The sequence below is a fragment of the Aestuariivita boseongensis genome, assembly GCF_001262635.1.
In the GTDB taxonomy this organism is placed as follows: domain Bacteria; phylum Pseudomonadota; class Alphaproteobacteria; order Rhodobacterales; family Rhodobacteraceae; genus Aestuariivita; species Aestuariivita boseongensis.
Window position 1 is genome coordinate 1 of the sequence record NZ_JXYH01000019.1, and the last position, 57,545, is coordinate 57,545.

The following is a 57,545-nucleotide window of genomic DNA, read 5'->3' on the forward strand; positions in this document are numbered from 1 at the left end:
AATCAGATCGGGCTGCTCACGTGACTTCAAGACATCTCCGAACGTGTCGAAAACGAAGGTCTGGATCCGAATACATAACCGATATGGTATGCATGAAGCATAGACTATCAATTTTCTTAAGGACTCTGACATGATTAGTTTCGATCGTTTGGCAAACATCAGGAAAATGCGATGACACGTAATCGGTTTGACATGGGCATGGCGACGCGGCGGTCTGTATTGGGCGACGCTCATGTGGACCGGGCTGAAAAGGCAAAGACGCCTTTCGACACTCCTTTTCAGACCCTGATCACGGAAGCCGCCTGGGGCACCGTCTGGGCCGATGACACAATCACGCGTCGCGAGCGATCCATGCTGACGCTAGCACTTCTGGCGGCGACCGGGAATTTTGAAGAGATCCCCATGCATATCCGCGCAACAGCCAATACCGGCGCGTCCAAGGACGATGTCATGCAGTCTTTCCTGCATGTGGCGATCTACGCAGGCGTCCCCAAGGCCAACCATGCAATACAGCTTGCCAAGGCGACCTATGCAGAGATGGAGAACGAGACATGACCGGAACAAGTCCACTGATGCCCAGGCAGCGTGACAAACACCCGCAGCCGTTCTGGCCCGATTATAAAACCTCGGTGACGCGCTCTCCTTCTTTGCCGCTGTTGTCCATGGACTCGACCCCCAGCGAAGAAACCGGCCCACCATTTGGGCATTCGCTTCTGGGCCCTCTCGATAACAACCTCATTTTGAATTATTCGCAGGGCAAGGCCTCGGCCGTAGGTGAGCGGATCCGCGTTCATGGCCAGATTCTTGATGAAACCGGCCGCCCGGTTCCGAACACGCTGATCGAAATCTGGCAGGCGAATGCGGGGGGCCGATACAGGCATGTCAAAGACACCTACTTCGCTGCGCTTGATCCGAATTTCGGCGGCTGCGGCCGCACGATCACGGACGAGTACGGCCGGTACGAATTCCTCACCATTCGCCCCGGGGCCTATCCCTGGCCGAACCGGGCCAATGACTGGCGCCCGATGCATATTCACTTTTCCATCTTCGGCCATGCCTTTGGACAGCGCCTGATCAGCCAGATGTATTTCCAGGGCGATCCGCTTATCGATCTTTGCCCGATCGCTGCGACGATCCGGGACCGCAGCCAGCTTGACCGACTTGTCGCTCCGCTGGACATGCAAAACTCCAGGCCTCACGACTATCTGGCCTACAAGTTTGACATCGTGCTGCGGGGCCGCCGGCAAACCATGTTCGAAAACAAGCCCGAAGGAATGTAGGATCATGACACAATCACTCGGCCTGCTTATCGAAACACCCAGCCAGACCGCTGGGCCATATGTGCATATCGGCTGCATTCCCACCTTCGCCGGGATCGAAGGCGTCTATCCCGAGGATCTGGGCCTGAGCCCGGTCGCAAACGGAGCCAAAGGCGACATCATCACAATCACCGGTTCGATCTATGACGGCACGGGCTGGGCGATGCGCGACGCGATGCTGGAAAGCTGGCAGGCCGATGCCTCTGGCCTCTATCCCGGTCAGGAGGGTGCGGATCCGAATGTCTTGGGCTTTTGTCGTTTTGCTGCGGATAAAGACACTGGCGAATATACACTGAAAACAGTGAAACCCGGCCCGGTTGCCGACCGCAACGGCAACATGATGGCGCCCCATATCTCGATTTGGATCGTGGCGCGGGGCATCAATATCGGTTTGCACACCCGCATCTACTTCGAGGATGAAGACAACCAGAACGACCCTTTGCTGAACCGCATCGAACAAAGGCACCGCGTCGAAACACTGATTGCCAAAAAGTCAGGGGACACTGCATACCGCTTCGATGTCCGGCTTCAGGGCGACGGTGAAACGGTCTTCCTGGATATTTGAGATATCGCTTACCACACCCTGCATCATCTGTGTGGGGGGATCTCCGGATCGCTGCCGACGAAAGTTATTTCATCGGACCTATCGGGAGCCCGCGCGTCAAGGTTACCAGGCCTGTCATCAAAAGACAGGCCTGATGCACCTTCCCTTTCAAAGACCTTGTGCCCAGGATGCGGGCGGCCCCAATCAGAAGAAGAGCGACAAGTCGCGGTGATCTGCGCTGCAGCCGGCAAGGAACAGAGCCTGTTCGCGTGACAGCCGATCTTGCTGGCGCGCGCCGATCGTGTCGGCGGTTGCATCAAGATAGGCCTCAAGCCCCGGACGAAGCTGGCTGTTGGCGGCCTCCCGCCAGGCCGCTTGCTGTTCATAGCTTGCAACCGCGTTCCGCCATTCACCAAGCGCGGCGTCAATATCCCCCCGGCGCAAGACGCGACGCGCCTTGGACAGGTCGGAACTGACTTCATTGGCACCAGCGATCGATCCGAATGCGCTTCCGGCTTCCTTCAGGGCGTCTTCTGCTGCATCAGCATCTGCTGTCTGGATGATATCGCCAAGGGCCAGCAACTGCTGCTCCAACTCTGCAAAAGCGCTGTTGCCGTCAAGGATGGCCAGGAAGTTGATGACCGGCTCAACGGATCCGTCCGCGCTTCTGCGGTAGGTGTTGCGCAGACCCTCTTCCTCGTTTATGAGGGCACTGAAGGTCTTGTAGGCGTCAGCCCAGGTTTCCGGGATTTCACCCTGCAGATGCGCAATCTCTTCTTCGATGGCGGCGATCTTTGCCTCGCCCTCGGCGATCCTGTCGCCGCTTGACGCGGCGTCTAGGAAGCGGATCGACTCATGGATTTCATCCGCCTCGCGCTGCAGACCACGGATTGCGCGTTCGATATCGCGCACCTCAAGAAGCTGCGGGCGATACGCCGGTGCGGCCTGTTCGACGGCGGCATGGGCAACCCAGACCTGATCGATCGTGGTAATCGCGGTTTCCGCGTCGTTGAACGCGCCGCTCAGCTCGGCACTGACGCGCTGCGGCAGGATCGACAGATCCAGATCGCGGGCGCGCTCGATCGCGCTGCTTAGCTCGGCGTTACCGCCTTCGAGCTGTGCGTGCACGTAATCCTCAAGGCAGTATTGCAGCCGCGGGTTACGTGGCGGCGGAGAGCTTTCCGACAACAGCGACACACGGTTCGGCAGATAATTCACCAACTGCGGGTAATAGCCGACGATGGCCAAAGCAGCGAGTTGCAGCGCGATGAAGGCAATCACGCCTTTGTAGATCTGCACCGTCTTGACGATGGCAGGTGCCACCCCGCGCAGATAGAACAACGCAAATCCGAAAGGTGGTGTCAGGAACGAGGTCTGGATGTTCAGACCGATCATCACACCCAGCCACACTGCGGTGATGTTGGCATCAGGTGCCGCCAGAAGAATGGGCGCAACAATCGGGACGACGACCACCGCGATCTCGATGAAATCGAGGAAGAAGCCCAGAATAAAAATTACTGCCATCACGATGATGAACTGGGACCAGAACCCGCCCGGAAGCGCGTTCAGATAATCACGGACCAGTTCTTCGCCACCGAAGGCGCGGAAGGCTGCCGTCAGCATGGCCGCACCCAGCAGAATGATGAACACCAGAGAGGTCGTCTTTGCCGTCTCAAGCATGACTTCCTGCATGGTATTTTCAATCCGCAGAACGCGAAGGCCGGACCAGATGAGCGCGAACACCACCAATCCAACCGCAACGGCCCCGATATAGATACCCGTCATGTCGCCGCCGTTCACGATCAGCGCCTTGATGTTCATTTCATAGGTCGACAGCGCAAAGGCGATCAGACCAAGCCCGACAATGGCGATGATCGCCGGGATATAAATGCCTGGAGTGCCTTTCTCGGGAAGTCTGTAGCCCGCCATGATCAAGGCACCCGCCGCGCCGATGGCACCGGCCTGGTTCACGGTGGCAATACCGCCGATGATCGAACCCAGAACCAGGAAGATCAGCGCCAACGGGGGCACTAGTGTCAGCAGCACCTGGCCCCAGAACTTCGCATCACGCTGCCCCTCGTAAGGAACTGCTGGCGCCAGTTTGGGCCGCAGGATCGCGAAGATCAGGATGAACGCCATGTAGAGCAGCACAAGCACGAGGCCTGGGATGAACGCGCCCAGAAACATCTCGCCCGCGCTGGTGGAGGAGACGTCGAAGGTCGTGGGCATCGACAGCTCGCCCGTGGCTTCCTTGTGGAGAGCCTTTCGCAGCGTTGACGCCTGGTCCGCGGCGGAAGCCAGCTGGTCGGCAAGGATGATCAGCACGATGGAGGGCGGAATGATCTGACCCAGCGTGCCCGAGGCCGCGATCGTCCCCGTCGCCAGGGACTGCGAATAGTTGTTGCGCAACATCGCGGGCAGCGAAATCAGGCCCATCGCAACCACCGTTGCGCCCACGATCCCCGTGGTTGCGGCCAGCAGCGCGCCCACGAACACCACCGAGATACCCAGACCCCCAGGCACCGGGCCGAAAAGCTGCGCCATGGTGACAAGCAGATCCTCGGCGATCTTGGACCGTTGCAGCATGATGCCCATGAAGATGAACAATGGGATCGCGATCAGCGTGTCTCGTTCAACCTCAAGGTATATCCCTCGAAGGTTCGTGACGCCGGCGGTCAGCCATTGTGATGGCCCGCCCGAGTGGAAATAGGCATCCGGGTTCCCCACAAAGACATAGCCGGTCGCAGCGGCGGCAACGATGGTGATGATGGCGGCACCAGGCAGCGCGAAAGCAACGGGATAGCCCGAACCCAGCGCCGTTGCCATGATCACGACCAGGAGGAAGAGAAAGAAAAGTTCCATCAGTCAGAAGTCCTTAGGCAGACGCTGCGCCAGCGTGGTCTTTGTGGCCGGGTTCGTTGCGTGCGTCTGCAACGGCCTCGAAAAGATAGCTTACGAATTGGATCAGCATCGTGATCGCAAATACCGCCAGGAAAGCGGCCATCTGATACTTGATGTACATGCCTGCGGTTCCGGCCTGGCTGACTTCGAAGTTCTTGATCGGAGAGTTGATGATCGCCTGTTGCGATCCCATGCCAATCAGGATGATGCACCAGCAGGTCGTCATACCCAGAAGGATGGTGCCAAACGCGTTGACCCGCCCCTTGGTGGTCTGCCTGAGCCCCGCATAAAGCACATCGACCCGCACATGCCCTTCTTCCAGTAGCGTATAGGCAGAGGCAAACAGGAAAAGCGCCGCATACCAGTACCGCACCAGATCGCCCATCAGCGCCTGTTCGTAGGAAAAGACAAACCGCGAGAAAACGATCAGCAGTTCAGCGGCGACGATAAGCAGTGCAAGCCATTGAAATCCAAGCGTGCGGCTGAACAGGGCAACGATAAAGCCCAGCACCACCAGCGGAACATGCACATAGGGTCCGATGAACTGCGCGCGGAGCAATCCAGAGGCCGTGCTTTCCGAAAAGAACCGACCCAGAAAACCTTCAACCCGCAGAAAGGCGATGGCCATATCTGCAAGGCCCACGAAAAGAACGGCAAAGAAACAGCCCCGGATCAGATAGGCGTTGAAATTGCTGATCTTGCTGGCTTCGTACCGCAAGGCGTTGTCGGGGCGGGAAAAGATCCACCAGATCGACGCGGCGATAGCAACAGCGTAAAGCCCGACCTGCACCCAGACACGGCTGTCACCGGATGACAATCCGGACGCCAGCGTCGGGTGATTGAACCAGGTGATGAGGATGTTGTTGACCATGAAGGCCGCCAGGACCGTGAGCGATGCCCAGCCCAGGAAACGTATCACGGGCGCCGGGCGACCGATCGGATTGATGAAGTCTTCTTCTGATAAGCTAGTCACGCCGCCGCCCCTTGGCTCTTTCTGATCAGGTCTGGTTTCCCCAACCGACCTAATATCTATTCATATGAGAGAAGCCGGCAAAAGACCGGCTTCCCTTTTCTTTTCAAGGTGTTGGATCACACCAAGCCAAGGATCCGGTTGCGCTGGTTCGAGAATTCGATCTCGGCACTTGCGCGCCAGCCGGCGATTTCCTTCAGTTTGGCCTGATAGGCGTCGTTGATCTCGGCCGCGAGGGCCGAGTGGTCGCGTGTTTCTTCGAACACTTCTTCGGCTGCAAAGCCAAACGCGTCCCAGACGTCTTCGTTGAACTGGCGCACCTGAACGCCGTGATCGGTGATCAGACGCTGCAGATACTGACCGTTCAGCGCCGACGCTTCCTCGGGCTGGGCTGCATGCTCTTCGTTACAGCAGGCAACGATAACGGCCTGCTCAAACTCGCTCAGGCTTTCCCACCACGACTTGTTCATGCCGAAGGCCAGACCGCCGCCCGGCTCGTGCATGCCGCCAGTGTAATAATAGGTCGCAGCCTCGTAGAACTTCATGAAGTAGTCGTTGTAAGGACCAACCCACTCGGTCGCTTCAACAGCGCCGGATACCAGGTTTTCATAGATCTGGCTGCCCGGCAGAGACACGGTCGATGCGCCCAGTTTGGACATCACGGTGCCGCCCAGGCCCGGGATCCGCATTTTCAGACCCTGCAGGTCGTCAGGCGAGTTGATTTCCTTGTTGAACCAGCCGCCGGCTTGCGCACCGGTTGCACCGCAGGGGATGTTCTTCAGGCCGAATTCGCCCGCGATCTTGTCCCACAGTTCCTGACCTCCGCCAAACTTGATCCAGGCGTTCCATTCCGGTGTCGTCATTCCGAAGGGAACAGACGTGAAGTAGGCCCATCCGGGGTGCTTGCCGATCCAGTAATAGTCAGCCGCGATATACGCCTGCGAGTTGCCCGCAGCGACTTCGTCAAACACGTCGAAGGCGCCGACACGTTCGCCTGCGGCGAAATACTCCGTCCGCAATGCGCCGTTCGACACGATCGGAATACGCTCTGCCAGACGCTGTGCAGATGTACCAAGGCCTGGGAAATCGCGTGGCCAGGTGGACACGATGGTGATTGTCTTTGCGGATTGCGCATTCACCATAGGTGCTGCCAGAGCGGTTCCTGCGGCACCAAGCGCTCCGGCTTTCAGAAATTTACGACGATCCATACATTCTTCCTCCCGTCGGATTGAGATTATCGTTTTTTACGCCGCGCATTTGCATACTTTGGAAGCAAGTACGCGACACGGACTTCAACACGGTACAAGTAAATTTCTGGAAAGCAATGAATGCGTTGCTGTTAACATGCGCAAAAACGAATGTGGACGGCTTGTTATCACGAACAAGGCAGGATTGCATGTGCAGCAGACACCAACCTACGATACATCGCCAAACAGATCCTCTGAGGCCGCATGATGCAGCCCCAACTGGGAAGCGTGCCGCGGATGCGCATGCAGAGATAGAGGCGATGAAAGTTGAATAAAAACAATAAATTATGAAGCAGAAAAGGTTGGGCAGATGGTCAAAAAAGTATCGATAATCGGTTTGGGAATCATGGGCCGCAGAATGCTTCAGCAGATGCAGACGCACGACGGATTCGAACTGGTAGCGATTTGGGACCCCAGCCAATCGTCCCGTGAATTGGCGCAGAGTATGGCTCGCGAGGTGCCTATCGCCGGCAACGCCGATGACGCGATCGCGGCCGCAGATGTGGTGTACCTGGCCTGCCCGCCGGTGCCACGTCGCGATTATGCGCTGACGGCCGCAAGAGCAGGCAAGGCCGTTTTCCTGGAAAAGCCGTTGGGCGTAAACATTGCCGAAAGCGAGGATCTTGTCGCCCAGTTGGAAGCCACCGGTGTCCCTGCGGCGGTCAATTTCACTCAGGCTGCAGGCGCTGCCATGACAGGTGTCGTCCAATCGGCTCAAACCGGAGAGATGGGCGATCTTTTGGGTGTCGATATTGTCGTGACCTATGCGGCCTGGCCGAGGGAGTGGCAAAAGGCGGCAGATTGGCTCCGGTTCAAAGAGGAAGGCGGCCTGACAAGAGAGGTCATCTCGCATTTCCTGTTTTTCTCGGAACGCGTGCTTGGCCCCCTGCGGGTGGTCTGGGCGCGGCCCACCTACCCGAACGACCCGGCGCTTTGCGAAACCCATATGCTGGCGCGGTTGGAAACCGCAGACGGCCTGCCGGTCAGTATTCTTGCCAGCGTCGGAGGGGCGCAGCCCGACCGGCAGGAACTTACTATAAAAGGCAGCAAGAGCAGCCGCCGTGTATCTGATTTTTACGTCAATGCAATCTCGGACGGTGGTGCTTTTGTCGAAGTTGAAAAACCGGCGGAAGACCCGCGATCGGCAAGCCTGCAAGCGCAATTGGGCGATCTGTTGCTGTGTCTGGACGGCAAGCCCAACCGACTTGCGACACCACGTGAAGCCCTTCGTGTTCAGAAGCTGGTTGAGGAGATGCTTACCGGCAAGTGACGCCCGGGCTTTTGGTGGCGCATGCCATCAGCGAACTGGTTCACTTTGGCACGCCCGTTCCGCTGAATGATCGCCCGCGGCCTTAGAAATTGACGCGATCTCCGCCTTTCAGGCCCAGTATTTCCCGGGCGTCTTCAGGCGTTGCTACCGACAGCCCCATCCCTTCGACCAGCGCGCGCGCTTTTTCGACCTGGCTGGCGTTTGACGGCGCCAATTTGCCACGCGACAGCCAGATACTGTCTTCCAGACCGACGCGGATATTGCCGCCCATCGCCAGCGCCTGTGTTGCGATACGGAATTGATCCTTGCCCGCCCCGAGAACCGACCAGCGGAAATCCGACCCGAACAGCCGGGTGGCCGTACGGTGCATGTGCATCACGTCTTCGGGATGGGTCCCGATCCCCCCTAGGATGCCGAAAACCGACTGCACGAAGAAGGGCGGCTTCACCAGCCCGCGATCGGCAAAATGGGCAAGATTGTACAAATGCGAGATATCATAGCATTCGAACTCGAACCGTGTGCCGTTGCCATAGCAGGTCTCAAGTACGTATTCGATATTCGCAAACGAGTTGCGGAACACTAGGTCTTTGGAGTTTTCAAGATGCTCGCGCTCCCAGTCGTGTTTAAACTCCTTGTACTTGCCCAGCAGCGGGAAGAACGCGAAGTTCATTGATCCCATGTTCAGCGAAGCGATCTCTGGCTGATATTGCGCGGCCGGTGCGGCGCGTTCGGCAACGGTCATGTAAGGCGAGCCGCCCGTCGTGATGTTCACAACAGCGTCCGTCGCCTGTTTGATCCGCGGAAGGAATGACGCAAAGGCCTCGACCGATTGGTCGGGCTTGCCGGTTTCGGGATCGCGGGCGTGCAGGTGCAGGATCGCTGCCCCTGCCTCGGCCGCGCCAATGGCCGCTTCGGCGATTTCATCAGGGGTTATCGGCAGATGCGGCGTCATCGAGGGTGTGTGAATTGCCCCGGTTACGGCGCAGGAAATGATAACTTTGTTCTGTGGCGCCATCTCCGCCTCCTATCTGATCTACAGGGTGTTCAAAGTGCCTCGACATTGCCGTCGACAGGAAAGCTCTGGCCGGACAGGTTCTGCCCGGCTGCGGACACAAGGAAGGCCACCATTTTGGCCACGTCCTCGGGTGGCGTCATTCGCCGCAATGAGATCCGCGAGAGGTACTCTGCCTTCATCTCGTCATGGCTCACATCCATTTGCTGCGCGCGCGCCGCGATCACCCCTTCCATGCGGGGTCCTTCGATGATCCCGGGCAGCACGGCATTGGCGCGGATGTTGTCCGGCCCAAGCTCTTTCGCGAGGCTTTGCGTGAAGCCGATCACACCCCATTTCGCCGAGGCATAGGGCGTTCGGAACGCATAGCCAAAGCGCCCCGCCGCTGACGATATATTGACGATCGATCCGCCACCCGCAGCTTTTATCAAAGGCACGGCATAATGTGTGCAAAGAAACTGCCCGGTCAGGCAAACATCAATACAGCGCCGCCAATCCGCCGGTTCTATGACTTCAACGCCACCTGTGGGACCGGCGATGCCAGCGTTGTTTACCAGCGCATCCAGCTGGCCCATGCGATCAGAGATATTGTCGAAGAACCCAGACACTGCTGCCTGATCGGAAACATCAGCGATTTCTGCAATCTCGGCGCCGGTCTCGGCAGCGGCTGCCGAAAGGCCCTCTGGATCGACATCGCAGATCGCCAGCCGTGCGCCCTGATCGGAAAGCGCGCGCGCGATGCACAGCCCGATACCGCCTCCGGCAGCAGTGATCGCTACCCGTAGACCTGACAATCCTGGCAGGCGCATCTCTGGTTCTGTTGCTTCGGACACGCTATGAAGCCTCGTCTTCGTGAAAAATCTCGGTGATGAAGATTATTTGGCGGAAGTGGATCCAGCACCTTCATTCATGATCACAGCGGGCCGCCAATCAGGTTGTAGAAAAGAGGGCGCAGTCCCTAAGACATCAACGTACGTTCACACCCTGGGATAATGCAAGTGACGAGTACGGCGTCAGACGTGGCCCGAACTGGTGGTGGGGATTGGCTGTTTGGACAATGAGCATCCATCCGGTCGTGGGTTTGACACCGTGCGATGGCCACCAGCAGGTGAACGGAGCCGATCATGTTCGCAATTAACGTCAGACGAGCAAGCGGCGGTGTGTGGAAAACGGATTGCACAGAGTGCTTTTCCCAGCCTTCGCTTTACCCGAAACCGTCATTTGCGGGCCATGGGCCCAGCGCCTAGGATGGTCTTGTGTCGTGGCACCACCAGAAGGGATAACGGGATGATCTTGCGGGAACTGCGTGCGCTTGTTTGTGTACTGACGGCGCTTTTGGCGCTGCTGGTTCAAAATACCAGCGCTGAAGCTCAGTCATTTCAGGAACAACTTGATCAGGCTGGGGTCGCCTATCAGATCCCTCGGGAGGGCAAAGCCATCCTGATCAACATACCCGCCTTTGAATTGATCGCCTTTGAAGAAGGAGAGCCCGTCTTGCGCAGCCGGGTGATCGTCGGCGCACCCTATCACCGCACACCGCGGCTTGAGACGTATGTGACAAGCGTTCGGTTTCGGCCCACCTGGCGGCCAACGCCTTCGATGATCGCCAGCGGTGAATATGCCGATTACGTCAGGCCGCCGGGCGAGCGCAATCCACTGGGCCTTGCCGCAGTGCGGCTTCAGCCGGGGCTTCTGGTTTACCTGCACGATACGAACCGGAGGGAACTTTTCGAAAAGGAATACCGTGCCCTGTCGCATGGTTGCGTTCGGGTGCAGCAATGGGACAGGCTGGTTGCCTTCGTTCTGGGGATAGAGTTGTCGCGCGTGCATGAGCTGGCGAACGGGACGCGCACATTTGATGCGCCAGCCGATCCGATCCCGGTAACGCTGGGGTATTTCACCCGCTTTCCGGACCCGTCCGGACAGGTGCTGGAACATCCCGACATATACGGGCTGAACGACCAGGCCTCCTTATCCGCGTCCAATACTGCCAAGAACTGCGGGACCGGCTGAACGGCACAGACATTCTGCGTTGTTTGACATGCATCAAGGCCTGCTGCCGACGGTTGTCCAAGCTATGACCGGAAACATGTGCGAAAGGCTGTATTTTGACAGGGAAGAAGGAAGCGCCCCAGGGACTGCCACCGAAACAGCTTCGGACGGAATGCGACCCGAAAAGCCTTGGGTTCGCGACAACCGCAGAACTGAGGGCCGAACGTGAGTTTGTGGGGCAAGACCGCGCCATCGGTGCGATCGAACTGTCGGCGCATATCTCGCACAAGGATTACAACCTTTATGTTTTGGGGTCGCAGGGCACAGGGCGCCATACGGCAGTAACCAGACTGCTGTCAGAGGCTGCTGCGCATCGCCCGGCGCCCTTTGACTGGGTCTATGTCAACAACTTCGACGCACCTGACAAACCGCAAGCGATGAAGCTTGAACCCGGCACCGCGACGATCCTGAAGTCAGCGATGCAACAGGTGGTCGATGATCTGGCAAACGAGATCCCGGCGCTCTTCGATTCCGAGGAATTTCAGATGCAGCGCCGCGCCATCGAGGAAGAGCTGGGGCAAAAGCGCGAAGAGCCGATTGCGGAATTCGCCGAACGCGCCGAGGCGGCCAATGTCGCGCTGTTGCGCACGCCCATGGGGTTCATGCTGTCCGCGATCGTGGATGGAAAACCGATCAAGCCCGAGATCTATGAAGCGCTGCCGCCCGATCAGCAGGAAGAGATAGACGCAAAGATCGAAGATCTTCAAAACCAGCTGAGCGATATCCTGAGCCAGGCCCCGGAGTTCGAAAAAGAACATCGCCAAAGAATTCAGGCCTTGCTTGCCGGGTTGGCTGAACGCGCGGTGTCAAACCGGATCCGGGGCGTGGCCGATAGGTTCAAGGGCAACGCCGATGTCGCGGCCTATCTTGAGCGTGTCCGCACAGACATGATCACCAATGCCGAGCTGTTCCTGCCCTCTCCGGGCCGCTCGGGCAAGGGTCCGTTCCCGGATGTCATCCGCAAGTTTCATCTGGAACCGCAATTCGATCGTTATGCGGTCAACATCATGGTGTCTCATGACCCGGACGCGCCGCTGGCGCCGGTCGTGAAAGAGGATTTGCCGTCGCTTCCCCATCTGACGGGCCGGATCGAATACATCTCGGAAATGGGGACGCTGTCGACGAATTTCACTTTGATCAAAGCGGGTGCACTTCATCGGGCGAATGGTGGGTATCTGATGCTGGATGCCCACCGTATCCTGGCGGAACCCTTCGCGTGGGATTCCCTGAAGCGATGCCTGCAGAACCGGGCAATTTCGATTACGTCGCTGGCCGAACGCTATAGCCTGTCATCAACCGTCACGCTTGAACCCGATCCCATTCCGCTGGATGTGCGCGTTGTTCTGATCGGGGATCGCCGGTTGCACATGCTGCTGCAGCTGCTGGATCCCGAGTTCAGCCAGTTGTTCAAAGTGCAGGCCGATTTTGACGACGCCCTGCCACGCACCGCCCGGAACATGCGCGCCTTGGCGCGGGTGGTTGCAGCCTATGCGATCAAGGACGGGATCAGGCCGCTGTCGGCCACAGCCGTTGCAGCGCTGCTGGATCATGCCGTCCGGCTGGCGCAAGACGCCAAGAAATTCACGTTGGAACTTGGCGCGCTGGCCGATGTGATGCGCGAGGCTGATTTTTACGCCGGGAAAGAGGGCCGCGACCTGATCTCGGATGCGGATATCGAAACCGCGATTGATCAGGCCCGCCTGCGCGCCGCCCGGATCGAAGAACGCATTCAGGAGGCCGTTGCGCGCGGCACGATCCGCATCAACACGCAAGGCGCGGCCGTGGGTCAGATCAACGGCCTTTCGGTGGTGGGCATCGGCACCACGTCTTTTGGCCGCGCATCACGGATCACGGCACGGGTGCGCATGGGGGCGGGCAAACTGATCGACATTGAACGCGAGGTCGAACTGGGCGGACCGCTGCATTCCAAAGGGGTTCTGATCCTGGCGGGATATCTTGCGGCACGCTATGCGTTGGATGTGCCCATGTCGCTGCATGCCAGCCTGGTTTTTGAACAAAGCTATGGCGGGGTGGATGGCGACAGCGCGTCCTCGACCGAGCTGTTTGCGCTTTTGTCGGCTTTGGCGGACGCGCCGATCCGTCAGGGTCTTGCTGTCACAGGATCTGTCAGCCAGACCGGAGAGGTTCAGGCCATTGGCGGGGTGAATGAAAAGATCGAAGGGTTTTTCGACACCTGCGTGGCGCAAGGTTTGGATGGTAGTCAGGGTGTTCTGATCCCGGCATCAAATGTCGAACACCTCATGCTGAAAAAACAGGTTGTGGATGCCGTCGCGGAAGGACAGTTCCGCGTGATCCCGATCAAGGATATCGACAGCGGTATCGAAATCCTGACAGGCATCCGTGCGGGCCGCCGGGGGCGATCAGGGGCCTTCCCCACTGACAGCATCAACGGGCGTGTCGAAGCGCAGCTACGCCAATTCGCGGAGACCAGACGCAGCTTTGGCGTGCAAAGCATTGCAGCCTCGGCGAAGGACGCAACCTGATGGGGCGCGACCCACAGCGGGGGCTGCGTGTCCTGATCGGGGCCAGTTCCTTTGCCGATTCCGCGGCCGCCTTGCGCATTGTCGCTGCTTTGCCTGCAGTCACACTTGGCGGGGTGTTCGTGGATCAGACACATCTTATTGCAACATGCCGGATTTCCACGCAGCAGGTTGTTCTGCCCAGTGGTGCGAAAATGGGCCCCCCCGATCCCTCGCGGCTCAGAACGATGGCGAATGCGGATGCCCGCGCTTTTCAAACGGCGCTCGAGAATGCGGCAAAACTGGCGCGTGCCGAAAGCGTCTTCGCCCGTCAGGAAGGGGATCTTGTCGCAACTTCGCTCCGGGAAGCCCGTGAATGGGATGTGCTGGCCATCGGCTATGACCCGGTCAATCGGATCGGCGGGAAGGTGGTTCTATTGCAGGACCCTGACCGGATGAGAGAGGATCTTGCGTCGACCGCAACCGCCTTGTGCCATCGGTTCACAGCCGACCGTGTTTCGCTGTCGCTGAATGACGGTCTGAGCGCGTTGACCCGCGTGAATGCGTTGGTCGTCCTGCTTGATGCCAGAGCGGCGTGGATCAAAGCGCAGGGAGGTCTCGAACGCGTGATCGAGGCTTCCCGGTGCCCGGTCATTGTGTTCGGCGCGTCCGAAGGTTTTGAAGAGGTTTCATGAGGTGTTGCAGTTGACCGGGCTTCGCCGGCGAAAACGCATCACACCTTCACGGCGTCGCCATTTGCCATCCGATGCGCATCCAGCAGGGCGATGGTTTCCGCGTCGGTCAGCTGGTGGAAATCCCCGAAATACATGCTGACAGCGCGGAAATACGTCACCGGATGCAAACAGATGATGTCATCGGCATAGCTTTTCAGTTCCTGAAGAATCTCGGTCGGGGCGACCGGCAGGGCAACGACGATATGGCCTGCCCCATTCCTGCGCAGTGCTGTCAGTGCGGCTTTCATAGTGGCGCCCGTTGCAATGCCGTCATCCACGACAACGGCCGTCCGCCCTTTGGGATCCAGCCGAGGCCGATCACCGACATAGGCGGTCTTGCGGCGCTCAAGCTCGGCCACTTGCTTGGCATAGTTTTCCTGCAGGCAGTCCATATCAATTCCTGACATCCTCATGATGTCGCGACTGATCACGAGATCAGCGGTCGCACCTTCCACCACGGCTGCGATTGCCACCTCGGGGCTGGAGGGCGCGCTGATCTTGCGCACCAGGATCACATCCAAAGGAGCCTGCAACGCCCGCGCCACTTCCACCGCAACAGGCACCCCGCCCCGGGGCAACGCGAAAACAAGCGGGCGATCCAGCTCCATTCCGACAAGCCGGTCGGCCAGTTCCTTGCCTGCAGCAGACCGGTCAGCAAATCTGAAAGAGGCCGTCGTCATTATTCCACGCTTCCATGCAAATGGGTTTTGCCTGTTGCGTTCGCAAAGAGAACGGGCTGGCGCATCGATGGGTTTCTCCTGCTGACGGTGTTTCGAACAAGGCTACGACGCCCGCGTTATGTGCAGTTGACATAAGTCAACGGGATTGGGTCGTTATGTTTGAATGGCCAAGCAGGTCATGGCTGGTGGTGTGTCTGCGCCAACGCGTGGCATACAGTTCTCGCGCGTTGGCTTGGATCATTGAAACGACAATGGGGTGTCCGTTCGTTGGGAACGGTCACAGAATGATCATCCTGTTCGTCACTTTGGCGCCGACTTTCCAATGGGTCAGGGTTCAGCACCCCCAGCTTGCTGTGCCGTCAGTGTTAGATGCAGCAGCCCCGACGGCGCGGAACCAGCCCGTCGGGTCAGTCAAGGAAGTCAGTTTTTCTGCCGTACCGGGATCCAAAGGGTTCGGCCCCATATCAGCGCGATCCTGAAGCATGTCTGCCATCCGCTGGCAGTAAGACCGGAAAACAAGGGCGCGGAAGTCCTTTGACGCTTGCATCACGTCGCGGATTTCGGGCCGCGGGATGATAACCGTCTCGATATCGGTTTCGGCAACAGCGTCAGCGTTTTGCCCGATCGGGGGAAACAGCGTTCCCCGCGTCACATCACCATGATTGCCAGCACTTATGCGGTAGAGCACCTGCGCGTCGCCATCCAGTGCGCTGGTTTGGACACGGACTGTTCCGGAGACCAAAAGCACAAGTGCAGTTTCAGGCCAGCCCGGCTTCCGTATCACGCTACCCTCCGGAAATGGTATATTCCAGCTGCGCTGCTCTAAGGCAGAAAAAATCGACCGCAGTTGATCCATGGATTCGCTGTGCCCCTTTTCGTGGAAAACCTCTGCCCATAGCGGGAGAAGTCCTGTTTTCCTTGATCTTGCCCCTCCGCCAGAGCATCGGTTTGATATTTATCAAAGGCCTCGCTTCACGCTGGTGCAGACTGTTTGGCGGTAGTGGGCGGATTGCTTCATGAACATGGTTAAATCGGACACATGCATTGTTTACTATTCCCGTTCAGGGCATTCACATCGTCTGGCCAAAAATCTCGCCAAGCGGCTGCATGGACACTTGGTCGAGATTCAGGCCCCCGCCTATCAGCGCGGGATCGTCTCGTATGTCAGGGCAGCAATGGATAGTCTGCGCCAGCGCGACATGGCCAGCCGGCAAGGCTTGCCATCTGTCTCGGGGTGTAATCGGGTCGTACTGTGCGGCCCGGTCTGGACGTCCTATCCGGCTGTTCCACTGCGGACGTTCCTGCGCACGAAATTCAAGGCCCCGTCGACTGTCGGTTTGTTCCTGACATCCGGGGCGCACTCTCCGCCGCAAAAGGCATTTCAGGCGGCCGAATCTGACTTGGGTCGTCCGATTTCAGCAAAGGCGTGTTTGCCGAATGGGGTTGAGGGAACTGCCGAAGAGAGCAGCATGGTCGATGCTTTTCTGTCCGATCTGGAGGGCGCGGTGCGCCTGACCTCAGTAAATTGATGTCGGTCAAGAACAACGGCTGAAAAACCTGCAAAATCTTCTTCAGCAGGAGTTGGCCGTGGCTGAGATCATTTTCAGAACCCAAGGCGTTACAAAGGTCTATGATACGGGCCAGGTCAAAGTGCACGCTTTGGCCGGTGTCGATCTGAAGCTTTTCGAAGCCGAACTGACCGTTCTTCTGGGCCCATCGGGCAGCGGTAAATCCACTTTGCTGAACATTCTTGGTGGTCTGGATCATGTGACCGACGGGCGGGTGTGGTTCAAAGACACGGAATTGACAAACATGTCGGATCGGGGGCTGACCCGGTATCGCCGCGATCACGTCGGTTTTGTCTTTCAGTTCTACAATCTGGTACCCAGCCTGACCGCCCGAGAGAATGTGCAGCTGGTCACAGATGTGGCCCCCGATCCCATGCCCGCGGAAGAGGCATTGGAGCTGGTGGGTCTTGGCTCCAGGATGAACCATTTCCCCTCAGAAATGTCGGGCGGCGAACAGCAACGGGTTGCCATTGCGCGAGCGATCGCCAAGCGTCCGCAGATCCTGTTGTGTGACGAACCAACCGGCGCGTTGGACAGTACAACCGGCGTTCAGGTTCTTGAGGTGCTGAACGATATCAACGAACGCATCGGCACCACCACTGTTGTCATCACCCATAACGCCGAAATTCAGCGGATGGCGCATCGGGTGATATTCTTTCAGGACGGAAAGATCAGCGAAGTGCGGGTGAATGAACACCGCATCGCCCCGTCAGAAATCGTCTGGTGATCAGCATGCAGGCGATCGACAAAAAACTGTTGAAGGATTTCCAGCGGCTTTGGATGCAGGCCATTGCGATTGCCCTGGTTCTGGCATGCGGCGTTGCAATCCTGTTGACATCGGTGGGCATGTATAAAGCCATGTCCGAAACCCGCACGGCCTATTATGAACGAAACCGCTTTGCAGATGTCTTTGCCGAAGCCAAGCGCGCGCCAGACTCGCTGATGGCCGAGATCGCGCTGATCGACGGCGTGATCAGCGCCGAGGCTCAGATATCGGGATACGCAACCCTTGATCTGCCGGGGCTGACGCGGACGGCGGTTGGCCGCATCCTGTCATTACCTGAAACGATGCCGCCTGCGCTGAACGTCCCCCTGCTGGTATCCGGCCGCTTTCCGGATCCTGTCCATACCGATGAGGTCGTCGTGAACGCGCCTTTTGCCGAATCCAATGGGTTCAAGCAGGGCGACAGGTTCAGCGCCAATCTTCGCGGGCAGCGGCGTGAGCTGATCATCGTGGGAACTGTTCTGTCGCCCGAGTTCGTCTATACCATCGGACCCGGCGCCCTTTTGCCCGATAACGAGGCTTTCGGGATCATCTGGATGTCAGAAAGGGCCGCCGCCGCTGCTTTCGATATGACTGGCGCGTTCAACTATGTGTCCATGGCTTTGGCGTCCGGCGTGCAAAGTCAGCCTGTGATCGACGAAGTGGATCGGTTGCTGGAACCCTATGGTGGTTTGGGTGCTTACGACCGATCCGATCATATCTCGAACGCGTTCCTTGATTCCGAACTGACAGAGCTCCGCGGCATGGCCATGATCCTGCCGCCGATCTTTTTCGGGATTGCCGGCTTTCTTGTCAGTATGGTGATGGGGCGCATCATCACGCTCGAGCGCAGCCAGATCGGGCTTTTGAAAGCTATCGGCTATTCCGATATCGAGATTTGCATTCATTATTTGATGCTTGCGGGTCTTATCGCGGTTTTCGGCGTTTTGCTGGGCTGGACCGCCGGTACGATACTGGCGCGCGCCATGGCAGGGCTTTACGCCCAATTCTTCAATTTTCCCTATGTGATTTTCCGCGTGTCCTATTGGGTCTACGCCGCCACAGGGCTGGTTGGAATTGCAACAACCAGCATTGGCGCCATGCAGGCTGCTTTGAAGGCGGCCAGACTTGCTCCCGCGGTTGCCATGCAGCCCCCTGCCCCGCCGCGGTTCAAACATTCCAGAGTCGACAAAGCAATCATGCATCTGCGTCTGTCGCAATCCACCGTGATGATCCTGCGATCCTTGTTGCGCTGGCCTGTGCGCAGTTTTCTGACCTCTCTCGGGCTTGCGCTGGCGGTTGCGTCGGTCTGTGCAGCGACATTTATCAACGATGCGCTTGATGAAATCATTGATCACGCCTTCCATCAGACCAATCGCCAGGATGCGATGCTGCTGTTTGCCGACGAAGTACCCGAAGCCGCGCTGGAGGATGCGCGCAACCTGCCCGGCGTTCTTCTGGCGGAAAGCCAGCAATACCAGCCTGCGGTTCTGCGGCGCGGTCACCTGACCAAACGTGTGGCGGTGGAAGCGCGCCGCCCCGGCAGCGATCTGAGCCGCGTTCTGGACAAGGACGGGGAAGTTCTCGACTTCAGCCCCGGCGGGATTGTCCTGTCCCTTAGATTGGCGGACCATCTTGAAGTGGGGTTGGGAGACACAATCGAAGTCGAATTTCTGACCGGACGGCGTGAAACCGTCGAAGTGGTCGTTTCGCAGGTGGTCGAGCTTTACTTTGGCCTCGGCGCCTACATGGATTTCGAATATCTCAACGCACTTTTCCGGCAAGCGCCCCGCGTATCGACAGTGAACATTACCCTCGATGAAACGCAGTTGGATGCGCTGCATCGGGCGGTCAAGGATACGCCCGAGATCTCGGGTATCATCGAGATGAACGTGAACCGACGGGCTTTTCAGGAGACGATTGAACGGAACATGTTGGTGATGAACGCGATCTATATCGGTATTGCCATCCTGATTACCATCGGTGTGACCTATAACGCCGCCCGCATCCAGTTGTCGGAACGCGCCCGCGAAATGGCCAGCCTGCGCATCCTTGGCTTTGGGCGAGGCGAAGTATCGTACATCCTGATCGGAGAGATGATGTTGATCGCCGTGATCGCGCAACCGTTTGGCTGGCTGATCGGCGCGGGAATTGCCCGTCTGATGACCAATGCTTTCACCTCGGATCTTTTTGCCATTCCACTTGTCCTGAAACCTTCAACCTTCTCGACAGCCAGCCTTGTGGTTCTTGGGGCAGCCCTGGCGTCGGTATTAATCGTAAGGCGGCGGCTGGATCGGCTGGATCTTGTCGCCGTTATGAAAACAAGGGAGTGAGTATGGCCTTTTCAACCCGAACTCTCACGCTGACCGGCTTGGGCGTCGCGCTTGTCGCCGGGCTTGCCTATGTCAGTTTCCGGACCGACCCCGTGCCCGTGGATCTGGCAACCGTAACACGCGGACCGCTTGAGGTAACAATCAATGCGGACGGGCAGACCAAGGTGCGGGATCTGTTCGAGGTGGCGGCGCCAATCTCGGGAACGGCGATGCGGTCGCCGGTTGAAGAAGGGGATATCGTGCGCGCGGGTGAGACGGTTGTGGCCAGCGTGCGCCCCTTGTCGTCAAGCCTGCTGGACGCGCGGACACAGCTGCAGGCCGAAGCCGCCTTGCAGGAAGCGCTGGCGGCACGCCATGTCGCGGAAGCCGATCTGAAACAGGCCCGCGAAACGCAGATCTTTGCGCAATCGCAATACGACCGCACCAAGGTTCTGACGGATCGCGGCGTCGCGACATTCACCCGTCTCGAAGATGACAGCCAGCGTCTTGCCGTTGCAAATGCTACGGTTGAAGCAGCACAGGCACGGATCGAAATGGCCGATGGCGCGATCGAGCGTGCGCGCGCGACCTTGCTGGGCCCCACAGACACAAATCAGACATCGGGCAGTTGCTGCGTTGATGTGTTGGCGCCGGCTGACGGGGTTGTCCTGTCTGTCGCCGCAGAAAGCGAACGGCCAGTTGTGATCGGGGAACCCTTGGTCAGTATCGGTGATCCGGACCAGCTGGAACTGGTGGCCGATATCCTGTCGAATGACGCGGTTCGGCTCAGCCCGGGGGCGCTGGCTTATGTTGAGCGCTGGGGGGGCGAGGCGGTGCTTGAAGCAAGGTTGGACCGGATTGATCCCAAAGCGTACACCAAGGTCTCGGCTTTGGGGATCGAGGAACAGCGCGTGGATGCCTATTTCACACTGACCAGCGCATCAGAAAGCCGCGCCACTCTGGGTGACGGGTTTTCTGTGTTTTTGCGCATTGTCGAATGGCATGTGGAGGACGCGCTTCAAATTCCGCTTAGCGCGGTTTTCCGGTCTGGTGAGGGCTGGGCCGTCTTTGTCGCCCACAATAATCGGGCCGAGATGCGACTGATCACCCTGGGTCACCGCAATGATACCGTGGCCGAAGTGCTGGATGGTTTGGAACTGGATGAAGAGGTGATCATGCACCCAAGCGATGAAATCCGGTCCGGGTCGCTTCTGGTCGAAAGGTCAAACCTGTGAGCAAGGACAAGAAGACGCCACCTCACGGCCTGGATACGCCCTGGCACGCAGCCATCGGGCAACTGACAGGAGGGATTTCGCCCACGTCTGTTGCGACCGCCTATCTGGATTGGTGGCTGCATCTGTTCGGATCACCTGAAAAGCAGCTGCAGCTTGCGCAAACCGCAATGCGCGAAGGTCTCAGTCCGACGGATCGGCAAGATCCGCGTTTTGCCGATCCGGCGTGGTCGGTCTTTCCCTACAACGTTTTTGCGCAATCCTTCCTCTCTGCCGAAAACTGGTGGGACGAAGCGACCAGAGGTTTGCCCGGTGTTGATCCCAAACATGAACGGATTGTGAATTTCGCCGCACGCCAATGGCTGGATCTGATGTCGCCGGCCAACTACGCCTTGACGAACCCCATTGTTCAGGAGCGCACCCGCGAGGAAGGCGGACGCAACCTTGCGCGCGGGGCGCGGTACTGGGTTGAAGACTTCAACCGCCTGATCAGCAAATCGCCACGCCAATCCGAGAAGTATAAAGTCGGCCGCGATCTCGCCCTGACTCCCGGTGACGTGGTCATGCGCAATGATCTGGTCGAGCTGATCCGATACCGACCGACCACCGAAAAGCTGCATCCTGAACCCATTCTGATCGTGCCGGCCTGGATCATGAAATTCTATATCCTTGATCTGACGGCGGAACGGTCGTTGGTCGCCTATCTGCGCGATCAGGGGTTCGAGGTGTTCATTCTTTCATGGAAAAACCCCGGCGAAGACGACGCTGATCTAAGCATGCAGGATTACATTGATCTGGGCGTGCGGGCGGCCATCACCCAGATCCTGTCGATGGGGCACAAACGGCTTCATGCGGCCGGGTATTGTCTGGGCGGTACGCTTCTTGCAATCACTGCAGCGGCGCTGGCACGTGACAAGGATGACTGCCTTGCCAGCATCAGCCTTCTGGCCGCGCAGACCGATTTTTCCGAACCGGGTGAGTTGGGGCTGTTCATCAACGAAAGCGAGGTTGCCTTTCTTGAAGATATCATGGCCACGAATGGATATCTGACAGCTGATCAGATGGCGGGGGCCTTTCAGCTTTTGCGTTCCAATGATCTGATCTGGAGCAGGGTCATCCGCCACTACCTTCTTGGCGAAAGAACACCGGACAATCCGCTTCTGGCCTGGAATTCCGATACCACCCGCATGCCCGCGCGGATGCACAGCGAATACCTGCGAAGCCTGTTCCTGCGAAACGATCTGGCCAAAGGACGATTCAAGGTCGACGGCGCGGCGGTGGCGCTGAGTGATATTCGCAAGGATGTGTATTGCGTGGCGACCGAAACGGACCATGTTTCGCCCTGGACGTCAGTTTATCGGCTGCTTTTGCTGACCGATACGGATGTCACCTTTGTGCTGACAAATGGCGGGCACAACAGCGGCATCCTGTCCCAGCCAGGCCATGACGGTCGCCATTTCAGGTTCGGGCACAAGGCGGAAGGGGATACGTATGTAACCGACGACAACTGGTTGGCCCATCACAAGCCCCGGAACGGATCATGGTGGCCGAACTGGGTTCGATGGTTGAAGAAAAGAAGCGGGCGCAGCATCAAACTGCGGGCAGGCTCAGTCCCATCGCTTGCACCGGCGCCCGGGCTCTATGTCCATGGATAAGGCCCGATTGGGACCAGCTTATCGCACCAGGTAATAGGCAAAGAGGCTGGACAGGAAGATCGCCATCACAAGAAGTGAATCAAGCCCGAACGCTCCGATCCTGGGTTTGCGTCGAACGATCAGACCAACAAGGTAAACGGCTGTCACGGCAATGCCGAAAGCCAGCGACAAGCTGACGGTTTGCGAAGTTTCCTGCAGAATGGGGCCTGCGCGAAACAGGATGTCTGCGGGAAAAACCAGCACAAGCATGATCAGATTGCTGCCGAAGATGTTCGAAATGGCCATGGTATAGGCCCCGATGCGCACGGCGGCGATGCTTGTCGTCAGTTCCGGCAAAGACGTGGCACCGGCCAGCAAGGTGACGCCGATGAACCCGGTGCCCAGCCCGGATTGTTCGGCGATCCGTTCGGCAAAGAGCACCAGAAACAGGCCGAAAACAAGGATCGCTGTGCTGGCGATCAGCGCCTGAATGATCATGAAACGATTGGATGTTTCACCCAGCCCGGTCGGCGCCGGAAAGGCCAGCGGATCGGGATCAGGCAGATCGACCGGCACCCAGTCGCTGCTGTCATCATACTTCCGCAGCAGCCAGATCGCCCCGCCGTAAAACACCGCAATGCACAGGCTGCCCAGCCCTACGCCTGCAAACACGAAGGTTTCGCCAAGGTTCGTGATGATCAGCGCAAGCGCCAAGAGCAGGATAAGCAGGGTCGCCTCAAGCGCGTGATTTGCCTTGCGGGGGTAATTCGTGATCGGCCCGCGCGCCCAAAAATCCGACATGGCAAGGATGGCTGTCTGCAAGGCAATACCGCCAAACAGATTGTTCAAAACCAGATCACGCGCTTGCGCCACGGCTGCGGACAGCGTTGTCGCCACCTCGGGCAAGGAGGTGGCGAGCGACAGCAGTAACAAGCCCACAAGCGATTTGGCCAGCTTGAACCGATCCGCCAAAGCATCGGCCACATAAGCGAGGCGCGCCCCGGCGATCCAGACGGCAGTGGCACATAAGGCAAACAGAATTGCGCTTTGCAAAAGCGTGGTTGGAGGGACTTGCATGCAGAAGAGATAACGCGCGCAACCTTGGAGATATTGATATCGCTCAATTTGAACCGTGCTCAGCCTTGCTAGGCTGCCGGTAAGAAGAGGCGGCTATGTTTGGAAATTCGGTCAAACTTTTCACGCTCAATGGCTTCGACATCAAGGTCGACCCAAGCTGGTTACTTATTGCTGCGCTGGTGACGTGGAGCCTGTCGCAACACTATTTCCCCGAAGCCATGCCAGGGATGAGCCGGGCGGTTTATCTTGTGACGGCAGTCTTTGCGATGCTGGGTTTGTTTGCCTCGCTTCTGATGCACGAACTGGCGCATTCGGTCGTTGCCCGCCAGTTGGGCGTTCCGATCAAAAGCATCACGCTTTTTCTGTTCGGCGGCGTGGCCGAGCTTGAGGGCGAACCCGGTTCCGCCCGGACGGAATTCTGGATCGCGGTTGCCGGTCCGGCCATGTCTATCGCGCTTTCTGCAGGGTTTTGGGTGGTCGGGTCCATAGCCTCTTGGGCATCAGCGGCCGCCGAGCTGGTCGCAATCCTGTCCTACCTGGCGATGATCAACCTTGTTCTGGCGCTGTTCAACCTGCTGCCCGCCTTTCCACTGGATGGAGGACGGGTCTTGCGGGCCGTTTTGTGGGCCCAAAGCGGTGACGTTGTTGCGGCAACGCGCAAAGCTGCGCGTTCAGGCGTTGTTCTGGCCTATGTGCTGATGGCGTTGGGTGTGATGTCAATGTTCCAGGGCTTTGTCGCCTCGGGGCTTTGGCAAATCATGATCGGAGGTTTCGTTCTGCTGGCTGCGCGGGCAAGTTACATCCAGCAACTGGCCAAGGTTGCCTTCGTGCACCGGACTGTCGGGATGCTGATGACGCGCGATCCCGTTACGGTCAGTCCAGACATCACCGTGTCGGACTTCGTGAACGACGTGGTTCTGAACAAGCGCCTGACCTTTGCGCCGGTGGTCGAGGATGGGGTGCTTTTGGGATATGTCGATCTTTCCCTTGTCACCGGGATCGACCGCGAGAACTGGTCCAGTACCCGCGTGGGCGATGTGTTCGTGGGCATGAATGCAGATATCATGGTGCCCCCAGACACACCGGTACAGGACGTTTTCGCCACCATATCCGAAACCGGGCGGCGCAAGTTTCTGGTGGTGTCAGATCACCAGCTACTTGGTGTCATCACCCTGTCTGACCTGACAGATTTCCTGCAAAGGGCTGATCCAATGGCCCAGCCACTTGCGCGGTAAACCGCAGCCTCTTGTGCATTAAATCGCGATCACATCATCCAGATGCAGTTCGACGGATTCGGTCGTGTGATGGGACAGGTCTTTGGCAACTTCACTTATCACCGCAGCGCGCAAGCCATCGCCCATCTGTGCCCGAAGCAGGCCCAGCATATGCGGACCGGCCACAAGGATCAGCCTGTCGAACCGACTTGCGGATTGCGCTTTGGTGATGCCTGAGATCACGGTTTCTGCGAAACGGGCATCATCGACATCCTGCAGATTGGTCTGTTCGACAGCAGCCCGGCCGGGGCCGCCAATGCTGTGGCCGATGCCTGCCTCATCATCCGGCAGGCGCGGTTCTGGTGCGCTCCAGTTTTGGTCGCTGACAATTGTAAGATGTTTGCCGGGACCATGATGCGCAAAAACTTTGGCGGAACGGGCATTGGCCACTAAGATCCAGGTCACAACTGGTTTCATATCACTCTCCGTCTGTGAACCGTCATTGTCTCAGATCATGGCGACGTGTCGTTGAGCGAAATCAATTGAGGCTTGCCCTTTTTGCCCACCGTTTGGCAGGTTGATCCCAGAGGTACGAGTTATGGCAGACACATCCCAGGACAGCGCGGTTTTGCAGGCCACTATGGATGCTGCTGTGGATGCCATTGTCGTGTCTGATCACGCCGGGACAATCATTCAGGTGAATCAGTACGCTGCTGATCTGTTCCAGTATTCTGTGACCGAGCTGATTGGCCAAAGCGTCAACATCCTCATGCCGCGCGCGCTGGCTGGGCTGCACGATGGTTTTATGTCCAGTTTTCTTGAAACCGGCGAAAAGCGCATCATCGACACAGGCCGCGATGTGGAAGGATTGCGCAAGGACGGCAGCGTTTTCCCATTGCATCTGTCGGTAGGTCACACGACGCAGAATGGCCACCAGATCTTTGTTGCGATCATGCATGATTTGTCGCGCCGCAAAGCGACCGAGGCTGCGCTTGAACGATCACAAAGGCTCGACGCTATTGGCAAGATGACGGGCGGCATCGCGCATGACTTCAACAATCTGCTGACCATCATCGTCGGCAATCTGGAATTGCTTGAAATGCGCGGCGCGTCTGAACGTCAGCTGCCACTGATCAAAGATGCGCTGGAGGCGGCTGGCATTGGTTCGGATCTGACCAGCCGTCTGATGGTCTTCGCCCGACGAGGGGACCTGAACCCCGTACAGTCGGATCTGCGAGAGTTGTGCACTGACACGATCACCCTGCTCAAACGCACTCTTGGCGCAAGCTACCATGTGAAGACGAAGTTTGCTGATGACGTGGCTCCGGTGATGATTGATCCGGTACAGTTGCAATCGGCGCTGATGAATCTGGCCCTGAACGCGCGCGATGCAATGCCCACAGGGGGCGATCTGCTGATCTCGATCGATAACGTCAAGATCGACGACAGCTATATCGCCCAGGAAACCGATATGGAGCCTGGCGAATATGTGCGTCTATCCATCAGTGATAATGGAGAAGGCATGAGCCCCGAGGCACAGCAGCGCGCGTTCGAACCCTTTTTCACCACCAAAACCGACAAGGGCGGAACAGGGCTTGGTCTGGCGATGGTCTATGGCTTCGTTCGGCAATCGGGCGGACACATTACCCTTTACAGCGAGTTGGGCCATGGGACGAGTTTTGGCCTGTATTTCCCGATGGCTTTGGACGTCGACCAACCCCGGCCTGCCCCAACAACAAGTGATACCTTACCAGTCACCCTGCGCGGTCCGGGCGAGCGTGTCCTGATCGTTGAAGACAATGCCAAGGTGCGGCGGCTTGCGGTTGAGCGCATCCAAAGCCTGGGCTTTGAAACGTTGGCGGCGGAGAATGGCGAGTTGGCTTACCAAATGCTGAAAGACGGGGCGCAGGTGGATCTGGTCTTTACCGATCTGGTGATGCCCGGAGCGCTGAACGGGTACGATCTGGCCGAAAAGATCAATGCGGAATTCCCCGGTATCCGGGTTCTTCTAACCTCGGGATATGCCAGTGATGTGGTTACCGGATCAATGGCGACAGGCCAGAGTTATGACATTCTGCACAAACCCTATCGTCTGGCGGACCTTGCCAAGCGGCTTCACACGTTGTTGGCGGACGTGGTCGAAGAGTGACGCCGTACGACATCGCAAGCAAGCGTGTAGCCAACACCGCGAACGGTCTTGATCAGTCTTGGATTTGACGGATCACGTTCGATCTTTTTGCGCAAGCGTGCCACCTGGTTGTCGATGGTGCGGTCCAGCGGGCTCCATTCCACGCCGCCGGTCAGATCCATCAACTGATCGCGCGACAAGACGCGCTTGGGGCGGTCCAGAAACACCATAAGAAGTCTGAAATCCCCACTGGTCAGGCCGCAGTCTTCCCGATTCCTGTTGATCAGCTCCATGTGGTCCGGGATCGCTGTCATACCGTCGAACTCGAAAACCTGGTTTTCCGCAGGTACCGATATCGGCTCTGCGGTTGCCGGGTTGGCCTTTTGGTCCTCACTTGCCGATCTTCGCAGCACGCTGCGCACGCGGGCGACGAGTTCACGGACATGGAAGGGCTTGGCGATATAATCATCCGCGCCCACTTCCAGACCGACGACGCGGTCGATCACGTCATCCTTCCCGCTAACCATGATAATCGGCACTTGCGAGTTGCGCCGGATCTCGCGGGCGAGATCCACGCCGTTATCCTTGCCCAGATGAATATCAAGCGTGATCAGGTCGATCCTGCTGTCTGACAGCGACTGAAACACGTCTTGCGCTGTTTCGGCCTCTCTGATGGCAAAGCCCTCGTCTTCCAGAACATTGCGGATCAGGGTTCTGATTTTCAGATCGTCATCTACAACAAGAACGGTCTGATTTGCCATCTCGCCCCCACTAGCAACGCAAGAACACGCAGTCTTGCGGCTCCCAAAACAATCGAGCCGACGTATTCCAATACAAAATGATACAAACGCTTACCATACATCTCCAAGTATAAATACATGCATCCGCAAAGCTGACCTCTGTTTGTTAAGGAGGTTATCCGATGTACGTCACGATTCCCGACCAAGACATGTTTCAGACCCCGGTTGGGGATCTGGAAAGCTGCACGCCGAAGATTCCTGAAACACGCTTGAAAGAAGGGCGTTTCCTGTATCTGGAAGGTGACGAAGTCGAATGGCTGTATCAAGTGACCAGCGGCGTCGTTCTTTTGTCGCGCCTGTTGGCGGATGGGCGTCGGCAGGTTATCGCCTTCGGCTATCCGGGTGACATCATCGGCTTCCCGTCTCGGGGGTTGCATCATACGGATTGCATGTCTCTGACCGATGTGCGTTTGCAGCCGTACCGCCGGGCGCACCTTGAAAGCGGAGAGGGTGATCCGAAACTGCATCTGGCGCTGCTGAACGCCGCGCTGTTGGAAATCAGCGCCATGCAGGATCATTTCATGATGCTTGGCCGGAAATCGGCAATCGAAAAACTGGCATCGTTTCTGTGCGTCTTTTCCGAACGCGTGGGCGAAGATCTGGGTCCGTTCCGGCAGATCACCCTACCAATGAGCCGCTCTGACATCGCGGATTTTCTGGGCCTGACCACTGAAACCGTCAGCCGGACGTTCACACAGCTGCGCAAAGCAGGGATCATTTCCACCGACAAAAGCGACGCGGTTGTCATTTTGAAACCCACAGCCTTGCTGGGTCTGTCCCTTGGCGATGAAGACTGATCTTTCCTGATCCCGCTTGCGGCCGTTCAAACTGTCCCTCGCGGCCGCGACTTGGCGCATACGACCGTCCCATAGGGTCGTATGCGCTTTTCTTTCAGGTATTGTCGGCTTTCAGATCCACGTTGAACACGACATCGGGATTGCCGGCCAGCCACAGGAAAAGCGCCCGTGTCATCGCCCCGACCCCCAGCAGAACCAGAGTGTAATTGGCGACCCAGCCGACGAATGGGATGTAGTTGAGCAGCGCAATCGCTGTGATCGCGGCAGCAAACACCATCAGCCTTGTGACATTGCTTGGATCATCCGCGCCGCCAAACCCGGACCAGACGCGCATCGCGACACCATAAGCGCCAAGGGCATATCCCAGTGTCCAGACCACTACGATGCTCAGGATCAGGATCGGCACGAAGGGCAATCCGACGACTGTCAGAGCGGTGACAAGGATCATTCCGAAAAGAATGGACAGGCCGATAACGCCCAGAAGGATGGATTGACCGGGCGCCTTGGCGATGCTGCGCCGCAAAGTGGCCAGCCGTTTGGGCATGAACCCCAGCATGAGTGCGCCCAGCACCAGAAAGAAGAACAGCGAAATCAGAAACCCGGCAAGCATCGATGCAAAGGTCGGCAGACCTGGCAGTTCCTTCCCGATCGCGTCCAGGTTTTCTGCCAGTCGGCTTGCCGTCAGCGGCTCGTATACGACCCGGTCTTTCGGGGCCACGCGTTCAGGAACCGCGATCCTTTCTTTGGTCGAATAGGTCAGCGTCCCGTCGATCTTGCCATCGGGGCCGAATGTCAAAGTGCCGGCCGTGATGCGCACGTCGCCCTGTATCGGCGCGTTCAAGATCACATCGCGTGCGGTCACCATCAGCGCGCCTTCAATCGGACCGTCCACCGTGACCGAGTTGCCGAACAGGCGCACATTGCCTTGGGTGACAGATGTTTTTTCTGTGCGGATCGAAAACCCCGCCGCGGTCAGGTCTTCGGCAACATTGCCGCGCACGACAATCGTCGCACCGGCGGCGTAAAGATCGTTGTCGGTGTCCGTGCTGATGGACAGGTCGAAACCCGAAACGTGAAGGTCGCCATCCACACGGCCCCGCGCTTCAATTGTTCTGCCTGCAAGAAAGGCATCGGCTTTTGCGTCGACGGTTTCGTTTAGCTGCTCGCCGGCCACATAGGTATCCCCGCCATGGGTGACGGATACCGTTTCGGCCTGGCTGGCAACGGGAAGACCGATGGCCACAGCCAGGGCCAGGGCATGCGCGATCTTGAACATGGAAACACTCCTCAACACGGTTTGCACAGCCCCACAATAAGGGAGCCTGACACCCCCTGATTGATGGGGATCAATCGGTTTGGCGCAGGGTTTGCTAGGGGGAAAGCGACACGCATCAGGTGTCGGCCATTCAGAAAGGAGAGTTTGTCATGTCACGCCCATCATTGCCCAAGACCCGGGACACCGCAGCCGGATCCGCCTTCTTCCCGTCCTTTCAAAAGGAAATGAACCGCCTGCTGGATCAGTTCAGGTCAGGTTTCCCGTCGATGGATGACGAGGTCAGTCCGATGTTTTCGGAAACGTCTTTCCCGGCCATCGATGTGTCCGAGACCGAAGACGCCATCGACGTCAGCGCCGAAGTGCCGGGCGTCAAGGAAGATGACCTGGATGTCAGCATCTCGGGCCAGACGCTGATCCTGAAGGGCACCAAAAGCTCGGATCATGAAGAGAAGAAGGAAGACTACCACCTGATCGAACGGCGCTATGGCAGTTTCCGCCGCCATATTCCGCTGGGTTTCACACCCGAGGCTGGAGCGGTCGAAGCGTCCTTCGCTGATGGGCTGCTGAAGCTGCATATCGTCAAGCCACCTGCGGCCAAAGCGGACGTTCAGAAGATAGATATCAAGAAATCCTGACGCAGGACGGGGCGCGGTGGCGCGCCCCGCCCTTCCTGAATACGCGATCAAAGACAGCAGGTGCGCGGCCATGAGACCCAAGACCATCCTGGTTTGCCTGACAACACCCGAACACGCAGACACGCTTCTGACCTGCGCTGTGGCCTTGGCGCGCAAGCATCAGGCGCATTTGATCGGTCTGCACACGGTCGAGGCGCTGTTGGTTTATCCCGGCATCGCCATGCATGTTCCCGAGCCCGCCTTTGCCGCATTCAATAAAAGCCAGAAGGCCGAGGCCGAAGAAATCCGCAGCATCTTCTTGCGTCGCACCGAGAGTGAGGATTTCGTCGGCGAATTCCGTCTGCTGCGCGCACAGTCGCAATCAGCCGCGGAACGCATGATCGAAAGTGCGCGCGCGGCCGATCTTGTGATCATGTCGCACGAGGACAGGAACGCAGATCGCTATGACCAACGGCATGCGCAATCTCAGGTGATCCGCCACAGCGGACGGCCCGTGATCGTGGTGCCGCTGGACTATGACGGGCCGGAGATCGGCAGCAATATCGTTCTGGGTTGGAGCGACACACGCGAAGCCGCGCGCGCGGCCCATGACATGCTGAGTCTTGCAGATCCCGGCGCAACGGTCACGGTCCTGAAGGCGGGTGAGGCGATGACAGATGCCATAATTGACGGCAAATCCCTTGATATCGCCGAGATGTTTGCGCGCCACGGGCTTCGAACTACTCTGGAATACCGCGAAGCGACGCATCACAGCATCGCTGACATCTTGCAGACCGTTGCTTTCGAAAAAGGGGCCGATCTGATCGTGACCGGGGCCTTTGGCCATTCCAAGGCCTATGATTTCGTGATCGGCGCCACGACCTATGAACTGATGAAGATCCAGAAACTGCCGGTTTTGTTCAGCCGGTGACAGGGTCTTGGGCCACCGCCAGCCGCGCCCCTTCCCTCAGCCCAGCGGTTCGTATCTTGCCAGACGGCGCAGGGCCGCGTCACGTTCTTCCAGCAGATCAAGAACAAGGGCAACACCTGCCGCGTTGATCCCCAGATCGCGGTTCAGGCGACGCGCCTTCTTGGCGCGCACGATGCTTGCGCCCACGAACTGCCACGAACTGCGCGTGCTGCCGACCGGAGCCAGAACACCCTGTTCCACCAATTCGGTGATCCAGTCTTCATCAGCCTGGCAGAACCGGCACAATTCCTGCAGCGACAGGGCCTTGACGACGGTGCTGCGACGGGTGGCTTTCTTCATGGCTTAACCTCCTAGATGGGCGCGCGGGTCAAAGGGCATTTCCTTTGCCATCCGTTCGAACAGGGCGCGCGCTTCTTCGGTTTCGACTTTGGGATTGATGATCTTGAGCGTGGCATAGATGTCGCCCGCAGGCGTTCCGGGGATGCCTTTGCCCTTCAGCCGCAGTTTCTGCCCCGACCGCGCGTTCCTGGGGATCAGAAGATCAACCTTGCCGTCCGGCGTAGGCATGACGACATGGCCGCCCAGCGCTGCTTCCCACGGAGTGATCGGCAGCTCCAGATGCAGGTCCCTTCCATCGGGATGAAAGACCGGGTGGGCCTGTAAGGCGACCTCAAGGAACAGATCGCCTGCGCCGGTCGCGCCAGGCTGCCCCCGCCCCGTCAGCCTGATATGCTGACCTGGTAGAATGCCTTTGGGAATGTGAACGTTGATCGTCTGATCCTGCAGGGTGATCTGCCCGTCGGAACCCAGAACGGGCCTGCGGACGCTCAGCCGGCGTTCGGCCCCGCGATAGGCATCCTCAAGCGCAATCTCGATCCGCGCATGACTGTCGGCCCCCGGCCCCTGCCACATACCCTCAGACGGACCACTGCCGCGTCGGAACAGCGTTTCGAAGAAATCGCTGAAGGCGCCCGCGTCCTGGCCACTGGATTGGGAAAAGGAAAACCCTTCGTCCCATCCGGGCGGAGGTTGGTATGCGCCCTGTGTCGAACGCGGTTCCCGGCCCAACTGGTCATAGGCGGCGCGGCGTTCGGGATCTTTAAGAACCTCATAGGCCTCGTTGACCTCTTTGAATTTTGCTTCCGCCTCTTCGCCTTGGGCGACATCAGGGTGGTATTTCCGCGCGGCTTTGCGAAACGCCTTCTTGATTGCGTCGGCATCCGCGTTTTTTGCCACGCCAAGGATCTTGTAATAGTCTTTGAATTCCATCTGCACGCTTGTCCACGTTTGTGCGATATCGGAACGCTTGCATGTTCAGCCTTTTGCGGGTTGATCTTTGTCAGTCCACTGGCACGCTGCCAGGGCAAAATTCCTGCGTCGGCGGTGGCCCCCCGCCCTGCCCCACCCGGAACGGAGACGTATATGAAACGCCGCACCATCCTGTTCGTCATGAACATGAAAACCGATGATCATGAGATCACCGACGTCGCAGAAATGGCCGCAAGCCAGGACCATCACCTGCTGTGCCTGGTGCTGGATGTCGCGCCTGCCCTGCCTGCCTATTCCTATACCGTGCCGCCCTATGGCGGGCTGAACATCCCCGACAACTGGCAGGAAACCCTCACCAGCGCGCAGGACAATCTGAAAGCCAGAGGCGACGCCGTCGAGAAACTGCTGGCCCGAAGCAATGCATCTGGTGACGTTCAGGTTGCCTTGACCGCGACGCTGGATGCCAAACATGTCGTGGCACGGTTCGCGCGCGTCAGTGACGAGGCGATCTTTTCCCAAAACCTTCGCGAAACTTCGGATCTGATGACCGAAGCGGCATCAGGCGTTCTGTTCCATTCCCCGATCGGGTTCCGGATCAACGCCAACCTGGCAAAGTCGCCGCAATGCATCTTCGTCGCATGGGACAGCAGTGAAGCCGCCTCGGCCGCCGTGCACGCGGCCTTGCCCCATCTGCTGGAGGCGCGCGAGGTCATCATCTGTTGCATCGATCCGGTGACCACACTGGACCGTGACGGACAGGATCCCGGCACTGATGTGGCCGCATGGCTCAGCCACCATGGGTGCACCGTTACCGTGGCGCAATTTCCCAGCGGCGGGCGGTCGGTCGCCGATTGCATCCAGGATCGCGCGGAAGAAGCCGGCGCAGATCTGATCGTGATGGGCGCATATGGTCAGGCCCGGATGATCCAGACCGTTCTGGGCGGCACCACGCGGTCAATGGTGCGGCAGACGAAGTATCCTGTTTTTCTGTCCCACTGAGAGTGAAAGTGGCTTGAGAAATGCCGCCCCCTGCCCCTTTTTGATGTCATCGACGGACGGGGTGCGTCTGTATTTTTTCCCTCAGCGTCCACAAAATGTCATTAATACAAGGCCTTACGCAACCTTCATACGCAAGGCAAGTAAGCGATCAAAGGGACGGGCCGCCCTCTTCAAAAGGGTCCTCAATCGGGACGTCCGTTTTTGGGATTTCGGGCGGTTGCTCAGGCAGGTCGGGGTCAGAGGGCTGAGGGGTCTCAGGCCCCACCGGTTTGGGCCCGGGCTCTTCCGGTTGAGGGGCCTCGGGAGGCGGTTCCTGCCCCGTGACGGCATCTGTGTTGGATGACATGTCAGGTCCTTTCTCAATCGCGCTCATGACCATGTTTTCGAGGGATCCGCCTTAGCCGTTCACGCAGATTGATCGCGAATCCCTCGCCGGATACACGCCCAAATTCGGCGTTGATATAGGAATGCAAGACGACCGTGCGACTTCAATACCTCGTGCATAAAGAACTATCAGCGGAAGCGCCGCAGGTTGCACGATCCCGGTGATACCCGGAAAGCTATCAGGATCGAGATGCGCAAAGCGAGCTGCATCTCGCAGGTCTTTTGCAGTTCTGGCAAACTCTGCCGCCGTGTGTCGGGACGACCTGCTTCCAGGCGTCCAATAGCCCACAATCAATGGCAAGCTGTCATGCAGGATGGCTGCGTTGTGGATCGCTTCATCAATCCCCGCGACCGCGTCTGAAACCAGCGACGCATTGCATGCCCAGCAGTCCGGCCATCCTGAGGAACCTTGGGCGGCAAAACGGTTGAGATGCCCGCAGATCAAGCAGATGAGTTGATGCGGTTTCATGTTACGATCTCCTCTTTCAGGCACTGTCTGGCACATCGCGCCCCCACCACCGTTCGGTTGAAACCACGCGTCTGATGGGTGCGCTTAGCCCGATCAGAAGAATTGCTATGGAAAACAGGCACCAAACCGCAGGCATTTCATTGGGATTGGTGGTCAGGCTTGCGGCAAGGATCGGTCCTGCCAACGCATGCATCAGAACGAACCGCCACGCGCCATAGAGCAACGGTAGCAGAAATGCCGCGACCATGTAGCTGGGAAAGCCCGATGACATGCCCAGGGCCTTGTCCAGCGGGACCAGAAGCCCGTTATAGGGAACATCCCATGCGATATGCCAATCTCCTGACACGGTGCACCAGCGCTCGCCACACAAGGGGCTGCCGGGGGCGCAGTCGCCCAACGCCGGCACAGGCGCGATCTGCACCAGCATGATCAGGCTTGATACAGCGCAGGCCCCAAAAACCCACATGCGCACCCGCTGCTTCACGGCGCTTGGGATCAGCTCCATGGCGAAGGCGTTGATGAAGAAGGGCTGCACCACGATATGCAGGTAGGACAAACGCGTGACCGTCTCGTTCGATGCGGTACCGCATTGGTCAAGAACCATGTACCCCCAGACCTGCAGCGCCTCCATGAAGGTGAAAAAGCCAAGCGTGCCCCAAATGGCCGGGGTTGCACCACGCCTGTATGTCACGGCAGTGGCCGCGAAGCCCAGTCCGGTCATTACAACGGAGGCGTCAGAGCTCCAGCACATCGCACATTCCTTTTCTGGAAAGGCTAGCGCGCACTCAGGCGGTCGCGATTGATGTTGATCAATCGGGTGGGATGTACGGGGCCGACAGCTGCCGCCTGAAAGGCCAAGCCCTTTGCCGACACAACATTCGCCGCATGCCGATCTGGCCGGGTTTCCCATAGTAGGCGGCGGACCGCGCGGCGGGCCTGGAAACTGCCCACACAAACATTGACTTATGCCTACATTTGCTGGTCGACTGAGAAAAAAGAAAAACAACCGGGAGGACAGCCTCATGGCTGAAGAAATCAAGCTTGAACGTATTCCTATGCCGGACAGGAAGCCTGTCGTGGGAAACATGCTGTCCGTGGACAAGGACCAGCCGTTGCAAAGCCTGATGCAACTGACCCGTGAACTGGGGCCGATCATCCGGATGGATATGATGGGCACGCCACTGGTCGTTGTCTCGGGCTTTGATCTGGTTGATGAGCTCTGCGACGAAACGCGGTTCGACAAAGCTGTGCGCGGCAGTTTGCGCCGCGTGCGCGCGATTGGCGGTGACGGGCTGTTCACCGGCGACACGCAGGAACCCAACTGGTCGAAGGCGCATAACATCCTGCTGCCGACATTTTCACGGCAGGCGATGTCGAATTACTTCCCGATGATGCTGGATGTGGCGGGTCAGCTTTGTCTTAAATGGGAACGGCTGAACGCCGATGACGACATCGACATCGTGCATGACATGACCGCCGTGGCTTTGGATACGATCGGCATTTGCGGCTTCAACTACCGCTTCAATTCCTTCTACCGGCAGGATTATCACCCCTTCATCAATGCGCTGACCAACACGCTGGAAACCTGCATGATGCAGCGCGGTCTGCCCTTTGAATCGACGCTTTTGAAAAACCGTCTGGACCAGATGGAAAAAGACGTCGGCTACATGAACAAGCTGGTCGATGACATCATCGCCGAACGCCGCAAGGGAGGCGACCGGGCGGTCAATGACCTGCTGAATTACATGCTGGAAGGGGTCGACAAGGTCACGGGCGACAGCCTGTCGGATGAAAACATCCGCTATCAGATCAACACGTTTCTGATTGCGGGGCACGAGACGACCTCGGGTCTGATGTCCTTCACCCTGCATTTCCTGATGAACCACCCGGACGTGCTGGAAAAAGCCTATGAAGAGGTCGATCGCGTCTTTGGCCGCGATATTTCTGTCCAGCCGACACTTAAACAGGTCAACCAGCTGCAATATGTCCAGCAGGTGATCCTTGAGGCGCTGCGGCTTTGGCCCACTGCGCCTGCCTTCTCGGTCTATCCCTACAAGGACGAGATCATCGGCGGGAAATACAAGCTGAAGGAACGCACCTTCACCACGGTGCTGACCCTGATGCTGCATCGCGACAAATCCGTCTGGGGCGAGGACGCGGAAAAGTTCAATCCCGACAACTTCTCGCGCGAGGCGGTCGCGGAACGGCCTGTCAACGCCTACAAGCCCTTCGGCAATGGCCAGCGCGCCTGCATCGGACGGCAATTCGCCATGCAGGAGGCGGTGCTGGTCATCGGCATGATCCTGCAACGGTTCGAGCTGATCGACCACACGAACTGGAAGTTCAAGATCAAGGAGTCGATGTCGATCAAGCCCGACAACCTGCGCATGAAGGTGCGGCTCAGGAAGGACATCGTGCGGTCGAACCTGGTGCCGGGATCCGCGCCCGAAGCCAGCGGATCGGCCAGCGGGCTGACCGATACCGCGAAACGGCCCAGCCACGGCACGCCTGCGCTAATCCTTTATGGCTCGAACCTGGGCACGACCGAGGATTACGCCCGCGACCTGGCGCGCACTGCCGATCTGAACGGGTTTGACGTGACCCTGGCCGAACTGGACGACTATGCCGGCAAGCTTCCGAAAACGGGGGCCGTGATGATTGCCTGTGCATCCTACAACGGCGCGCCGCCTGACAACGCGGTGAAATTCGTCGACTGGCTGGAAGGCGCGGAGGACGGTGCGGCAGCGGGTGTGAAATACGCCGTCTTCGGATGCGGGCACAGCGATTGGGCTGCGACATTCCAGGCGACACCGCGCGCGATCGACCGGCATCTGGAGCGGTTGGGCGCAAGCCGCATCACCGACCGCGCCGAAGGCGATGCGCGCGACGATATCGACGAACAATTCGACGCCTGGGCCACAGCACTGTGGCCTGCGGTGGGCTCTGCCCTATCGCTGGACATGGAATTCGCCAACGCTGCCGATGCCGCGCCTTTGTATCAGGTCGAACGCCTGACCGCGCTGGATACCAACCCGGTCGCGCAGCAATCGGGGGCCAAACCAGCAACCATCACAGAGAACCGTGAACTGCAGAACGTCGAAGCCTCGGGCCGGTCCACCCGGCATATCGAGGTCGCCTTGCCCGAGGGCACGACCTATCGCACCGGCGATCACCTGAGCGTGGTGCCGGTAAATTCCGATGCCCTTGTGGGGCGGGTTCTGGATCGGTTCGGCTTTTCGTCCGATGCGCAGATCCGCATTCAGACCTCGTCGGATGATCACAGCCAGTTGCCCGTGGATACGCCCCTGTCGGTCCACCGCCTTCTGGCGCAGATGCTGGAACTGCAATCGGTGGCGTCGCGCCGCGATGTGGCGACGCTGGCGCGGTATACCGAATGCCCGCGGTCGGCCCCTGCCCTGAAGGCGCTGGCCGAGGATGACTATAAATCCAAGGTCCAGCAAAAGCGCTTGTCGGTTCTGGACCTGCTTGAGGAATTCCCGGCCTGCGAACTGCCTTTCGGCGTGTTCCTTGAGCTGATGCCGATGCTGACGCCGCGTTACTATTCCATCTCGTCCTCGGCGCTGGTGGATCAGGAGACCTGTTCCGTCACTGTGGGTGTCGTGGACGAGCCTGCGATCTCAGGGCGCGGTCGGTTCAAGGGCGTCTGTTCGAACTATCTGGCCGAAAAAGGCGCGGGCAAAGACGTACAGGTTTCGATCCGCTCCACCTCGGACGGGTTCCGCCTGCCCGATGATCCTACAACCCCTGTAATCATGGTGGGCCCCGGCACTGGGATCGCCCCCTTCCGCGGGTTTCTGGCGGAACGGGCCAGATTGAAGGCTGATGGCAAGACTTTGGGCCCCGCGATCCTGTTCTTCGGCTGCCGCCATCCCGATCAGGACTTCATCTATCGCGAAGAGCTTGAGGGCTTTGCCAAGGATGGCGTGGCGGATCTGAAGGTCGCGTTCTCGCGCGCGGAAAAGAAGAAGGTTTATGTCCAGGATCTGATCCGCGAAGAGCGGGACCAGATCTGGGAGATGATCCAAAACGGCGCGCGCATCTTTGTTTGCGGTGATGGCAGTCGGATGGAGCCGGATGTGCGCCGCGCGCTGTCGCTGCTTTATTCCGAGGAAATGGATGTAGGCGCCGAAGCGGCCGACGCGTGGATGGACCAAATGTCGGATGAAGGCCGGTACGTGCTGGACGTCTGGGTGTCGAACTGACCACCGACCGATAAACGCAACAGAAAAAGCCCGCCAAACTGGCGGGCTTTCTCTTTCAGTCGGCGCGAGGCTTAGGCAGCTTTTTCGCCTTTGAACATTTTCGATGCGTTGTCGCGCAGGGCTTCACCGTTTTCGGTGACCACGTCGCGGACATATTCGAACGCCGAGCGCGCATTGTTCATGCTGCACTGCGTTTGCTCACGCACGTATTCGGTTTGCACTTCCATTGCTTCCGACAGGCTTTTCACTTCGGCCATTTTCTCGGCAGTGTGGATGCCGCGGTTCACGTTCGCATAGGCTGCTTCTGCGATGCTGCCCAGGATGTTAGCATAGCCGCGTGCAGCGCGTACCAGAACGTTTTCCAGATCGGCGTTGTATTGCTGGGTTGCGGTAAAGACGTTGTCGGCACGCTCTTTCGCGGTGGCGGTCGAACGCTTCACCATTTCGCGCGCGCCTTCGCTCAGGCGATCGCCAAAGGTTTCGTCATGTGTCGCTTTTGCTTTGGGTGCGGCTTTGGTCTCGGTTGCTTTCTTGGTCATGTCTTTTCTCCATTCTTAATCTAAGCCATGGGGTGTGCCCCGTTTGGTGTCCAACCCGGGACACCCCCTAGATGGGGCAGAACATGCTGCAGTGCAACATTTTTTGGTTGTGACGTGAGGTAAAAATCAAGATATTCTATTTTTATTATTCTTTATCAATGTTTTAGGTTTTTCTGCACTCGCATAAAAATTCTTGAAAAGACGCTAAATGCCGATGCTCAGCGCGCCGAAGTACCAGAAAAGAGCGGCTCTCCCCCAACGGAATGCTGCGTTGCAGCGACTTGAGTGAACCTTATATGACTGCTAAGCCCAATCAATCCCAGTGATCAGAGTGTCGCGATGCGTAATCTTGAGATTGAAGAAATCGAAAAGCTGAAACAGCTCAACCGGGTCAAGATGCTGGCCACGCTGGTGTTGGTCGCTTGTTTCTGCGTGATGGTCATCGCCAAGTTGCTGGAGGCGACCTATCCCGCCTTCGGCGTGGTGGCCGCCTTCGCCGAAGCGGCAACGATTGGCGGGATCGCGGATTGGTATGCGGTTGTGGCGCTGTTCAAGCGCCCGCTGAACCTGCCCTTTCCGCACACGGCGATTATTCCGAACAACCAGCACCGCATCGCCGATAATCTTGGGTTGTTCATCGAAAACAACTTCCTGGCGCGCGACCCGGTTGAAGCCAAGCTGCGCGAGGTGGATTTCGCCGGCGAGATGTCGCGCTGGCTGTCGTCGCGCGAACGCTCCGAAAGTCTGGCAAAGTTCGTGGTCCGGCTTGTGCCGCAGGTCTTGCACAGCATTGACGAACAGGGCGTTGTGCATTTCGCCGCGCGCCGTGTGACCGGGCAGATTGCCAAGACGGATGTGGCCCCTTTGTTGGGTGATGTGCTGCAGGCCTTCACGACAGACGGACGGCATCAGAAACTGCTGGACGATGTCATTCGTGCCCTGCACCGGTTCCTGAATGACGAAGAAACCTATGCCATCGTGCGCGAGAAGGTGAAACGGGAATTGCCGGTTCTGGCCAATGTGCTTGGAGCGGATTCCGTTATTCTGAACCGCATTCTTCACGCCGCCAGCGAGTTGCTGGACGAGATCAAGGATGACAAGTCCCACCCCCTGCGCGCCGAATTCGAAGAGTTCCTCATCGAATATATCAAGCGCACGCGGCGCACCAAGGCGTTCGCTGAACAGGTGGAAAAAGCCAAGCAACTGATCCTGGCCCGCCCCGAACTGGAAACCGCGGCGGAACAGCTTTGGGACAGTCTGAAGGAATATGTGGTGAAAGACGCGCAATCGGAAGACAGCGTGCTTGCGGCGCGGATGGCGGATCTTTTCGTCGATGTGGGGCAATCGCTGGCGGAAGAGCCCGCCCTGCGGCGCGACATCAATGAAGGCATGGTGATCGTGTTGTCGAATGTCATTTCCGAACAGCGCGGCAATATCTCGGCCTATGTGGCCGAGCAGGTCAAAGGCTGGGATATCAGGCAGCTTCTGACCCTGATCGAGGTGAATGTGGGCCGCGACCTGCAATTCATCCGGTTCAACGGCATGGTCATCGGTGGCTGCGTGGGCGTTGTGCTTTTCGCGGCCGAGCACCTGATCTTGTCATAGGGCCGTCTCACGGCCTAGCATAGCACACCCAACCAGGCCCATGGAGGACAGTATATGGCATCGAGCGACAAGAACCCCTTTCTGGACATGTTCACCGATTTCGGAAAATCGATGAACCTGCCCGCTCCGGATATCAACGGCATGATGGAATATCACCGCAAGAACCTGCAGGCGCTTCAGGCCGCCACGCAGGTAAGCTCCAGCACGGCGCAGGCGCTTCTGGATCAGCAGCGCACGGCGCTGGAGCAGACGCTGGCCGAAATCGCCGAAACGATTCAGGACGCCACTGCGGGCGCGGATCCGGCGGACATGGCACAGACGCCTATGGAGCTGGCGCGCAAGGCATTCGAAGCGACGCTGCAAAACAGCCGGGAAATGGCCGAGATCGTTCAGAAGGGCAACGCCGATGCCTTCCAGGTTCTGAAAGACCGGGTCATGGAAAGCGTTGAAGAGCTGACTGGTAAAAAATCCTAACTGCTGGGGTAAGCCGGCCGCGGAAAGATCACGCGCAACAGACCATCGCGCTTGAAGTGCGACCAGTCGTCCTCGGGCTGCGCGAGGCGGTCAGCAATCGCATAGACCGCGGCCGGATGATGCCCCAGACCACAATGACTGCCGGTGACCTCGATATTCTCGGCGATATCGGACTTTTGTTCGATGCAGTTCTGCCAGGCGCAGATCCCGTCCGTCTTGGAATAGATCGCTGTTGTCGGCACCGGCGGCGGGGCCGAAATGGCACCTCCCATATGGTGATGCCCGTGATCGGCGGATTGCCCGCTTGCCATCTCATAGACACGCCAGGCGTTGGTCGCCTTCGGGCTGCCACCAAAGGGGCTGCCCAGTGAGATCACCTGGCGCACCTTCTGGGGCATCAGCTTGCCCAGTTGGCGTGCATAGATGCCACCAAGGCTCCAACCCACGAGGCTGACCTTGCGCTCGTATTTTTCGTGCAGGTCTTCCACCAGCCGGATCAGACCTTCCTCGACACCCGGTCGGGGACCCAGATTCAGACCCATTTTCCAGCCATAAGTGGGATAGCCCTTGGTTTTCAGAAACCGCCGGAGCGCAATCGTGGATCTATCGCTGGTGGTCAGCCCCGGCAGAACCAGAACCGGCTGCCCGTCCCCGCGCGGCGCAAGCGCCGTCAGAGTAGGTAGAGAAGCTGCAAATCCGAAGAGTTCGGGAATGGCCCGTCCCTCAAGAAGGAAGAGCGAACGTCGAGGGGCGACCGTGGTGGCCTGAACCATGACTGAGACCTTTCACAAAGCGCAATTTTATTGCGCATAATGTGTATAGAAAGGTCACATTCTGAATGTGTCAACTAATCCGTAAGGTCAACTGTCAATTCTGCATTGCAGAATTCATGGCAGTGTCAATTCTGCGTTGCAGAATGATTTACCTCAAACCTCGGGTTCCGGTTCAGCTTTTGCGGCCATTTTCTCGACCGCGCGTTTCAATTCCTCGAACGACGCCACGATCATATCGGCAAACTCATCCACATCGGGTACAGCCTTGTAATCGGCCGTAATTCCGAAATCGAGATTGGCCTTATAGCTGTTCACCGTCACATTCAGCGCAACGCCATGGGTTGCGATCGAAACCGGATACAGCGCCGTCACCTGCGCCCCTGCGCAATACAGCGGGAACGGCGGACCCATATTGTTGGAGATTGTCAGGTTGACCGCCTGCGGGATGTAATCGGCAAGCTTCGAGCCGCCGTAAAGCTGCATCAGACCGGGTAACAGCGTCGGCGCGCCAACCAGCGTGAAATCCTGCGGTGCGGCGTCTTTGACTGTCCCTGCCACGGCTTTGGACGTGCCGGATTCCTGTTGGATCTTTTTCAGCCGCTTCAGCGGATCACCGTAATTCGTGGCCAGCGGCACATTCATGCCAAAGACCTGATTGCGGATCTCGGTATTGCCCATCTCGCGTAAGGAAATCGGCACGAACGCCACCAGGGCTGCGTCAGGCAATTGTTGTTTTTTCAGCAGATAAGTCCGAAGCGCGCCGCTGGTTGCGGCCATGACCACGTCGTTCAACTTGGCGCCAGTCGCCTTGGCGATCATTTTCGCATCAAGGATCGATACCGTGCGCGCCGCGAAACTGCGCTTGGCGCCCACCGTTACGTTAAATGGAGTGCGCGGCGCCAGAAGCTGGGGAATACCCACTTTCCCAGATAGAACAGGCGCCACCATATCCGCCATCTGGTTCAGCATTTTCGGCACGGCTTCGATTACGTTAAGCTGCTGCCGCATAATGTTCGACACCACATTGTTCACGCCCAGGATGGCGCGTTCCACGTCGGTGGGCTTGCGGCTGGCTTCCTTCGGTTCAGGCGGCTTCACCTCGCGCGGTTTTTCCGAGAGATCATAAAGGGCTTGCGTGATCACCATGCCTGACCCGCCATCAATGGCCGCGTGGTGCACTTTGGAATAAAGCGCAGCCTGACGCCCTTCCAATCCTTCGATCACGGTGAATTGCCAAAGCGGTTTCTTCCGATCGAGCCTTTCGGAATGCAATTCCGCGACCATGGCTTCCAATTGCGCCCGGTTTCCGGGTTTGGGCAATTTGGCCGACTGGATATGATAATCAAAATCCAATTCGCCGGCATCGACCCAACCGGGATGATCCAGTTGAAACGCCGTCTTGGCCAGTTTCATGCCGAAAATGGGCACCAGATGCACACGCCCCTTGAAGAATTCGGTAAAGTGTTTGTGGAATGACCCTTTGAACCCTTTTGGCAGATCGTAAATCGTCAGGCCCGCCACATGCATGGGCGTTTCATCCGTTTCCATGTACAGAAACGTGGCATCAATTCCGCTGAGTTGTTTCATAAAGCTCGTCCATTCCCGGAGAGGTTAACGTTGCGCTCTGGCTTGATCAGTTGACTAAACTCTTTATCGTGGGTCAAGCGATGGCAAAAAAACGTGGCGTAGCGGGAGCGCCAACAGAAAAATCCAAGGGTTAGTCCATCGCGTGGGAGGATTAACGAATGGAACGGTTCTGGACAGAACATTATCCGGCAAATGTGCCGGCGCATGTGGACATTGATCAATACGGATCGCTGATCGACCTGCTGGAAGAAAGCTTTTCCAAATACGCAAACAACAAGGCCTATGTCCTGATGGACAAGGCCATCACCTATGGCGATCTTGACCGAATGTCGCGCGCGGTGGGGGCTTATCTGCAAAGCCTTGGCCTGCAAAAAGGCGACCGTATCGCGATCATGATGCCCAACGTGCTGCAATACCCGGTTGTTCTGGCAGGGATCGTGCGCGCGGGTTTTATCGCGGTGAACGTGAACCCCCTTTATACCCCGCGCGAGCTGGAACATCAGCTGAATGACAGCGGTGCCAAGGCGATCTTCATTATCGAGAACTTCGCCGAAACGCTGGACAAGGTTCTCGCCAACACTCCGGTTGAACATGTCTTCGTGACCGGCGTGGGCGATCTTTTAGGTTTTGCCAAGGGCATGCTGACGAATTTCGTCGTGCGCAAGGTCCGCAAGGCCGTGCCCCCCTATCGTCTGCCGGGCCACAAGCGGCTAAGCCACGTGCTGGCGCAGGGCAAATCGAAGAAGATGGAAAAGCCCGTGGTCACAGCTGATGACGTCGCCGTGCTGCAATATACCGGTGGCACGACAGGCGTGTCGAAGGGCGCCACGCTGCTGCACCGGACGGTCACCGCGAACCTGCTGTCGTCCGAGGCCTGGATGCAGCCCGGTCTAAACCGGCGTCCGATTGAAGGCCAGCTGACCTTCATCTGCGCGCTGCCCCTCTATCACGTTTTTGCATTCATCACCTGTTCGCTTCTTTCGATGCGCACCGGCGGCGTGAATATCCTGATCCCCAATCCCCGCGATATGGACGCCACGATCAAGGAAATCGGCAAGTACAAATTCCACGTCTTCCCCGGTGTAAACACGCTGTTCAACGGGCTGACCAATCATCCCGAATTCGCCAAGCTGGATTTCGACCAGCTGCGCATCGCCAATGGCGGCGGCATGGCCGTGCAGGAAGCGGTGGCCAAGAAATGGCTTGAGATTACAGGCTGCCCGATCTGCGAGGGCTATGGCCTGTCCGAGACGTCCTCGGGCATCACATGCAACCCGACCGACACCGATACCTATTCCGGCACGATCGGCCTGCCGATGCCGAATGTCGACATCAAGATCCTGGATGACGACGGCAACGAGGTCCCGCGCGGCCAGCCCGGAGAGATCGCGATCCGCGGACCCCAGGTCATGGCGGGCTATTGGCAGCGTCCGGACGCAACGGAAGAGGTGATGACGCCCGACGGTTTCTTTAAGTCCGGCGATGTCGGAATCATGGACGATCGCGGATACACCAAGATCGTCGACAGAAAGAAGGATATGATCCTGGTGTCGGGCTTCAACGTCTACCCCAACGAGATCGAGGCCGTCGCCGTCGGCTGTGACGGCGTGGACGAAGCCGCCTGCGTGGGCGTGCCCGACAAGTCCAGCGGCGAGGCCGTGATGCTGTTCCTGACCCGGACCAATCCTGATCTGACTGAAAAAGACGTGCGCGACTACTGCGCACAGGAACTGACCGGCTACAAGAAACCCAAACATATCCGTTTTGTGGATGAGATGCCGAAAACCAATGTGGGCAAGATCCTCCGCCGCGAGCTGCGCGACGCCGCGGTCAAGGAAATGAGCGCCTGAGACGAAGGACCAAAGATGACAGACCTGACATTCGACAGCATGGCCCAGATGGTGGGCCAGAAAATCGGCACCTCCGACTGGCACGAGATCACGCAGGAGGCGGTGAACGAGTTTGCCTCCTCCACCGGCGATCACCAGTGGATTCACGTCGATGTGGAACGCGCCAAGAAGGAAAGCCCCTTTGGCGGCCCTGTGGCGCATGGCTATCTGACGCTGTCGCTGATTGCGGGGCTGTCGCTGGATCTGGGCATCGTGCCCAAGGGTACTGCCGCCGCATTGAACTATGGCCTTGATAAGGTGCGCTTTTTGGCGCCAGTGCCGGTGGGCGCAAAGGTGCGCCTGCACGTGTCGCTGATGAGTTTCGACAAGAAGGACAACGGCCAATACCTGATGAAGGCCGAGAACACGATTGAAATCGAAGGCTCCGACAAACCCGCGCTGATCGCCGAAACGCTGGCGATCCTTGTGCCCGGCCCCGGCGCCTGATCAGACATAAGCGAGCGAGACGATGAGCGATAAAGACCCGAAAATGTCGAAGAACCTGCGCGACATCGCAGAGAACGCGGCGGAAAACACCTTGGCGCTGAACCCGTTGGTCAGCCTGCGGGCTGAAGACATGTTCGGCGCCGGCACCAATCTGGTGCGCGCATTGGCGTCCCAGCCACAGGCGATGATGACCCAATGGATGGAATTGGCCAATGACATGACCAAGATCGCCACGCAATCCTCTGAAATCGCGCCCGATCGCAAGGATCGCCGCTTTGCCGACACTGCCTGGAACAACAACCCGATTTCCAAGGGCCTGATGCAAAGCTATCTGGCGTGGTCGGACAAGGTTACCAAAATGGTGGACGATCTGGACCTGCCCGATAAGGACGCGGCGCGCGCTCGGCTTGTCACCTCGATCTTCGTCGACACGATGGCGCCGTCGAACAACTTTTTCGCCAACCCCACGGCGATGAAGACATTGTTTGAAACCGGCGGGCAAAGCGCGATCAAGGGCCTGCGTAACCTGCTCACCGATATGACGGAAAATGGCGGCCTGCCTTCTTCGGTCGACACCTCGAAGTTCAAGGTGGGTGAAAACCTGGCCGTCACCCCCGGCAACGTCGTCTTCCGTAACGAGGTGCTGGAGCTGGTGCATTACACCGCCAATACCGACAAAGTACATGAACGCCCGCTGCTGGTGGTACCGCCTCAGATCAACAAATACTACTCGATCGACATGGCGCCGGGAAAAAGCATGATCGAGTTCCTGCTGGCCCAGGGCATCCAGCCCTATTGCATCAGCTGGCGCAACCCGACGGCCGAGCACCGCGACTGGGACATGTCCACCTATATCGAGGCGCTGGACGAAGCCTGCGAAGCAGCCCTTGAAATCACCGGCGCGAAATCGGTCAACATCATGGGCTCGTGTTCCGGCGGCATCACGCTGTCGACCTATGCGGGCTGGCTGGCCGCGCGGGACGAGGCCGAGAAGATCCACTCGGTCATCCTCGCCGTCTGCGTTCTGGATACCATGGCCTCGACCGACAATGACATGGCCGCGCTGGTCACGCCCGAGACGGTCAAGGCCGCCAAGCTGATGAGCCAGGCACGCGGCGTTCTGGACGGGCAGGACATGGCCAAGATGTTCGCCTGGATGCGGCCCAATGACCTGATCTGGAACTATTGGGTGAACAACTACCTGCTGGGCAACGAGCCGCCGGCGTTTGACGTGCTCTACTGGAACGCGGATACCACGCGCCTTCCGGCCGGGCTGCATGGCGATTTCCTTGATATGATCTTCACCAACCCGTTCCTGAACCCCGGCGCGATGGTCGTGGGCGGCCAACCTATCGACATGACCAAGGTCCATTACCCCACCTATGTGATCGCAGGTACGACCGACCACATCACGCCGTGGAAAGCGGTCTATGAAACCGCACGGCTTTACGGTGACGACACAACCTTCATCCTGTCGAATTCGGGCCACCTGCAAAGCCTCCTGAACCCTCCGGGCAATCCCAAGGCGTGGTACATGAAGGGCACCGCCAAGCAGGAAGACCCCGATACTTGGGCCGAGAGTGCCCAGAAGCACGAAGGCAGCTGGTGGCTGGATTGGGGTGCGATGCTGAAGGAAAACTCGGGCAAAGAAGTCGCCGCCCCGAAAAAGCCGGGCAGCAAGAAAAACCCCGCCCTTGGCCCTGCGCCGGGCACGTATGTCTTCGAAGACTGATATCCCCTCAGGCAAGGACCCGAAACGCAGCATGAGCACCGACACAATGGAAAAGACCCGGACACTCCCCCCAGAAGGCATCCGGGTCGACGAAATCGACGTGCGCGGGCAAATGCTGCGCGTAGCCATAAGCGATGGCGATGACAGCGTCCCGCCGCTTCTGATGTTCAACGGCATCGGTGCAAATCTGGAACTGGGGTTTCCTTTCCTGACGTCCTTGAACCGCCGCGCGATCCTTTTTGACGTTCCAGGCGTGGGCGGATCGCCCATGCCGTCCCTGCCCTATCGCCCTGCCACGCTGGCGCGGATGTCCAAACATCTGCTGGAACATCTGGGCCATGATCAGGTCGATGTCTCCGGTGTCAGCTGGGGCGGCGGGCTGGCGCAGCAATTCGCCAAGCAATATCCCCGCCTCTGCCGCAAGCTTGTGCTGGTCGCCACATCTTCTGGCTGGACGATGGTGCCGGGAAAACCGGCGGTTCTGTCGAAAATGGGCAGTATCAAACGGTATATGGACAAAAGCTATATGCGCTCGATCGCGGCGGATATCTATGGCGGCGCGTTCCGGCAGGATGACACGTTGATCAACGCTCATGCGGCGGGGATGCGCCCGTCATCGAACGCGGGATACATGCTGCAGCTGCTGGCCATGACAGGCTGGACAAGCGTTCCGTGGTTGTGGCGCCTGCGGCAACCAACGTTGGTGCTTTCCGGAACCGATGATCCGCTGATCCCGGTGGCCAATGCGCGTCTGCTTGCGCATCTGATCCCAAAGGCCCGGCTGGAGCTTATCGACGATGGCCATCTGTTTGTCGTAACCGATCCCACAGGCACCGCAGCAACCGTTGAAGCCTTCCTTGACGAAGACCACGGCTGAGTGATCCCACCGGTGCCATGAAAGCAGTTCGTGTAAATTTTTTCCAACTGCACGCTTGACGGGCTGAAAATACCGCTCAATGCTTAAGTCATGAGCAGTTTGAAAACTTTGCTCATGGCGGGTCTGGCTGCAACGACACCACTGCCCGTCTGGGCAACAAGCGATATTCACTATGTGTTTGCTGGATGCGTCGGCCGCTTTTCAGCTGAAATGGAACATGCCTGGCTGTTGGAGAACGGTGAAGCCGACCGCCTGCGGGACAAACGGCACAGCTTTCTGTCCCTGATGGAAGCAAGCATGCCGGTTGAAAAGGCGCGCGCGGTTCTGTCCTACAGGATCGACAACAAGATGGCCCATGCTGCGCTTCTGACGACGGCCAGCTTCGATCAGGACGCAAGGCGCGCGCAAAGTGCACGGGCGGCGGCGCAGGCTTACCGAAACAACTGTGAGCGGCTTCTGCTGGACAGCTGAGCCTGGCAGCGACGACAAGGCCAAAAAAAAGCGCGCCCGGTTTCCCGCGCGCGCTTTGAGTTTCCGTTAACCCTTCGGCCTAGTTGCCATAAGCGACAGATGGCAGCCACGTGGTCAGTGCCGGGAATTCGAAGACGATCAGAAGTCCCAGAAGCTGCAGCATCACGAACGGCACCACGCCCTTATAGATATGCGCCAGAGACACGCCAGGCGGGCAAACACCTTTCAGATAGAACAGTGCAAACCCGACCGGAGGCGTCAGGAAGGACGTCTGCAACGTCACAGCCACAAGGATCGCGAACCATACGACAGACGGGTCACGCACCTGGTCAAAGCCAGGAACAGCCAGATCCAACGCCAGGATGATCGGCAGCATCAGCGGCATGATAATGATCGTGATCTCGATCCAGTCCAGCAGGAAGCCCAGCAGGAAGACGATGAACAGGATGAATGCAACCGTCCAATAGGGGTGCCCGTCAAAGGCGTTCAGCACCAGATTCTGCACGATTTCATCCCCACCATAGCGGCGCAGCACAAAGGCAAAGAAATTCGCCGCAAGGAAGATGCCGACGATGTAACCTGCAGTGTTCATCGTGGACCGGCTGACCTCTTTCAGGACAGTCCAGTTCAGACGGCGGTTTGCCAGGGCAAGAAGCGTGGCCCCCATCGCCCCAAGGCCAGATGCCTCGGTTGGCGTGGCAAAGCCCGCAAAGATCGACCCCAGCACCAGAAGGATCAGGAACATCGGCGGCAGGACCGCAAGAAGCACCTCTTTCACGTCTTCCCAGGTGACTTCATCGGGCTTTTCCGGTGCGGGCATGGCCTTGGGATTGACCAGGCCATAGATCACGATGAAAACGATATACAGTGCACCCAGGATCAGCCCGGGAAACAGCGCTCCCATGAACAGATCGCCAAGAGAGATCGCCAGCTGATCCGACATGATCACAAGCATGATCGACGGCGGGATCAGAATGCCCAAAGTCCCTGCCGAGGCGATGGTCCCCGTGGCAATCGGCTTGGAGTAATTCTGTTTCATCATCGCAGGCAGCGCCATCACCCCCAGAAGCGTGACCGATGCACCGATTACGCCGGTCGAGGCCGCAAGGATGATGCCGATCAGCAGAACCGTCAGCGAAAGCCCGCCGCGCAGTGAGCCGAACAGCTTCTGCATCGAGTGCATCATCCTCTGAGCCACACCGGATTGATCCAGCATGAGACCCATGAAGATAAACATAGGCAGCGCGACCAGAACCGGGTTCTTGACGATGCTGCCGAAAAGGCGGCCGGATAGCGCTTGCAGACGCTGATAGCTGATACCGGTCCGGTCGAACTCGATGATCCCGCGGAAGAGGGATCTGTTGGGATCAAGGAAAAACTCGGCGATCAGCACAAAGACAAGGCTGACCCCCACAAGCGCCATCGCCACGGGGATGCCGCGAAACAGCATCCAGATGAAAGTTGCGAACATCGCAATTACTGCGATTTCGTTCAGCGTCAGGAATTGACCCAGAAATTCAAGCATGATGGGCCCTTACGCTTTGCTGGGGCGGGCCAGTAGGCGCGCCACGCCGATAACCACCGCCGTCGCCAGAACGGTCGCGATGATGGTGTACTTGATGTCATAGTTGCCGACTTCGATCTCATCAAAGACCCAGTGGCGGCCAACGTCTCGGGTCGTCGTACCTTCGGGGCTGGTCAGATAGATTGCCCACCAGACCGCGTAATAAATGATCAGGTTGATCACGAACATCGTGGATGGCAATGCCCAGAAAAGCTTGCGCCACCACAAGGGCTCGATCAGTTTGGCCAGTGTCCGCACGTAAGCTGTCCATGTCGCAAACGCAATGAACAGGAAGCTGACATTCATGAATGTCTTGAGGATCCACAAATTGTGCAATCCGTTGGGGCTGTCCGACCCTTCGTCCGACGCGATCGAAATGATTGCATAGCTCAGCGTGACGTCCCACGACAGGATCACAAATGGCAAGAACAGCCAGGCCAGCGCCATGATATCGGTGCGCAGCTTTTTCTCAGGGGTGAAGTTTTCATACCGGATATCAACCCGCACATGGCTGTTTGTCGTCACCGCATAGCCGATACCAATCAGCACTGCAGCGCCGTAAAGCCACCATTGGAAATCATCCAGCCAAGCCTGGTTAAAACCGGCTGTTCGCAAGACCACCTGCGCGCAGATCGCAACCATGAGAATGGGGAAGATCCATGCAAACAGGTTTGAGATATGCACAACGATCCGGTCGCCGCGGGTGTGTTCGGCGCGGCCGACCTCTCCCGGATCGGTAATTGCGACGATGTTGTCTGTGTTATCCATGGTCAGGGCCCCTCTCCCGATCCGGAATTCCTAGCCAGGCGATATTGGACTGACTTGGCTGCAAATGTCCGGGGCGGACAAGCCGCCCCGGACAGTATTCGTTCGATCTTTGGGATCAGTTGCGCGGACGCGGCAGATAGATGTTGTCGCCCCAAACCTTGTAGTTCGCGCGATACTCCTGCAGGTCGTCCCACACTTCTTTGAAGAACGCGTCTTCTGCGGCCAGTTCACCCGCGATCTCGTTCCAGGTGCTTTCCAGAGTTGCGAGGATTTCCGGCGACCATTGCTTGATCGTGACGCCCTGGTTTTCAACGTTGTCTACCATGGCGGCATAGTTGATCGCTTCACCTTCGGCATAGTTGTCTGCCAGGTTGGCCATACAGGCGATCTCGATCTGGTTCTGTGTGCGCTCGGACAGGTCTTCCCAGCGGTCTTTGTTGATCAGCAGTTCATAGATCGTGGCAGGCTGGTGCCAGCCAGGGAAATAGTTGAACTTCGCGATGTTGTAGAAGCCCAGACGCGCATCCACGACAGGCATCGAGAATTCGGTTGCGTCAATCGCACCACGCTCAAGCGCGGGGAAAATGTCGCCACCGGCCAGCAGCGAGGTCGACACGCCCAGACGCTGCATCACTTCGGCACCCAGGCCGAAGAAACGCATGTTCAGACCTTCAAGATCCGCGACCGAGTTGATTTCGTTCTTGAACCAGCCCGATGTTTCCGGCGCAGTGATGCCGCAGGGAATGACGTGCACGTTGTAGCCGCCTTCGTCATACAGGCGCTGATACAGCTCGCGGCCGTCGTCATACATCATCCAGCCCAGGATTTCGCCGGCTTCGGGTCCGAAGGGCACAGCCGAGAACAGAGCCGCAGCAGGCAGTTTGCCCTGCCAGTAACCAGCCGTGGTATAGGCCGCATCAACCGAACCGTTGGACACGGCGTCCAGCGCTTCGAGCGCGGGGACAAGCTCACCGGGATCGAACTGCTCGAACTCAACCTCTTCCGAGATCGAGTTGATCTTTTCAGCGAATTTCACGGCACCGGTGCCCAGGATGGGCAGGTTGCGGCCAAATGCCGATGTCATTTCGAATGTTTCCTGCGACATTGCGGGCGCAGTCATGGCGATGCTTGCAGCAGCAGCGGCTGCAAAAGTTCTGATCTTCATGTGATCCTCCCAAGATGTTTCTAAGGTTCTTTCCCTCGCTCCTCTGGTAAAAGAACCTTACCAATTCCGTGCATACCGCACGGGCAGGTGAGTGTTAATACCCATTTGTACGCAGTCTCCAACAGCCAAACGGGCGCCCTGCCAAGCCGTTACATAGAGCGGAATTCCCACTCGTCATTTCAGAACTGGCATCGAAATGATCAAAATCATTGAGTTTTTTTGGGTATCGGCAGCCCGATGGCGAAGATCCGTTTTCAAACGGACAGCCTGACGCGCGCCTGCTGCGGACTGGTCCAAGTTTTTTGCAAGTTCGCCATCCAAGCACGCAACCGACACTCTGATTCCCCGGTCTGCTTTCAGACGAATCCCCCGACCATCCCCGATCCGGAAGGTGTCAGTACCCCTTCTTCTTCACGGTTCTGAAGATGGCGCCACCTTGCTGCACGGACGCGGCGACCCACACGGCTCGACAGGAACGTGGGTCACTTATCCGATCGCCCTGGGCGGGGTTTTCCCGGGAAACGGTCCAAGACAGCTGGCCCGGTGAGACACCTGAAAGACGTGGTTGTAAAGTTGCGCCACCCATTGCTTGCCTTCCATGGTCTGCTCCAGATGCCGCAGTGCAGGACCGATCAGTGGCTGGACCTGCTGCCAGAAGAAACTGGGAAACTGCTCCATCAGGTCCATCGGTGTTTCATAGCCCAGCTTCTCGGCAAATCCGGTCTCGTTGAACTCGTGAAATAGCCCGCCGATCTTGCGGTGATAGAACGGATCGGCCATCTGCCCGATCAGATCCGCCGCGCGCAACAGGGCCGGTTCGGTTTCGGTATCCTGATACGCGGGGTCGTCAGGAACCGGGAAGCGGGTGAATTCGATGGCTGCGGCGATGCGATCTTGGTCAATCAGGTTGGACTGGCCAAAGCGGTGGCGTGCATACATCTTCCCACGTTCAATATGATAAGGGGCAAGGTAAGCGTCAGAGGCACCGCGCGGGGGTGTGATCTTGTCGCCATTTTCATTGATCACCGCTTCGGTATCGGTATCACCGGGCAGAATCCCGCGGGTATAGCCGATGTCGTGGATCAGCAGGGCGACAATGAAATGCAGCCAATCCTCGGGCTGAACAGCGCGGGTCACCAATTGCCCGCGCACGATTTGCTGGCCCACCAGCGTCACCATCATCGTGTGTTCGGCATTGTGATAAAGCGCGTCGGAATTGCCCAGGCGTTCCAGCATCATGCGCGCGCAGCCATTCAGGAACGCCGCATATTCTGCTTTCCGACCCGAGAAGTACTGCAGGTAGGTTTCGGCCAGATGATCCCCGAAACTTGCCGCAACCACGGCGGTTGGATTGAACATCCGCTCTGTCCTTCCCTCACCCAGTGACGGGGCCTGCGCTGCAGGACCGACAAAAACGCGACGGGCGTAACGTGTTTTCTGGGTGAAAACTCCCAAAGATGTTCAATGGTACCAGAGAGTGATGCCTGTCGCAAAGTCCCTGCGTCTTTGGTCACTAAATAACGTGCGAAATCGCCCCTTTGCGGCGCGCGGGCATCAGCAGAGTCGCCTGACAGCTGCGCTTCCCAAAACGGCTGGTGCGGCGCTTCAAACCGACGGGCGCTGGCCTTTCCCATACCACCCGCCAATGGCAGCTTCGAACGCCATGGCCGCTTGCATCGCGATTTCGTCGCGATAGGTGGGTGCGACGATCTGCAGGCCGGTTGGGACAGCATTCCCGGCAAAGCCCGACGGAACCGAAATGACCGGACAGCGGCTCATCATGTTGAAGGGTGTTGTCATGACCCAACCCAGTTCAGGCCGGACCTCTTTGCCCGCGACACGCACTGTATCCTTTGACGGATCGAAAACCGCGGGCACCGCGGGCAACGCGTTGGTGGGGCAGATGAGGCAATCATACTCCTCCAGCAACGGCCCCAGTTTGAGATAGGCCTGACCGGCAACCTCAAGACTGGCCACGAAAGTCTGTGCGCTTGACCCCATCGCTTTCTCGGCGAAGTCGCGGCAATAGCTGGTCATCAGGTCGCCGTGTTCATCCAGTTCCGTCGACAAGGCCCCACCGAAGAGATGGGTCAGGTAATCCATGCAGGCATCCAGAATCTCCGGCGGCCAACCGATCTTGACCTCCTCCACCGTCGCGCCCAGATCGCGGAACAGCTGCGCCGCCGCCAACGTGTTCTTGCGGACGTCTTCATCCACTTCGAAACAATCCAGATCCATCGACAACGCGATCTTCCAGCCCCGGATATCGGGATATTCTGTGGGCAGCGTCAGCTTGGGATAAATCGTGCTGATATCCAGAGGATGCGGCCCCGCCATGATATTCTGAAGCAGGATCGTGTCGGCGACAGACCGCGCCAGCGGACCTGTGTGACAATAGAAATCCAGGTTGAATGGCGGATCGTCCGGATTGCGGCCATAGGGCGGTTTGAACCCGACGACACCGCAGCACGAAGCGGGGATACGTATGGAACCGCCGATATCCGACCCTGTCGCCAGCGCTGTCGTGCCCAACGCCAGGGAAGCCGCCGATCCACCCGAAGACCCACCGGGCGTCTTGTCCGTGTTCCAGGGGTTGCGCGTCACGCCCCAAAGCCGGCTCCAGGTTACACCTGCGCAGGAGAACTCGGGGGTGGCCGTACGCGCGTGAACGATGGCCCCTTCCTTGAGAATACGTTCGTTCATGGGCGAGGTATGTTCGGCCACGAAATCCTTCATGATCAGTGAGCCACCCGACGTCGGTTTGCCCTTGATATGGCTTTCGTCCTTGATCGCGACCGCCAGCCCGTCCAGGCACCCCGCAGGCGTCCCCTTGGCCCAGCGCGCTTCGGCTGCCTTGGCAGCATCCCGTGCCTCGTCAAAGTGAGTGTGAGTGAAGGCGTTCACGTTTTCGGCTGTCGCCTCTGCCCGGGCGATTTGCGCGTCCAGCAGTTCGACCGGCGAGAGCGATTTTTCCGCAAAACGGCGCATCGCCTCGGTCGCGGTCATGTAGATCAGGTCTTCTGACATGGGTCCCTCTCCTCAGCCGTGGGCGGCGACGATGGCGTCGACACCGGCCATCCAGTCGCCAAGAAAGCTTTCATCGCTCAGCGCCGTGGGCCAGCTGGACAGTTTGACCGCCACCAGCCCCCGTTCCGGATCGACCCAGACGTGTTGCCCGTGAATGCCCAAACACATATGCGCCGGGCGTTCACGGTCGGGGATCCAGAACATGTTGCGATATCGACCGTTCGGGAACATGTCGCGATGCTCGTCATCAAACAGCCCGTGATCGCCCCCGCGAATATCATCGATCCACGCCTTCGGGATGATCCGTTGTCCGTCGCGGCAACCATCCTCAAGCAAGAGCCGCCCAAAACGCGCCAGGTCCCTGAGCGTGGTGCAGATCCCGCCATCCGACATCGCAAATGAGGCCCTGTCGACCGCGACATAGGCATCTTCTTCCGCACCCATCGGCGCCCAGAGCCGTTCGGACATCATCGGCACAAAATTCTGACCGCTTGCGGCCTCAAGGATGGTCGACAGAACCTCGGTTTCAATCGACCGGTATGAGAACCGCGCGCCATGCGCGGCGTCGGTTTTGCTCAGCCAAAGGATCAGATCGCGGATCGTTTCCGGCGGGTCGGTCATTTCCGGCGGAGCCGGTCGCAAGTTGGCAGCCACATCCAGTCGCCAGACCTCGGCCTGCGGGTCGTCATAGGTTTCGTCAAAGACCACCCCGGTGGTCATATCCAGCACTTGCTGCGCGCTGGCCCCGTTCCACGCACATCGCGCCAAATCCGGCACATATTCCGTCACAGGTGCGGTGGGGTCGACCAGCCCATCGCCGATCAGACAGCCAGCGACGGCGGAGGTCAGGCTTTTCGACACGGAAAAGACGATGTGCTGGCTGCGCGGGGCCATGGCGTTGAAATATTCTTCCACCACGACGCGCCCATTCAGCCAGACCAAGGTCGCGTCGGTATAAGTGTCATCGAGCATCCGCGCCCAGGTGGTGGGGCCGGAAGACCCCTGAAATTCCAAAGCGCTCATGTCCTGAGCGTCACCCGGCATGTCCCAAACCGTGTCACCCCGACGGATGTCTGCGGTGTGAGCGATCTGGCGCATGTTCTGAAATGACCAGCGGTTGAAGGGCGGTGTGTCATACCCGCCCGCAGGCACCCGCCACTCAGGCGGCACTGGCGTGCCCTGCATCACTGGTGCGGGCGTTTCGGAGTTTTTGAAGCTCAGAGGCATGGAAAGTCCGATAGAAAAAGGCGCCCGGTCTGTTTCCGGGCGCCTTGTCAGGTTTTACTTCTGCAGATCCGTCCAGATCCGTGTGTACAGCTGCTGCACATCCGGCGGACAGGTCTCAGTAAATTTGCCTGCGTTTTTCAGTTCTTCCGGGATCACGATCTCGGGCGCGGTTTTCATATCTTCCGGCATGAATTCCTCGGACCCGTCGATCCCGTTGGCATAGCGCGCGAATTCGGAAATCAGCGCGGCATTTTCCGGCGCCATGATGAAGTTCTGGAAGGTCTTGGCCTCTTCCACATTCTGCGCATCGGCCAGAACGCCTACCGAGTCCATCCACAGGACGAAGCCCTCTTTAGGATAGCCATAGGCGATGTTTTCGTTCTGCAGACGCATCCGGAAGGTTGATCCGTTCCAGTTCACACCGGCCCAAAGATCTTCCTTGGCAAACTTCTCAAGGTTGCCGTAATCCATGCCAAGCCAGCTTTTCTTGGCTTCGACAAG

General features: G+C 58.3%; 51 protein-coding genes (1 of these 51 running past the window's edge). 26 read left to right on the top strand and 25 right to left on the bottom strand.

The features are described 5' to 3' along the window. Positions 1–171 precede the first annotated feature (171 nt). From pcaC to pcaG, 3 genes are read left to right on the top strand one after another with little or no spacing between them, the layout of a single operon-like run. Positions 172–555, top strand: a complete 384-nt coding sequence (pcaC, locus tag TR61_RS09395) for a 4-carboxymuconolactone decarboxylase (RefSeq protein WP_050929728.1) — start codon at positions 172–174, stop codon at positions 553–555. Beyond that, entirely contained in the window at positions 552–1,280 is a 729-nt protein-coding gene (pcaH, locus tag TR61_RS09400) for a protocatechuate 3,4-dioxygenase subunit beta (protein ID WP_050929729.1), read from the top strand. The genes pcaC and pcaH overlap by 4 nt, the downstream gene beginning before the upstream one ends. A 4-nt stretch (positions 1,281–1,284) precedes the next feature. Beyond that, positions 1,285–1,884 carry a protocatechuate 3,4-dioxygenase subunit alpha gene (pcaG, locus tag TR61_RS09405; RefSeq protein WP_050929730.1) on the top strand — a complete coding sequence of 200 codons (600 nt, stop codon included), beginning with the start codon at positions 1,285–1,287 and terminating at the stop codon, positions 1,882–1,884. 183 nt (positions 1,885–2,067) lie between these two features. Here the strand turns inward: pcaG and TR61_RS09410 are convergent, their stop codons facing one another. From TR61_RS09410 to TR61_RS09420, 3 genes are all read right to left on the bottom strand, one after another. Then, positions 2,068–4,725, bottom strand: a complete 2,658-nt coding sequence (locus TR61_RS09410) for a TRAP transporter large permease (protein WP_050929731.1) — start codon at positions 4,723–4,725, stop codon at positions 2,068–2,070. 13 nt (positions 4,726–4,738) lie between these two features. After that, the gene (locus TR61_RS09415; RefSeq protein ID WP_050929733.1) at positions 4,739–5,737 is read right to left on the bottom strand and encodes a TRAP transporter small permease subunit; all 999 of its coding nucleotides are present in this window, start codon (positions 5,735–5,737) and stop codon (positions 4,739–4,741) included. 116 nt (positions 5,738–5,853) lie between these two features. Further along, positions 5,854–6,942: a TRAP transporter substrate-binding protein gene (locus tag TR61_RS09420; protein WP_050929734.1), complete on the bottom strand. Its 1,089-nt coding sequence runs from the start codon at positions 6,940–6,942 to the stop codon at positions 5,854–5,856. 349 nt (positions 6,943–7,291) lie between these two features. Here TR61_RS09420 and TR61_RS09425 point away from each other — a divergent pair, with 349 nt between their 5' ends. Then, the gene (locus tag TR61_RS09425; protein ID WP_050929736.1) at positions 7,292–8,251 is read left to right on the top strand and encodes a Gfo/Idh/MocA family protein; all 960 of its coding nucleotides are present in this window, start codon (positions 7,292–7,294) and stop codon (positions 8,249–8,251) included. An 82-nt stretch (positions 8,252–8,333) separates the two neighbouring features. On the opposite strand, the gene kce is transcribed toward TR61_RS09425, so the two are convergent. Beyond that, the gene (gene kce, locus TR61_RS09430) at positions 8,334–9,266 is read right to left on the bottom strand and encodes a 3,5-dioxohexanoate:acetyl-CoA acetone transferase (protein ID WP_050929737.1); all 933 of its coding nucleotides are present in this window, start codon (positions 9,264–9,266) and stop codon (positions 8,334–8,336) included. A gap of 29 nt (positions 9,267–9,295) precedes the next feature. After that, positions 9,296–10,096 (bottom strand): SDR family oxidoreductase, encoded by an 801-nt coding sequence (locus TR61_RS09435; protein ID WP_245626857.1) that lies wholly within the window; start codon positions 10,094–10,096, stop codon positions 9,296–9,298. 454 nt (positions 10,097–10,550) lie between these two features. On the opposite strand from TR61_RS09435, the gene TR61_RS09440 reads away from it, so the two are divergent. The 3 genes from TR61_RS09440 to TR61_RS09450 all read left to right on the top strand — a co-directional run bounded on the left by TR61_RS09440 (position 10,551) and on the right by TR61_RS09450 (position 14,490). Continuing rightward, positions 10,551–11,276, top strand: coding sequence for a L,D-transpeptidase family protein (locus tag TR61_RS09440; RefSeq protein WP_050929740.1), 726 nt, complete (start codon positions 10,551–10,553; stop codon positions 11,274–11,276). Positions 11,277–11,371: 95 nt separating this feature from the next. Continuing rightward, complete coding sequence (locus tag TR61_RS09445; protein WP_245626858.1) at positions 11,372–13,819, top strand: Lon protease family protein; 2,448 nt, start codon at positions 11,372–11,374, stop codon at positions 13,817–13,819. Continuing rightward, positions 13,819–14,490, top strand: coding sequence for a hypothetical protein (locus tag TR61_RS09450; protein ID WP_050929742.1), 672 nt, complete (start codon positions 13,819–13,821; stop codon positions 14,488–14,490). Before TR61_RS09445 ends, TR61_RS09450 begins: the two co-directional genes overlap by 1 nt. Before the next feature lie 38 nt (positions 14,491–14,528). Here TR61_RS09450 and TR61_RS09455 read toward each other — a convergent pair whose 3' ends face one another. Next, positions 14,529–15,209, bottom strand: a complete 681-nt coding sequence (locus tag TR61_RS09455; RefSeq protein WP_050929743.1) for a phosphoribosyltransferase — start codon at positions 15,207–15,209, stop codon at positions 14,529–14,531. A 334-nt stretch (positions 15,210–15,543) separates the two neighbouring features. Further along, complete coding sequence (locus tag TR61_RS09460; protein ID WP_050929744.1) at positions 15,544–16,065, bottom strand: Crp/Fnr family transcriptional regulator; 522 nt, start codon at positions 16,063–16,065, stop codon at positions 15,544–15,546. 160 nt (positions 16,066–16,225) lie between these two features. Between TR61_RS09460 and TR61_RS09465 the strand changes: the two genes are divergently transcribed. Genes TR61_RS09465 through TR61_RS09485 form a run of 5 tightly spaced genes read left to right on the top strand, consistent with a single transcriptional unit; the run spans position 16,226 to position 22,739 of the window. After that, positions 16,226–16,738, top strand: a complete 513-nt coding sequence (locus tag TR61_RS09465; RefSeq protein ID WP_172676957.1) for an NADPH-dependent FMN reductase family protein — start codon at positions 16,226–16,228, stop codon at positions 16,736–16,738. 58 nt (positions 16,739–16,796) lie between these two features. Next, positions 16,797–17,504: an ABC transporter ATP-binding protein gene (locus tag TR61_RS09470; RefSeq protein ID WP_050929785.1), complete on the top strand. Its 708-nt coding sequence runs from the start codon at positions 16,797–16,799 to the stop codon at positions 17,502–17,504. Positions 17,505–17,509: 5 nt separating this feature from the next. After that, positions 17,510–19,873 carry an ABC transporter permease gene (locus TR61_RS09475; RefSeq protein WP_050929786.1) on the top strand — a complete coding sequence of 788 codons (2,364 nt, stop codon included), beginning with the start codon at positions 17,510–17,512 and terminating at the stop codon, positions 19,871–19,873. Between the two features lie 2 nt (positions 19,874–19,875). Then, positions 19,876–21,087 (top strand): efflux RND transporter periplasmic adaptor subunit, encoded by a 1,212-nt coding sequence (locus TR61_RS09480; RefSeq protein WP_050929746.1) that lies wholly within the window; start codon positions 19,876–19,878, stop codon positions 21,085–21,087. After that, on the top strand, positions 21,084–22,739 hold the full coding sequence (locus TR61_RS09485) for a PHA/PHB synthase family protein (protein WP_050929747.1): 1,656 nt from the start codon (positions 21,084–21,086) through the stop codon (positions 22,737–22,739). The genes TR61_RS09480 and TR61_RS09485 overlap by 4 nt, the downstream gene beginning before the upstream one ends. Before the next feature lie 18 nt (positions 22,740–22,757). On the opposite strand, the gene TR61_RS09490 is transcribed toward TR61_RS09485, so the two are convergent. After that, positions 22,758–23,795, bottom strand: a complete 1,038-nt coding sequence (locus TR61_RS09490; protein ID WP_050929748.1) for a sodium:calcium antiporter — start codon at positions 23,793–23,795, stop codon at positions 22,758–22,760. Between the two features lie 95 nt (positions 23,796–23,890). Between TR61_RS09490 and TR61_RS09495 the strand changes: the two genes are divergently transcribed. Beyond that, the gene (locus TR61_RS09495; protein ID WP_050929749.1) at positions 23,891–25,030 is read left to right on the top strand and encodes a site-2 protease family protein; all 1,140 of its coding nucleotides are present in this window, start codon (positions 23,891–23,893) and stop codon (positions 25,028–25,030) included. Positions 25,031–25,048: 18 nt separating this feature from the next. On the opposite strand, the gene TR61_RS09500 is transcribed toward TR61_RS09495, so the two are convergent. Then, a complete protein-coding gene (locus tag TR61_RS09500; protein WP_050929750.1) occupies positions 25,049–25,486 on the bottom strand; it encodes a host attachment protein in 438 nt (145 codons plus the stop codon). 121 nt (positions 25,487–25,607) lie between these two features. Between TR61_RS09500 and TR61_RS09505 the strand changes: the two genes are divergently transcribed. Continuing rightward, entirely contained in the window at positions 25,608–27,158 is a 1,551-nt protein-coding gene (locus TR61_RS09505) for an ATP-binding protein (protein WP_050929751.1), read from the top strand. Here the strand turns inward: TR61_RS09505 and TR61_RS09510 are convergent. Continuing rightward, positions 27,125–27,898: a response regulator gene (locus TR61_RS09510; RefSeq protein WP_050929752.1), complete on the bottom strand. Its 774-nt coding sequence runs from the start codon at positions 27,896–27,898 to the stop codon at positions 27,125–27,127. The genes TR61_RS09505 and TR61_RS09510 overlap by 34 nt on opposite strands. 161 nt (positions 27,899–28,059) lie before the next feature. Here TR61_RS09510 and TR61_RS09515 point away from each other — a divergent pair, with 161 nt between their 5' ends. Further along, positions 28,060–28,734 (top strand): helix-turn-helix domain-containing protein, encoded by a 675-nt coding sequence (locus TR61_RS09515; protein ID WP_050929753.1) that lies wholly within the window; start codon positions 28,060–28,062, stop codon positions 28,732–28,734. A 94-nt stretch (positions 28,735–28,828) separates the two neighbouring features. Here TR61_RS09515 and TR61_RS09520 read toward each other — a convergent pair whose 3' ends face one another. Then, complete coding sequence (locus TR61_RS09520) at positions 28,829–30,010, bottom strand: DUF8173 domain-containing protein (RefSeq protein ID WP_050929754.1); 1,182 nt, start codon at positions 30,008–30,010, stop codon at positions 28,829–28,831. A gap of 149 nt (positions 30,011–30,159) precedes the next feature. Here TR61_RS09520 and TR61_RS09525 point away from each other — a divergent pair, with 149 nt between their 5' ends. Both TR61_RS09525 and TR61_RS09530 read left to right on the top strand, forming a co-directional pair. Next, positions 30,160–30,645, top strand: coding sequence for an Hsp20/alpha crystallin family protein (locus TR61_RS09525; RefSeq protein ID WP_082181906.1), 486 nt, complete (start codon positions 30,160–30,162; stop codon positions 30,643–30,645). 70 nt (positions 30,646–30,715) lie between these two features. Continuing rightward, on the top strand, positions 30,716–31,555 hold the full coding sequence (locus TR61_RS09530) for a universal stress protein (protein ID WP_157440875.1): 840 nt from the start codon (positions 30,716–30,718) through the stop codon (positions 31,553–31,555). A gap of 36 nt (positions 31,556–31,591) precedes the next feature. Here the strand turns inward: TR61_RS09530 and TR61_RS09535 are convergent, their stop codons facing one another. Both TR61_RS09535 and TR61_RS09540 read right to left on the bottom strand, forming a co-directional pair. Then, complete coding sequence (locus tag TR61_RS09535; protein ID WP_050929757.1) at positions 31,592–31,894, bottom strand: chaperone modulator CbpM; 303 nt, start codon at positions 31,892–31,894, stop codon at positions 31,592–31,594. Positions 31,895–31,897: 3 nt separating this feature from the next. Continuing rightward, on the bottom strand, positions 31,898–32,824 hold the full coding sequence (locus TR61_RS09540; protein WP_050929758.1) for a DnaJ C-terminal domain-containing protein: 927 nt from the start codon (positions 32,822–32,824) through the stop codon (positions 31,898–31,900). 153 nt (positions 32,825–32,977) lie between these two features. Here TR61_RS09540 and TR61_RS09545 point away from each other — a divergent pair, with 153 nt between their 5' ends. Then, on the top strand, positions 32,978–33,823 hold the full coding sequence (locus tag TR61_RS09545; protein ID WP_050929759.1) for a universal stress protein: 846 nt from the start codon (positions 32,978–32,980) through the stop codon (positions 33,821–33,823). A gap of 397 nt (positions 33,824–34,220) precedes the next feature. Here the strand turns inward: TR61_RS09545 and TR61_RS19905 are convergent, their stop codons facing one another. Together TR61_RS19905 and TR61_RS09555 are read right to left on the bottom strand one after the other, a co-directional pair. After that, the gene (locus TR61_RS19905; RefSeq protein WP_157440876.1) at positions 34,221–34,676 is read right to left on the bottom strand and encodes a thiol reductase thioredoxin; all 456 of its coding nucleotides are present in this window, start codon (positions 34,674–34,676) and stop codon (positions 34,221–34,223) included. A 16-nt stretch (positions 34,677–34,692) separates the two neighbouring features. Further along, positions 34,693–35,397, bottom strand: a complete 705-nt coding sequence (locus TR61_RS09555) for a DUF5765 domain-containing protein (RefSeq protein WP_245626859.1) — start codon at positions 35,395–35,397, stop codon at positions 34,693–34,695. Positions 35,398–35,698: 301 nt separating this feature from the next. On the opposite strand from TR61_RS09555, the gene TR61_RS09560 reads away from it, so the two are divergent. After that, the gene (locus tag TR61_RS09560; protein ID WP_050929762.1) at positions 35,699–38,899 is read left to right on the top strand and encodes a bifunctional cytochrome P450/NADPH--P450 reductase; all 3,201 of its coding nucleotides are present in this window, start codon (positions 35,699–35,701) and stop codon (positions 38,897–38,899) included. 71 nt (positions 38,900–38,970) lie between these two features. On the opposite strand, the gene TR61_RS09565 is transcribed toward TR61_RS09560, so the two are convergent. Next, the gene (locus tag TR61_RS09565; protein WP_050929763.1) at positions 38,971–39,438 is read right to left on the bottom strand and encodes a phasin family protein; all 468 of its coding nucleotides are present in this window, start codon (positions 39,436–39,438) and stop codon (positions 38,971–38,973) included. 339 nt (positions 39,439–39,777) lie between these two features. Here TR61_RS09565 and TR61_RS09570 point away from each other — a divergent pair, with 339 nt between their 5' ends. Together TR61_RS09570 and TR61_RS09575 are read left to right on the top strand one after the other, a co-directional pair. Then, positions 39,778–41,043, top strand: a complete 1,266-nt coding sequence (locus TR61_RS09570) for a DUF445 domain-containing protein (RefSeq protein WP_050929764.1) — start codon at positions 39,778–39,780, stop codon at positions 41,041–41,043. 54 nt (positions 41,044–41,097) lie between these two features. Continuing rightward, positions 41,098–41,517, top strand: coding sequence for a phasin family protein (locus TR61_RS09575; RefSeq protein ID WP_050929765.1), 420 nt, complete (start codon positions 41,098–41,100; stop codon positions 41,515–41,517). Here the strand turns inward: TR61_RS09575 and TR61_RS09580 are convergent. Beyond that, positions 41,514–42,290: an esterase/lipase family protein gene (locus tag TR61_RS09580; protein WP_050929766.1), complete on the bottom strand. Its 777-nt coding sequence runs from the start codon at positions 42,288–42,290 to the stop codon at positions 41,514–41,516. The genes TR61_RS09575 and TR61_RS09580 overlap by 4 nt on opposite strands. Positions 42,291–42,443: 153 nt before the next feature. Then, complete coding sequence (locus TR61_RS09585; RefSeq protein WP_050929767.1) at positions 42,444–43,877, bottom strand: WS/DGAT/MGAT family O-acyltransferase; 1,434 nt, start codon at positions 43,875–43,877, stop codon at positions 42,444–42,446. A gap of 158 nt (positions 43,878–44,035) precedes the next feature. On the opposite strand from TR61_RS09585, the gene TR61_RS09590 reads away from it, so the two are divergent. From TR61_RS09590 to TR61_RS09610, 5 genes are all read left to right on the top strand, one after another. Then, positions 44,036–45,727: a long-chain-fatty-acid--CoA ligase gene (locus tag TR61_RS09590; RefSeq protein WP_050929768.1), complete on the top strand. Its 1,692-nt coding sequence runs from the start codon at positions 44,036–44,038 to the stop codon at positions 45,725–45,727. Between the two features lie 15 nt (positions 45,728–45,742). Next, positions 45,743–46,213: a MaoC family dehydratase gene (locus TR61_RS09595; RefSeq protein ID WP_050929769.1), complete on the top strand. Its 471-nt coding sequence runs from the start codon at positions 45,743–45,745 to the stop codon at positions 46,211–46,213. Positions 46,214–46,235: 22 nt separating this feature from the next. After that, positions 46,236–47,945 carry an alpha/beta fold hydrolase gene (locus tag TR61_RS09600; protein ID WP_050929770.1) on the top strand — a complete coding sequence of 570 codons (1,710 nt, stop codon included), beginning with the start codon at positions 46,236–46,238 and terminating at the stop codon, positions 47,943–47,945. A gap of 31 nt (positions 47,946–47,976) precedes the next feature. Then, positions 47,977–48,822: a poly(3-hydroxyalkanoate) depolymerase gene (gene phaZ, locus TR61_RS09605; RefSeq protein WP_216595378.1), complete on the top strand. Its 846-nt coding sequence runs from the start codon at positions 47,977–47,979 to the stop codon at positions 48,820–48,822. A gap of 90 nt (positions 48,823–48,912) precedes the next feature. Further along, positions 48,913–49,293, top strand: a complete 381-nt coding sequence (locus tag TR61_RS09610) for a hypothetical protein (RefSeq protein ID WP_082181907.1) — start codon at positions 48,913–48,915, stop codon at positions 49,291–49,293. Between the two features lie 79 nt (positions 49,294–49,372). Here TR61_RS09610 and TR61_RS09615 read toward each other — a convergent pair whose 3' ends face one another. The 7 genes from TR61_RS09615 to TR61_RS09645 all read right to left on the bottom strand — a co-directional run. Further along, entirely contained in the window at positions 49,373–50,818 is a 1,446-nt protein-coding gene (locus TR61_RS09615) for a TRAP transporter large permease (protein ID WP_050929772.1), read from the bottom strand. A gap of 9 nt (positions 50,819–50,827) precedes the next feature. Then, entirely contained in the window at positions 50,828–51,625 is a 798-nt protein-coding gene (locus TR61_RS09620) for a TRAP transporter small permease subunit (protein ID WP_050929773.1), read from the bottom strand. Between the two features lie 115 nt (positions 51,626–51,740). Continuing rightward, a complete protein-coding gene (locus TR61_RS09625; protein ID WP_050929774.1) occupies positions 51,741–52,790 on the bottom strand; it encodes a TRAP transporter substrate-binding protein in 1,050 nt (349 codons plus the stop codon). Between the two features lie 486 nt (positions 52,791–53,276). Then, entirely contained in the window at positions 53,277–54,149 is an 873-nt protein-coding gene (locus TR61_RS09630) for a hypothetical protein (protein WP_050929775.1), read from the bottom strand. Between the two features lie 246 nt (positions 54,150–54,395). Further along, positions 54,396–55,817: an amidase gene (locus tag TR61_RS09635; protein WP_050929776.1), complete on the bottom strand. Its 1,422-nt coding sequence runs from the start codon at positions 55,815–55,817 to the stop codon at positions 54,396–54,398. Positions 55,818–55,829: 12 nt separating this feature from the next. Continuing rightward, a complete protein-coding gene (locus TR61_RS09640) occupies positions 55,830–57,044 on the bottom strand; it encodes a serine hydrolase domain-containing protein (RefSeq protein WP_082181908.1) in 1,215 nt (404 codons plus the stop codon). Between the two features lie 54 nt (positions 57,045–57,098). Continuing rightward, positions 57,099–57,545, bottom strand: the 3' end of a protein-coding gene (locus tag TR61_RS09645; protein ID WP_050929778.1) for an ABC transporter substrate-binding protein. Its footprint extends 576 nt past the window's final position; only the last 447 of its 1,023 coding nucleotides appear in the window; its start codon lies off the right edge, out of view; its stop codon occupies positions 57,099–57,101.

What these genes read in the sequence shown, in the direction of transcription:
- TR61_RS09635 (WP_050929776.1), bottom strand. Translation starts at nt 55,817, where the DNA reads ATGTCAGAAGACCTGATCTACATGACCGCGACCGAGGCGATGCGCCGT.
- TR61_RS09495 (WP_050929749.1), top strand. Translation starts at nt 23,891, where the DNA reads ATGTTTGGAAATTCGGTCAAACTTTTCACGCTCAATGGCTTCGACATC.
- TR61_RS09475 (WP_050929786.1), top strand. Translation starts at nt 17,510, where the DNA reads ATGCAGGCGATCGACAAAAAACTGTTGAAGGATTTCCAGCGGCTTTGG.
- TR61_RS09420 (WP_050929734.1), bottom strand. Translation starts at nt 6,942, where the DNA reads ATGGATCGTCGTAAATTTCTGAAAGCCGGAGCGCTTGGTGCCGCAGGA.
- TR61_RS09585 (WP_050929767.1), bottom strand. Translation starts at nt 43,877, where the DNA reads ATGAAACAACTCAGCGGAATTGATGCCACGTTTCTGTACATGGAAACG.
- TR61_RS09615 (WP_050929772.1), bottom strand. Translation starts at nt 50,818, where the DNA reads ATGCTTGAATTTCTGGGTCAATTCCTGACGCTGAACGAAATCGCAGTA.
- TR61_RS09600 (WP_050929770.1), top strand. Translation starts at nt 46,236, where the DNA reads ATGAGCGATAAAGACCCGAAAATGTCGAAGAACCTGCGCGACATCGCA.
- TR61_RS09500 (WP_050929750.1), bottom strand. Translation starts at nt 25,486, where the DNA reads ATGAAACCAGTTGTGACCTGGATCTTAGTGGCCAATGCCCGTTCCGCC.
- pcaH (WP_050929729.1), top strand. Translation starts at nt 552, where the DNA reads ATGACCGGAACAAGTCCACTGATGCCCAGGCAGCGTGACAAACACCCG.
- TR61_RS09640 (WP_082181908.1), bottom strand. Translation starts at nt 57,044, where the DNA reads ATGCCTCTGAGCTTCAAAAACTCCGAAACGCCCGCACCAGTGATGCAG.
- TR61_RS09570 (WP_050929764.1), top strand. Translation starts at nt 39,778, where the DNA reads ATGCGTAATCTTGAGATTGAAGAAATCGAAAAGCTGAAACAGCTCAAC.
- TR61_RS09625 (WP_050929774.1), bottom strand. Translation starts at nt 52,790, where the DNA reads ATGAAGATCAGAACTTTTGCAGCCGCTGCTGCTGCAAGCATCGCCATG.
- TR61_RS09535 (WP_050929757.1), bottom strand. Translation starts at nt 31,894, where the DNA reads ATGAAGAAAGCCACCCGTCGCAGCACCGTCGTCAAGGCCCTGTCGCTG.
- TR61_RS09620 (WP_050929773.1), bottom strand. Translation starts at nt 51,625, where the DNA reads ATGGATAACACAGACAACATCGTCGCAATTACCGATCCGGGAGAGGTC.
- TR61_RS09575 (WP_050929765.1), top strand. Translation starts at nt 41,098, where the DNA reads ATGGCATCGAGCGACAAGAACCCCTTTCTGGACATGTTCACCGATTTC.
- TR61_RS09455 (WP_050929743.1), bottom strand. Translation starts at nt 15,209, where the DNA reads ATGACGACGGCCTCTTTCAGATTTGCTGACCGGTCTGCTGCAGGCAAG.
- TR61_RS09555 (WP_245626859.1), bottom strand. Translation starts at nt 35,397, where the DNA reads ATGACCGGACTGGGCTTCGCGGCCACTGCCGTGACATACAGGCGTGGT.
- TR61_RS09505 (WP_050929751.1), top strand. Translation starts at nt 25,608, where the DNA reads ATGGCAGACACATCCCAGGACAGCGCGGTTTTGCAGGCCACTATGGAT.
- TR61_RS09515 (WP_050929753.1), top strand. Translation starts at nt 28,060, where the DNA reads ATGTACGTCACGATTCCCGACCAAGACATGTTTCAGACCCCGGTTGGG.
- pcaC (WP_050929728.1), top strand. Translation starts at nt 172, where the DNA reads ATGACACGTAATCGGTTTGACATGGGCATGGCGACGCGGCGGTCTGTA.
- TR61_RS09580 (WP_050929766.1), bottom strand. Translation starts at nt 42,290, where the DNA reads ATGGTTCAGGCCACCACGGTCGCCCCTCGACGTTCGCTCTTCCTTCTT.
- phaZ (WP_216595378.1), top strand. Translation starts at nt 47,977, where the DNA reads ATGAGCACCGACACAATGGAAAAGACCCGGACACTCCCCCCAGAAGGC.
- TR61_RS09440 (WP_050929740.1), top strand. Translation starts at nt 10,551, where the DNA reads ATGATCTTGCGGGAACTGCGTGCGCTTGTTTGTGTACTGACGGCGCTT.
- TR61_RS09545 (WP_050929759.1), top strand. Translation starts at nt 32,978, where the DNA reads ATGAAACGCCGCACCATCCTGTTCGTCATGAACATGAAAACCGATGAT.
- TR61_RS09510 (WP_050929752.1), bottom strand. Translation starts at nt 27,898, where the DNA reads ATGGCAAATCAGACCGTTCTTGTTGTAGATGACGATCTGAAAATCAGA.
- TR61_RS09540 (WP_050929758.1), bottom strand. Translation starts at nt 32,824, where the DNA reads ATGGAATTCAAAGACTATTACAAGATCCTTGGCGTGGCAAAAAACGCG.
- TR61_RS09410 (WP_050929731.1), bottom strand. Translation starts at nt 4,725, where the DNA reads ATGGAACTTTTCTTTCTCTTCCTCCTGGTCGTGATCATGGCAACGGCG.
- TR61_RS09565 (WP_050929763.1), bottom strand. Translation starts at nt 39,438, where the DNA reads ATGACCAAGAAAGCAACCGAGACCAAAGCCGCACCCAAAGCAAAAGCG.
- kce (WP_050929737.1), bottom strand. Translation starts at nt 9,266, where the DNA reads ATGGCGCCACAGAACAAAGTTATCATTTCCTGCGCCGTAACCGGGGCA.
- TR61_RS09590 (WP_050929768.1), top strand. Translation starts at nt 44,036, where the DNA reads ATGGAACGGTTCTGGACAGAACATTATCCGGCAAATGTGCCGGCGCAT.
- TR61_RS09465 (WP_172676957.1), top strand. Translation starts at nt 16,226, where the DNA reads ATGAACATGGTTAAATCGGACACATGCATTGTTTACTATTCCCGTTCA.
- TR61_RS09425 (WP_050929736.1), top strand. Translation starts at nt 7,292, where the DNA reads ATGGTCAAAAAAGTATCGATAATCGGTTTGGGAATCATGGGCCGCAGA.
- TR61_RS09460 (WP_050929744.1), bottom strand. Translation starts at nt 16,065, where the DNA reads ATGGATCAACTGCGGTCGATTTTTTCTGCCTTAGAGCAGCGCAGCTGG.
- TR61_RS09480 (WP_050929746.1), top strand. Translation starts at nt 19,876, where the DNA reads ATGGCCTTTTCAACCCGAACTCTCACGCTGACCGGCTTGGGCGTCGCG.
- TR61_RS09525 (WP_082181906.1), top strand. Translation starts at nt 30,160, where the DNA reads ATGTCACGCCCATCATTGCCCAAGACCCGGGACACCGCAGCCGGATCC.
- pcaG (WP_050929730.1), top strand. Translation starts at nt 1,285, where the DNA reads ATGACACAATCACTCGGCCTGCTTATCGAAACACCCAGCCAGACCGCT.
- TR61_RS09520 (WP_050929754.1), bottom strand. Translation starts at nt 30,010, where the DNA reads ATGTTCAAGATCGCGCATGCCCTGGCCCTGGCTGTGGCCATCGGTCTT.
- TR61_RS09530 (WP_157440875.1), top strand. Translation starts at nt 30,716, where the DNA reads ATGAGACCCAAGACCATCCTGGTTTGCCTGACAACACCCGAACACGCA.
- TR61_RS09630 (WP_050929775.1), bottom strand. Translation starts at nt 54,149, where the DNA reads ATGTTCAATCCAACCGCCGTGGTTGCGGCAAGTTTCGGGGATCATCTG.
- TR61_RS09560 (WP_050929762.1), top strand. Translation starts at nt 35,699, where the DNA reads ATGGCTGAAGAAATCAAGCTTGAACGTATTCCTATGCCGGACAGGAAG.
- TR61_RS09595 (WP_050929769.1), top strand. Translation starts at nt 45,743, where the DNA reads ATGACAGACCTGACATTCGACAGCATGGCCCAGATGGTGGGCCAGAAA.
- TR61_RS09610 (WP_082181907.1), top strand. Translation starts at nt 48,913, where the DNA reads ATGAGCAGTTTGAAAACTTTGCTCATGGCGGGTCTGGCTGCAACGACA.
- TR61_RS09450 (WP_050929742.1), top strand. Translation starts at nt 13,819, where the DNA reads ATGGGGCGCGACCCACAGCGGGGGCTGCGTGTCCTGATCGGGGCCAGT.
- TR61_RS19905 (WP_157440876.1), bottom strand. Translation starts at nt 34,676, where the DNA reads ATGAAACCGCATCAACTCATCTGCTTGATCTGCGGGCATCTCAACCGT.
- TR61_RS09490 (WP_050929748.1), bottom strand. Translation starts at nt 23,795, where the DNA reads ATGCAAGTCCCTCCAACCACGCTTTTGCAAAGCGCAATTCTGTTTGCC.